This is a genomic window from Prevotella sp. P5-92, assembly GCF_002251245.1.
Classification (GTDB): Bacteria; Bacteroidota; Bacteroidia; order Bacteroidales; family Bacteroidaceae; genus Prevotella.
On record NZ_NPJG01000042.1, the window covers coordinates 115,344 to 173,014 of the forward strand.

At 49.6% G+C, this 57,671-nt stretch carries 45 protein-coding genes and 3 tRNA genes (2 of these 48 cut by a window edge); 21 read left to right on the forward strand and 27 right to left on the reverse strand.

Annotated features, from left to right (window positions below):
- Positions 1-1,206 carry the 3' portion of a murein hydrolase activator EnvC gene (locus tag CIK99_RS04700; RefSeq protein ID WP_094380278.1) on the forward strand. The gene continues 414 nt to the left of window position 1, outside the view, so 1,206 of the gene's 1,620 nt are visible here — the last part of the coding sequence; the start codon falls outside the window, past its left edge; the stop codon is at positions 1,204-1,206.
- On the opposite strand, the gene CIK99_RS04705 is transcribed toward CIK99_RS04700, so the two are convergent.
- Complete coding sequence (locus tag CIK99_RS04705; protein WP_094380280.1) at positions 1,178-2,263, reverse strand: M20 family metallo-hydrolase; 1,086 nt, start codon at positions 2,261-2,263, stop codon at positions 1,178-1,180. The genes CIK99_RS04700 and CIK99_RS04705 overlap by 29 nt on opposite strands.
- Positions 2,264-2,397: 134 nt before the next feature.
- Between CIK99_RS04705 and CIK99_RS04710 the strand changes: the two genes are divergently transcribed.
- From CIK99_RS04710 to CIK99_RS04720, 3 genes are all read left to right on the forward strand, one after another.
- Entirely contained in the window at positions 2,398-4,206 is a 1,809-nt protein-coding gene (locus tag CIK99_RS04710; protein ID WP_094380282.1) for a long-chain fatty acid--CoA ligase, read from the forward strand.
- A gap of 8 nt (positions 4,207-4,214) precedes the next feature.
- The gene (gene prfB / locus CIK99_RS04715; protein ID WP_094380284.1) at positions 4,215-5,333 is read left to right on the forward strand and encodes a peptide chain release factor 2; all 1,119 of its coding nucleotides are present in this window, start codon (positions 4,215-4,217) and stop codon (positions 5,331-5,333) included.
- A gap of 256 nt (positions 5,334-5,589) precedes the next feature.
- Complete coding sequence (locus tag CIK99_RS04720) at positions 5,590-6,066, forward strand: CYTH domain-containing protein (protein ID WP_094380287.1); 477 nt, start codon at positions 5,590-5,592, stop codon at positions 6,064-6,066.
- 95 nt (positions 6,067-6,161) lie between these two features.
- Here CIK99_RS04720 and CIK99_RS04725 read toward each other — a convergent pair whose 3' ends face one another.
- A complete protein-coding gene (locus CIK99_RS04725) occupies positions 6,162-6,575 on the reverse strand; it encodes a VanZ family protein (protein WP_094380289.1) in 414 nt (137 codons plus the stop codon).
- Positions 6,576-6,648: 73 nt separating this feature from the next.
- Between CIK99_RS04725 and CIK99_RS04730 the strand changes: the two genes are divergently transcribed.
- Genes CIK99_RS04730 through CIK99_RS04745 form a run of 4 tightly spaced genes read left to right on the forward strand, consistent with a single transcriptional unit; the run spans position 6,649 to position 10,762 of the window.
- Entirely contained in the window at positions 6,649-8,010 is a 1,362-nt protein-coding gene (locus tag CIK99_RS04730; RefSeq protein ID WP_094380292.1) for a sodium-dependent transporter, read from the forward strand.
- Positions 8,011-8,041: 31 nt separating this feature from the next.
- Complete coding sequence (locus CIK99_RS04735; protein WP_094380294.1) at positions 8,042-9,397, forward strand: sodium-dependent transporter; 1,356 nt, start codon at positions 8,042-8,044, stop codon at positions 9,395-9,397.
- A gap of 27 nt (positions 9,398-9,424) precedes the next feature.
- Positions 9,425-10,387: an acetylornithine carbamoyltransferase gene (locus CIK99_RS04740; protein WP_094380296.1), complete on the forward strand. Its 963-nt coding sequence runs from the start codon at positions 9,425-9,427 to the stop codon at positions 10,385-10,387.
- Between the two features lie 9 nt (positions 10,388-10,396).
- Complete coding sequence (locus tag CIK99_RS04745; RefSeq protein ID WP_094380298.1) at positions 10,397-10,762, forward strand: YraN family protein; 366 nt, start codon at positions 10,397-10,399, stop codon at positions 10,760-10,762.
- Here the strand turns inward: CIK99_RS04745 and CIK99_RS04750 are convergent.
- The 3 genes from CIK99_RS04750 to CIK99_RS04760 all read right to left on the reverse strand — a co-directional run bounded on the left by CIK99_RS04750 (position 10,759) and on the right by CIK99_RS04760 (position 12,662).
- On the reverse strand, positions 10,759-12,246 hold the full coding sequence (locus CIK99_RS04750; RefSeq protein WP_094380300.1) for an ATP-binding protein: 1,488 nt from the start codon (positions 12,244-12,246) through the stop codon (positions 10,759-10,761). The two genes, CIK99_RS04745 and CIK99_RS04750, sit on opposite strands and share 4 nt — an antisense overlap.
- A 240-nt stretch (positions 12,247-12,486) precedes the next feature.
- Positions 12,487-12,560: transfer RNA gene (locus CIK99_RS04755), tRNA-Asn, on the reverse strand.
- A gap of 28 nt (positions 12,561-12,588) precedes the next feature.
- Positions 12,589-12,662 (reverse strand) — tRNA-Asn (locus CIK99_RS04760).
- A gap of 195 nt (positions 12,663-12,857) precedes the next feature.
- On the opposite strand from CIK99_RS04760, the gene CIK99_RS04765 reads away from it, so the two are divergent.
- From CIK99_RS04765 to CIK99_RS04810, 10 genes are all read left to right on the forward strand, one after another.
- Positions 12,858-14,510, forward strand: a complete 1,653-nt coding sequence (locus CIK99_RS04765) for a S41 family peptidase (RefSeq protein ID WP_094380302.1) — start codon at positions 12,858-12,860, stop codon at positions 14,508-14,510.
- Between the two features lie 169 nt (positions 14,511-14,679).
- Positions 14,680-15,147: a ribosome assembly cofactor RimP gene (gene rimP, locus CIK99_RS04770; protein WP_094380304.1), complete on the forward strand. Its 468-nt coding sequence runs from the start codon at positions 14,680-14,682 to the stop codon at positions 15,145-15,147.
- 7 nt (positions 15,148-15,154) lie between these two features.
- Positions 15,155-16,417, forward strand: a complete 1,263-nt coding sequence (nusA, locus tag CIK99_RS04775; protein WP_094380306.1) for a transcription termination factor NusA — start codon at positions 15,155-15,157, stop codon at positions 16,415-16,417.
- A 69-nt stretch (positions 16,418-16,486) separates the two neighbouring features.
- Positions 16,487-19,516 (forward strand): translation initiation factor IF-2, encoded by a 3,030-nt coding sequence (infB, locus tag CIK99_RS04780; protein ID WP_094380309.1) that lies wholly within the window; start codon positions 16,487-16,489, stop codon positions 19,514-19,516.
- Positions 19,517-19,559: 43 nt separating this feature from the next.
- Positions 19,560-21,005, forward strand: a complete 1,446-nt coding sequence (gene sufB / locus CIK99_RS04785) for a Fe-S cluster assembly protein SufB (protein ID WP_094380311.1) — start codon at positions 19,560-19,562, stop codon at positions 21,003-21,005.
- A 29-nt stretch (positions 21,006-21,034) separates the two neighbouring features.
- Positions 21,035-21,793, forward strand: coding sequence for a Fe-S cluster assembly ATPase SufC (gene sufC, locus CIK99_RS04790; protein ID WP_094380313.1), 759 nt, complete (start codon positions 21,035-21,037; stop codon positions 21,791-21,793).
- Between the two features lie 5 nt (positions 21,794-21,798).
- Positions 21,799-23,136 (forward strand): Fe-S cluster assembly protein SufD, encoded by a 1,338-nt coding sequence (gene sufD, locus CIK99_RS04795; protein ID WP_094380315.1) that lies wholly within the window; start codon positions 21,799-21,801, stop codon positions 23,134-23,136.
- 19 nt (positions 23,137-23,155) lie between these two features.
- A complete protein-coding gene (locus tag CIK99_RS04800; RefSeq protein ID WP_094380317.1) occupies positions 23,156-24,376 on the forward strand; it encodes a cysteine desulfurase in 1,221 nt (406 codons plus the stop codon).
- Positions 24,370-24,978, forward strand: coding sequence for a ribonuclease HII (locus CIK99_RS04805; RefSeq protein WP_094380319.1), 609 nt, complete (start codon positions 24,370-24,372; stop codon positions 24,976-24,978). The genes CIK99_RS04800 and CIK99_RS04805 overlap by 7 nt, the downstream gene beginning before the upstream one ends.
- A 138-nt stretch (positions 24,979-25,116) precedes the next feature.
- Complete coding sequence (locus tag CIK99_RS04810) at positions 25,117-26,316, forward strand: L-serine ammonia-lyase (protein ID WP_094380321.1); 1,200 nt, start codon at positions 25,117-25,119, stop codon at positions 26,314-26,316.
- Between the two features lie 615 nt (positions 26,317-26,931).
- Here the strand turns inward: CIK99_RS04810 and CIK99_RS04815 are convergent.
- The 20 genes from CIK99_RS04815 to CIK99_RS04915 form a co-directional block, all read right to left on the reverse strand.
- Positions 26,932-27,381 (reverse strand): GatB/YqeY domain-containing protein, encoded by a 450-nt coding sequence (locus CIK99_RS04815; protein ID WP_094380323.1) that lies wholly within the window; start codon positions 27,379-27,381, stop codon positions 26,932-26,934.
- A gap of 92 nt (positions 27,382-27,473) precedes the next feature.
- A complete protein-coding gene (gene ftsZ, locus CIK99_RS04820) occupies positions 27,474-28,802 on the reverse strand; it encodes a cell division protein FtsZ (RefSeq protein ID WP_094380325.1) in 1,329 nt (442 codons plus the stop codon).
- Positions 28,803-28,856: 54 nt separating this feature from the next.
- Entirely contained in the window at positions 28,857-30,323 is a 1,467-nt protein-coding gene (ftsA, locus tag CIK99_RS04825; RefSeq protein ID WP_094380327.1) for a cell division protein FtsA, read from the reverse strand.
- Between the two features lie 6 nt (positions 30,324-30,329).
- Positions 30,330-31,088, reverse strand: a complete 759-nt coding sequence (locus CIK99_RS04830; protein ID WP_094380329.1) for a cell division protein FtsQ/DivIB — start codon at positions 31,086-31,088, stop codon at positions 30,330-30,332.
- A 49-nt stretch (positions 31,089-31,137) separates the two neighbouring features.
- A complete protein-coding gene (gene murC / locus CIK99_RS04835) occupies positions 31,138-32,514 on the reverse strand; it encodes a UDP-N-acetylmuramate--L-alanine ligase (protein WP_094380331.1) in 1,377 nt (458 codons plus the stop codon).
- A 26-nt stretch (positions 32,515-32,540) separates the two neighbouring features.
- Complete coding sequence (gene murG / locus CIK99_RS04840; protein WP_094380334.1) at positions 32,541-33,671, reverse strand: undecaprenyldiphospho-muramoylpentapeptide beta-N-acetylglucosaminyltransferase; 1,131 nt, start codon at positions 33,669-33,671, stop codon at positions 32,541-32,543.
- A gap of 78 nt (positions 33,672-33,749) precedes the next feature.
- Entirely contained in the window at positions 33,750-35,009 is a 1,260-nt protein-coding gene (locus CIK99_RS04845) for an FtsW/RodA/SpoVE family cell cycle protein (RefSeq protein ID WP_094380336.1), read from the reverse strand.
- Positions 35,010-35,067: 58 nt separating this feature from the next.
- Entirely contained in the window at positions 35,068-36,399 is a 1,332-nt protein-coding gene (murD, locus tag CIK99_RS04850; protein ID WP_094380338.1) for a UDP-N-acetylmuramoyl-L-alanine--D-glutamate ligase, read from the reverse strand.
- Between the two features lie 126 nt (positions 36,400-36,525).
- Positions 36,526-37,797 carry a phospho-N-acetylmuramoyl-pentapeptide-transferase gene (mraY, locus tag CIK99_RS04855; protein WP_094380341.1) on the reverse strand — a complete coding sequence of 424 codons (1,272 nt, stop codon included), beginning with the start codon at positions 37,795-37,797 and terminating at the stop codon, positions 36,526-36,528.
- Positions 37,798-37,981: 184 nt separating this feature from the next.
- Positions 37,982-39,433: a UDP-N-acetylmuramoyl-L-alanyl-D-glutamate--2,6-diaminopimelate ligase gene (locus CIK99_RS04860; protein WP_094380343.1), complete on the reverse strand. Its 1,452-nt coding sequence runs from the start codon at positions 39,431-39,433 to the stop codon at positions 37,982-37,984.
- Positions 39,434-39,456: 23 nt separating this feature from the next.
- Complete coding sequence (locus CIK99_RS04865) at positions 39,457-41,610, reverse strand: penicillin-binding protein (protein ID WP_094380345.1); 2,154 nt, start codon at positions 41,608-41,610, stop codon at positions 39,457-39,459.
- A complete protein-coding gene (locus tag CIK99_RS04870) occupies positions 41,607-42,068 on the reverse strand; it encodes an FtsL-like putative cell division protein (protein WP_094380347.1) in 462 nt (153 codons plus the stop codon). Before CIK99_RS04870 ends, CIK99_RS04865 begins: the two co-directional genes overlap by 4 nt.
- A 27-nt stretch (positions 42,069-42,095) precedes the next feature.
- Entirely contained in the window at positions 42,096-43,022 is a 927-nt protein-coding gene (gene rsmH, locus CIK99_RS04875; protein ID WP_094380349.1) for a 16S rRNA (cytosine(1402)-N(4))-methyltransferase RsmH, read from the reverse strand.
- The gene (locus CIK99_RS04880; RefSeq protein ID WP_094380527.1) at positions 43,019-43,519 is read right to left on the reverse strand and encodes a division/cell wall cluster transcriptional repressor MraZ; all 501 of its coding nucleotides are present in this window, start codon (positions 43,517-43,519) and stop codon (positions 43,019-43,021) included. The genes rsmH and CIK99_RS04880 overlap by 4 nt, the downstream gene beginning before the upstream one ends.
- A 326-nt stretch (positions 43,520-43,845) precedes the next feature.
- Positions 43,846-45,783, reverse strand: a complete 1,938-nt coding sequence (locus tag CIK99_RS04890; protein WP_094380354.1) for a DEAD/DEAH box helicase — start codon at positions 45,781-45,783, stop codon at positions 43,846-43,848.
- A gap of 38 nt (positions 45,784-45,821) precedes the next feature.
- Positions 45,822-46,238, reverse strand: coding sequence for an rRNA maturation RNase YbeY (gene ybeY / locus CIK99_RS04895; protein WP_094380356.1), 417 nt, complete (start codon positions 46,236-46,238; stop codon positions 45,822-45,824).
- A 45-nt stretch (positions 46,239-46,283) separates the two neighbouring features.
- Positions 46,284-46,724 carry a pantetheine-phosphate adenylyltransferase gene (gene coaD / locus CIK99_RS04900; protein WP_371590916.1) on the reverse strand — a complete coding sequence of 147 codons (441 nt, stop codon included), beginning with the start codon at positions 46,722-46,724 and terminating at the stop codon, positions 46,284-46,286.
- A gap of 5 nt (positions 46,725-46,729) precedes the next feature.
- On the reverse strand, positions 46,730-47,764 hold the full coding sequence (gene ruvB / locus CIK99_RS04905) for a Holliday junction branch migration DNA helicase RuvB (RefSeq protein WP_094380528.1): 1,035 nt from the start codon (positions 47,762-47,764) through the stop codon (positions 46,730-46,732).
- 138 nt (positions 47,765-47,902) lie between these two features.
- Complete coding sequence (gene pnp / locus CIK99_RS04910; RefSeq protein ID WP_094380361.1) at positions 47,903-50,224, reverse strand: polyribonucleotide nucleotidyltransferase; 2,322 nt, start codon at positions 50,222-50,224, stop codon at positions 47,903-47,905.
- Between the two features lie 221 nt (positions 50,225-50,445).
- On the reverse strand, positions 50,446-53,292 hold the full coding sequence (locus tag CIK99_RS04915) for a pitrilysin family protein (protein ID WP_094380363.1): 2,847 nt from the start codon (positions 53,290-53,292) through the stop codon (positions 50,446-50,448).
- Between the two features lie 531 nt (positions 53,293-53,823).
- On the opposite strand from CIK99_RS04915, the gene CIK99_RS15210 reads away from it, so the two are divergent.
- Complete coding sequence (locus CIK99_RS15210; protein WP_158215903.1) at positions 53,824-53,985, forward strand: hypothetical protein; 162 nt, start codon at positions 53,824-53,826, stop codon at positions 53,983-53,985.
- Between the two features lie 688 nt (positions 53,986-54,673).
- Here the strand turns inward: CIK99_RS15210 and CIK99_RS04920 are convergent.
- Together CIK99_RS04920 and murF are read right to left on the reverse strand one after the other, a co-directional pair.
- Positions 54,674-54,746: transfer RNA gene (locus CIK99_RS04920), tRNA-Pro, on the reverse strand.
- 96 nt (positions 54,747-54,842) lie between these two features.
- Complete coding sequence (murF, locus tag CIK99_RS04925) at positions 54,843-56,144, reverse strand: UDP-N-acetylmuramoyl-tripeptide--D-alanyl-D-alanine ligase (RefSeq protein WP_094380365.1); 1,302 nt, start codon at positions 56,142-56,144, stop codon at positions 54,843-54,845.
- 185 nt (positions 56,145-56,329) lie between these two features.
- On the opposite strand from murF, the gene folP reads away from it, so the two are divergent.
- Both folP and cdaA read left to right on the forward strand, forming a co-directional pair.
- Entirely contained in the window at positions 56,330-57,190 is an 861-nt protein-coding gene (gene folP / locus CIK99_RS04930) for a dihydropteroate synthase (RefSeq protein WP_094380367.1), read from the forward strand.
- 4 nt (positions 57,191-57,194) lie between these two features.
- A protein-coding gene (gene cdaA, locus CIK99_RS04935; RefSeq protein WP_094380369.1) for a diadenylate cyclase CdaA crosses the window boundary here: on the forward strand, positions 57,195-57,671 show its 5' portion. It continues 303 nt past the right edge of the window; the window shows 477 of its 780 coding nt (coding positions 1-477); its start codon is at positions 57,195-57,197; its stop codon lies off the right edge, out of view.

The window sequence follows — 57,671 nt, forward strand, 5'->3', positions numbered from 1 at the left end:
GACGACCGCAAGGAGAAATATGTGAAGTCGATGCACTATATGCATCGCAACCGCTCTATTCAGAATCAGTTGATGTTTATCTTCTCTGCAAAGAACTTCACGCAGATGTACCGACGTATGCGTTTCATGCGTGAATACGCCTCTTATCAGAAAGTGCAGGGAGAAATGGTGAAAACGAAACAGAAAGAGCTGGAAACCAGACAACAGGAACTGACATCTGCGAAAAAACAGAAACACACCTTATTATATAAAGGAGAGCAGGAGAAGCGCACATTAGAGTCGAAGCAGAAGGAACAACAGAATGTGGTAAGCTCATTGCAAAAGCAGCAGAAGACAATAAAGTCTATTATCGACAAGCAGATGCAACGTGACAAGGCCATAAATGCTGAGATTGACCGGCTCGTGGCAATAGAAGTAGAAAAAGCAAGGCAACGTGCTATTGCCGAAGCTAAACGAAAAGCTGAAGCCGCACGCAAAGCCGCCGAGGCTGAGGCGAAACGTAAAGCCGAGGAATTGGCAAGAAAGAAAGCTGCTGCAGAAGCTGCTGCCCGTGAGAATGCTAGACGCATAGCCCTCGCAAAGGAACGAGAGGCACGACTTGCTCGTGAGGCAGAGTTAGCCCGTAAGAAGAGTGCGGAGGAGGAGGCTTTGGCTAAGGCCGCCGCTGCCGAGGCAAGAAGGGTAAGGGAGGAAACAGAGCGTCGTGCTGCCATAGAGGCGAAGGAACGTGAGCGTGAGGTAGCTGAGGCAAAGAAAGCCAAAGAAGAAGCTCCCAAGATAACCCTCGACTCAGAAGATCGTCGTATTACTGGTAGTTTTGAGAGTAATCGTGGGCGCTTGCCTATGCCGATATCTGGCTCTTACCGTATCGTCAGCCATTTCGGACAATATAATGTGGAAGGCCTGAAGAATGTGACTCTCGACAACAAGGGAATAAATATTCTTGGCAGTTCTGGGGCTGCAGTACGCAGTATTTATGACGGTGAAGTGAGCGCGGTGTTCAGCTTCGGCGGCACCACTGGCGTTATGGTACGCCATGGAAGTTACATATCTGTCTATTGCAATCTCGGTTCGGTAAGTGTGAGGAAAGGACAAAAGGTGTCTGCACGGCAGACTCTCGGTACCGTGGGGCGTGATAATATCTTGCAGTTCCAATTGCGTCGTGAACGCTCAAAGCTTAATCCTGAGAGTTGGCTTGGCAGATAATAGACAAATAAGTTTCTATGGCTTTTTCTATTTCGCTATAGCATATGTATTCGTCTGCGGTATGCGAACGGGCAGATTCTCCCGGCCCCAATTTCATTGATGGCCAAGGCATTAGAGCTTGGTCGCTGAGGGTGGGGGAACCAAAGGGCTTCATCCCGAGTTCCAAACATCTTTTTACAAGAGGATGGTCTTCAGGAATGGAAGAAGACGAAAGTCTGAATGAGCGTGCTTTGATCTTGCTCTTAAGCTTTTTCTGCAAAAAGTTGAATACTAATTCATTTTTGTAGTATTCGTTGGTGCGAATGTCGATGGTGAAATCACAAGTGTCAGGTATCACGTTATGCTGTGTCCCCGCGTTTGCTATTGTCACAGTCATTTTCGTGGGACCAAGAAGCTGACTGACTTTCTTGAATTTGTGCTGACGGATGAAGTTAATGTCGTCAATAGCTTCGTATAAAGCATTGACGCCCTCTTCGCGTGCTGCATGGCCCGATTTGCCGTGTGCTTTGCAGTCAACCACCATAAGTCCCTTTTCTGCTATTGCCGGTTGCAATCCCGTAGGTTCTCCGACAATGGCTACGTCAATCTCTGGCAACATCTGCAGTACGCTGCTGATGCCGTTTTTCCCAGAAATCTCCTCTTCTGCCGATGCCAGGAACACCAGATTATATGCTAGATCCTCGTCTTTAAGCAGCCTGAAAGTTTGAATTAGTGAGACTAATCCACCACCGCAGTCATTGCTGCCTAATCCATATAGTCTGTCGCCTTCTTCTGTCGGAGTGTAAGGGTCGCGGCTCCATTTTGACGTCGGCTTTACGGTGTCGATATGCGCATTTAACAATAGGGTGGGTTTGTTTCGGTCAATGACATTTGTCATTGTCCACACGTTGTTTCCCCATCGCCATGTGTCCATTCCGTTGCTTTGTATGAACTGTTCAATGATATCAGCAGCCTCCTTTTCTTCTCGGCTGATGGAGGGAGTCGCAATAAGGTGTTTTAGCAGTCCGATACCTTCTTTGGCCATCTTCTTGATGACAGAATGCTCAATATATGTCATAATATTTTAGTGTATTTATGTTTTTGACGCTGCAAAAATAGGAAAAAATATGGAGAAAAAGTATTTTTTGACTATTTTTCTTTGCGTTTTCCCATATTTAATGTACTTTTGCAGAAAGATAAAAATAAAAAGGCATGCAGACAAACAGTCATCTTTCGGTCTTGGTACACGACCAAGCCAAAAACTACGGTAACAGGGAAGCTCTGATTTATCAGGATTTCGGCAACGAAGAGTGGAAGAGTCTCTCGTGGAATGATTTTTCTACCAAAGTGAAAACCGTGTCCAATGCTTTGCTCAATATGGGAGTTAAAGTGCAAGAGAATATTGGAGTGTTTTCCCAGAATTGTCCACAATATCTCTTTTGTGACTACGGCGCATGGGGAGTACGGGCAGTGACCATCCCTTTTTACGCCACAAGCAGTGAGCAGCAGATCCAATATATTGTCAACGACGCGAAGATACGTTTTCTCTTCGTCGGTGAGCAAGAACAATACGACAAGGCAAAGCGTGTGATGTCTCTCTGTCCCACATTGGAGCGCATTGTGGTTTTTGATGCCTCTGTCGCTCTTAATCGCAGTGATGCAAATGCCATTTACTTCGATGATTTTCTGAAGCTTGGCGAGGGATTCCCACGTCAGACGGAAGTTGCAAAACTATCGTCAGAAGCTACATTTGAAGACCTTGCAAATATCTTATATACCAGTGGGACGACAGGCGATAGCAAGGGAGTGATGCTTACCTATGGACAGTATCATGCCGCCTTGGCAGCAAACGCGAAATGCGTGAATGTCCGTGAAGAAGACCGCGTGCTCGATTTCCTTCCTTTTGCCCATATCTTTGAGAAGGCATGGGCCATATTGTCGGTTTCTGTCGGAGCAAGACTCATCATCAACAATGATCCTAAACGCGTGCAACAATCGATGCGTGAGACCAATCCTACTTGCATGTCGGCAGTGCCACGCTTTTGGGAAAAGGTTTATGCCGGTGTGATGGAGAAAATTGAGAATTCGAGCACTGTGTCCCAACGGATATTCAATTATGCTCTGTCTGTTGGTAGAAAACATAATATTGATTATCTGAGTCGTGGCAAGCGTCCGCCGATGAGCCTTAGCATAAAGTATAATACAATAAATAAGACCCTTTTCGCCAAGATACGCAAGGAACTTGGTCTCGTCAACCCCAACATCTTCCCCACCGCAGGAGCAGCAATATCTCCTCATATAGAAGAATTTGTACATTCCGTGGGAATAAACATGATAGCCGGCTATGGACTTACAGAAAGTCTTGCCACTGTGACATGTGACCACCATGGCGAACCTTATACTGTGGGCTCGGTAGGAAGGCTTGTTGACGGTCTTGAGATGAAGATAAGTGAAGAGGGCGAAGTGTTGCTTAAAGGTCCAACGATTTTTAAGGGATATTACAACAGAAAGGATGTGACGGAAGAGTCATTCACCCCCGATGGGTTCTTCAAAACAGGTGATGCAGGCTATATCAAGAATGGGGAACTTTTCCTTACGGAACGCATAAAAGACTTGTTTAAGACATCCAATGGAAAATACATAGCTCCACAGATGGTAGAGTCACGACTGATGGTCGATAAGTATATAGACCAGATAGCGATTATCGCCGACGAGCGTAAGTTCGTGTCAGCTCTTATCGTCCCAGAATACCGCCTGCTTGAGGCTTATGCCCAGTCGAGGGGAAAGATTAACCTTTCGACAGAGGAATTGTGTGCGGATGCAGACGTGAACGCAATGCTGAAGGAACGTATAGACACGCTGCAGCAGCAGTTTGCTTATTACGAGCAAGTTAAGCGTTTCACCATCCTGCCCGCTCCATTCACGATGGAAAGTGGAGAACTTACCAATACCCTTAAATTACGACGCCGTGTGGTAAACGAACGTTATAAGGCAATAATAGACAAGATGTACGAAGAATAATAAGCAAGATGATAACACAAGATCAACTGAAAGATATACTTGAGCGGACAGTGTCGCTCCATCGCTATCTTGACATTGACAAGAAGAAGATAGAATTTGAGGAAGAAGACCTCCGTACTCAGGCTCCCGATTTTTGGGACGATCCCAAGCGTGCGGAAGAGCAGATGAAGAAGGTGAAGACGATAAAGAAGTGGCTTGACGGATATAAGGAAGTGAAGACCTTTACTGACGAGCTTCAGTTGGCCTTCGATTTCTATAAGGACGAGATGGTTACGGAAGAGGAAGTTGATGAGGCTTATGCAAAGGCTATCAAGTCTATCGAGGATCTCGAACTTATGAACATGTTGCGCCAGAAAGAAGACCCGATGGACTGCATGCTGAAAATAAACAGTGGTGCAGGCGGTACGGAGAGTCAGGACTGGGCTTCTATGTTGATGCGTATGTATCAGCGTTGGGCAGAGGCTCATGGTCATCGCGTCACCATCAGCAACCTTCAGGATGGCGACGAGGCAGGAATAAAGAGTGTCACCATGGAAATTGAAGGAGGAGAGTACGCATATGGTTATCTAAAAAGCGAGAATGGGGTTCATCGTCTTGTGCGTGTGTCGCCATTCAATGCCCAGGGAAAGCGAATGACAAGTTTTGCCAGTGTTTTTGTCTCGCCGCTTGTTGACGATACTATCGAGGTGTATGTCGATCCTTCAAAGGTGAGCTGGGATTTGTTCCGTAGTGGAGGAGCAGGTGGTCAGAATGTGAACAAGGTAGAGACCGGCGTGCGTCTTCGCTATCAGTATGTTGACCCAGACACGGGAGAGGAGGAAGAGATTCTCATCGAGAATACAGAGAGTCGTAAGCAGCTTGAGAATAGGAATAATGCCATGCGTCTTCTGAAGTCGCAGCTTTATGATCGTGCAATGAAAAAACGGTTAGAGGCACAGGCGAAGATTGAGGCAGGAAAGAAAAAGATAGAGTGGGGAAGTCAGATACGCAGCTATGTCTTTGACGATCGTCGTGTGAAAGACCATAGGACAAATTTCCAGACTACTGATGTAGATGGCGTGATGGATGGAAAGATTGATGGCTTCATCAAGGCGTATCTAATGGAATTCCCTGTGGTGGAAGAGTAGTAACTATTCCTTGTGGTTGAAGAGTAGCAACTGTTCCCATATTTGTAAAAGTAGGGATTTCCCGTATTTATGATTGGACATATAACTTAAAACTGAAAGATATGAGTAACAAAAACAAGAAAGTACAAGCGCGTCGTGCAGCATACGAAGCGCGTCAGGAGAAAGAGGGAAAGAAAGTCGTGAATTGGATTTTTGCGGTTCTCGTATTATTGGCCCTTTGTTTCATCGTCTATTCGGTTATCATTGTCATGTAGTGATGGGCGGATTGGAGATAGAACGAAAATTTCTTGTCGCCGACGATAGTTATAAGTCGTTGGCGACATCTTCTTCGCATATAAAGCAAGGCTATATATGCAATGAGAGAGGCCGTACGGTGCGTGTTCGGTTGCGGGACGAGAGGGCATATCTTACTATCAAGGGTCCGTCGCATGATGATGGTTTAAGCCGGTATGAGTTTGAACAGGAAATATCATTGGCCGATGCAGAGCAGTTGTTCCACCTTTGTGTGTCAGGAGTAATAGACAAGCGCCGATATCTTGTTCCCGTAGGCAGGCATACCTTTGAGATAGACGAATTTTATGGAGCCAATGCAGGTCTTGTCGTTGCCGAGGTTGAACTGTCAACTACGAAAGAAAGTTTCGAGCGCCCTTCGTTTCTCGCCGAGGAGGTGACGGGCGACCGCCGTTATTACAACTCCATGCTCTCCAAGAAACCTTTCAGCCTCTGGGATTAGTTTTTACCACTAACATTGACTATCGTTTCAACCCCTGGTATTATACTTTCCAGTTCTTGTATTAACAATAGTTCCTGTATCTGTAATTGCCGGTTTTAGTGTCTTCTCTTTATATAATAAAAGGTGTAGGCGGCTATTGCCGCTAAGATAACGCCCAAGGAGTTAGCAGCCAAGTCGAGCCAGTCGCCGCTCCGTCGTCCTCCTGTGCAGTATTCTTGGAGAAGTTCTATTATTCCGCTTGTAGCTATTGGTGCTATAATAGCCAAGATAGTTGATCTGAGAATGACAATACGATTGTGTCTTCTGAGATATTCTCCCCACATAATAATTCCTGTGCCTCCGTACATCACTGTATGAACCCATTTGTCAATAAATGGCACTTCGTCGAGTTCTGTCTGAGGAACAGTGAAAAACGAGAGATAGAAAATTATCGCCCAACAAAGGGCAGAAAGTGGGTATTTTCTTATGTTTACCCTCCAAAAGCTAACGATTTGACTTTTTTTCTTCATATTATTTCTACAATTTGGTGCAAAATTAAGAAATTATTTATACTTTTGCAAATAATTTTGAGAATAAATACATATGGCACAATTAGAAAGAGCGAAATTTGGTAGTAAATTAGGCGTTGTACTTGCCACCGCAGGTTCTGCGGTAGGTTTGGGAAATGTATGGCGTTTCCCGTATATGGCAGGTGAGAATGGCGGAGCTGTTTTCATCATTCTGTATGTTTCCTGTGTGCTCATGCTCGGCCTACCTTGCATGATAAGTGAGTTTATTATTGGACGTAATGCGAAGTCAAACACAGCACGTGCATATCGTAAGTTGTCTGATGGCCGCCCATGGCAAGTCATTGGTTTCCTCAGTGTCCTGACTGGATTTATCATCACAGGTTATTATGCTGTGGTGTCGGGTTGGTGTCTTCAGTATGTGTATGCGTCGATCACCTGTCATCTGCAAGGCGATCCAGAATATATCAAGCAGTATTTTGCCACCTTCTCCACCAATCCTTATAAGCCCATCTTCTGGACAGTCATAATATTGGGCATAACGCATTTAGTGATACGTCACGGAGTTCGTGACGGTATTGAGCGTGCATCGAAGATGTTAATGCCGACGCTGTTTCTCCTGTTGCTCATCATCGTGGTGTCGTCGTGTCTTTTGCCAGACGCTTGGTCAGGCGTGGAATTTCTTTTTAACCCCGATTTTTCAAAGCTCACTCCCGATGTGTTCCTTGGCGCCCTTGGCCAGTCGTTCTATTCCTTAAGCATAGGTATGGGTTGTATTTGCACTTTCGCGTCATATTTCAGTCGTCATACGGATCTTGGCCGAACGGCAATACAGATAGCTGTAATAGATTCTTTTGTGGCGGTCCTTGCTGGTCTGATGATATTTCCCGCTGCTTTTAGTGTCGGTGTTAGTCCCGACTCCGGTCCATCGCTCATTTTCATTACTTTGCCGAATGTGTTTCAGCAGGCCTTTTCATCAATGCCGCTTGTGGGTTATGTCATAGCGCTGTTGTTTTATTCGCTTCTTTCTTTGGCGGCCCTCACTTCCCTCATCTCGCTCCACGAGGTGAGCACGGCGTTTTTCCGCGAGGAGCTTCACATTACCCGCAATAGTGCAGCACTAATCGTAACAATATCATGTTCTGTCATGGGCGCTTTTTGTTCCCTCTCCATTGGCGGTGTCGAAGGACTATCCTTCCTTGGCAAGACTTTGTTTGACATTTTCGATTTCATCACCGGTCAAGTGTTCCTGCCTGTGTGCGGTTTCCTTACCTGTCTTTTTGTAGGTTGGTATTTGCCTCATAAGTTGGTCTATGATGAGTTCACAAACAATGGCACTCTTCGTGCCCGTTATTTTAAGTTGTATTTGTTTTTTGTAAAATATGTCTGTCCGATGTTTATCATTCTGATATTCATGCATCAGTTTGGGCTGATATAAGGTATTTGTAGTAGAATAGAGAAACGAGATAATTCACATGCGCGATAGTTTTGGTTCAAAGATAGGATTGGTCCTTGCCACGGCGGGTTCTGCTGTAGGTCTTGGTAATGTGTGGCGTTTCCCGTTTATGACGGGTCAACATGGAGGCGCGGCATTTATCATCATCTACATATTTTTCATTATTCTTTTAGGAATACCTGGCATGGTGAGCGAGTTTATCGTGGGGCGTCATGCAGCTTCAAACGCGGCTCGTGCCTACGACCGTCTGTCCCGTGGCAAGCCATGGAAGTATGTCGGTGTTCTCGGCATAGTCTCATCAACCATCATTCTAGGCTTTTATTCAGTTGTTGCAGGATGGTGCGTTCAATATCTTTATGCTTCGGTGGAAGGTGAGATATTGGGTGATGCTCAGTATGTGCAGAACTATTTCCAAGTGTTTTCGTCAAGCATTGCCCGTCCTGTGGCATTTGGCATAGGCTTCATATTCCTTACCCATCTTGTCATTGTTCGTGGAGTGCGCAAGGGCATCGAGCGATTCTCAAAAATGATGATGCCGACGTTGTTTCTGCTGTTGCTCATCATTGTCGTAGCATCATGTATGTTGCCTGGAGCTGTCGATGGCATAGCGTTTCTGTTTATGCCCGACTTCTCCAAGGTAGATGGTCATGTCCTTCTTGCTGCCCTTGGCCAGGCATTCTTTTCATTGAGTCTTGGTACGGCATGTCTGTGTACTTATGCGTCATATTTCAAGCGCGATACTAATCTGGTTCATTCGGCGGCTCAGATAGCTCTTATCGACACATTGATAGCCGTGTTGGCCGGTCTTATGATTTTTCCGGCAGCCTTTTCCGTCGGAATCAATCCCGACTCCGGTCCGTCGCTCATTTTCATCACATTGCCTAACGTCTTTCAAAAGGCGTTTGCTTCGATGCCACTTGTAGGTTATGTGATGTCGATATTGTTTTATGCCCTTCTTGCACTTGCGGCCCTTACTTCCACAATATCAATGCACGAGATAGGAACAGCATTTTTCCACGAGGAGCTGAAGAGTCCACGTAGAGTGTCGGCATGGTTTGTCACAATAATAGCATCGGTGATATGTGTTGTGAGTTCACTTTCAGTTGGAGCTGTGCCGGAGTTGAGCCTATTTGGAATGCCTATGATGGACTGTTTCGACCGTCTCACAGCTCAGTTACTTTTGCCTTTGGGAGGTTTCCTCACATGTATATATATCGGTTGGTACGCCTCCCGTCAGGAGGTTTATATGGAGTTTACCAATGACCACAAGGTCAATCGAGCCTTTTTCAAGACATATATCTTTTTTGTCAAGTTTGTCTGTCCAACATTGATTATCTTTATTTTCCTCGATCAGTTAGGACTATTGTAAAACGATAATAATATTTAAAGCAAGAATATGAAAACATTTATGAACGTACAAGACCTCGGCGACCTTAATCAGGCTTTGTCTGAGGCGCAGGAGATCAAGCGCGACCGCTTCCAGTATCAGCATCTTGGCAAGAACAAGACCCTGATGATGGTGTTTTTCAACAACTCTCTTCGTACCCGTCTTTCAACTCAGAAGGCAGCGATGAATCTTGGCATGAATGTCATCGTCCTGGATGTCAATGCAGGAGCATGGAAACTGGAGACGGAACGAGGCGTCATCATGGATGGCGACAAGTCGGAACATCTTCTTGAGGCGATACCTGTGATGGGTTGCTATTGCGACCTTATTGGAGTCCGCTCGTTTGCAGGTCTTTCAGACCGCGAGTACGATTATGCGGAGACTGTGATCAATCAGTTTATCAAATATAGTGGACGTCCGGTCTTTGCCATGGAGAGTGCCACGGTTCATCCTCTTCAGGCTTTTGCCGACCTAATCACCATCGAAGAGCACAAGAGCGTAACCCGTCCAAAGGTAGTGCTTACGTGGGCTCCTCATTGTCGTGCGTTGCCTCAGGCCGTTCCCAACTCTTTTGCCGAGTGGATGAATGCCGCCGACGTGGATTTTATGGTTACACATCCCGAAGGTTACGAGTTAGATCCGCGTTTCGTGGGCAATGCACGTGTGGAATATGATCAGATGAAAGCTCTTGAGGGAGCAGATTTCGTATATGCCAAGAACTGGAGCTGCCCTGGAGTTTCCTCTCCCGCCGATTACGGCAAGATACTTTCAAGGGATATGTCCTGGACTATTGATGCGGCACACATGGCAGTTACCAACAATGGCAAGTTCATGCATTGTTTGCCAGTGCGTCGTGGCCTTATCGTCACCGACGATGTCATAGAGAGCGAAAAATCGTTGGTTATTCCCGAGGCGGCAAACCGCGAGATTGCCGCGACCGTGGTCATCAAGCGTATGCTTGAAAATCTTTAGTCGCAAGATATGGCTGAACATAATGATTTCGGAGTTTGGGGCGAAGACATGGCCCAACAATATATGGTGGAGCAGGGATATTCCTTGCTCCATCGTGATTGGCGTTGTGGCCATAGGGACCTCGATCTTGTGATGTATAAAGATGGTATAGTGGTGTTTGTCGAGGTAAAGGCCCGTGCCAATGATTTTCTTGTTTCTCCAGAGCAGGCAGTGGATGTGAAGAAGATACGTTCATTGTCGATAGCAGCCAATGCCTATGTGAAGAAATACCGTATCAATGCCGACCTTCGTTTTGACATTGTAGCTATAACGGGTACCATTTCCACCGGATATAAAATAAACCATATCCCCGACGCTTTCTATCCTATCCGTTAGCATTCTATTTCCAGCTCAAACCAGAAGGTAGAGCCTTTGCCCACTTTGCTGTCCACCCCAATTTTGCCGCCGAGATGTTCCATTATGGCTTGGCAGATGTCGAGCCCGATGCCGGCTCCTTGCGAAAAGGCATTTACCTTTGTAAATCGTTCAAAGATACTCGATTGCATATCTTTGGGGATTCCTATTCCAGTGTCTTCCACATAGAAGCGGATAGAGTTGTCGTCAGTTATCTTGTATCCTATTTCGATATGTCCTTTGTCGGTGAATTTTGCGGCGTTAGACGCGAAGTTCGCGAGCACTTGCTCGATGCGTTTTGGGTCTGTGTGAATGAAGCATCTTGGCCTGGCGCATGCTGTCCGGATTTTCACTCCCTCGTTAGCCTTAAGCATGATGCTACTGCTCACGTCCATGCAGAGTCTGTTTACGTCCACGTCATCAAAGATGAATTCCATGCTTCCTGCTTCGAGTTTCGCAAGGTCGAGGATGTCGGATATAAGTTGCAGTAGCATCTCGTTGTTTTTCTCCACAATCCTTGCCATGTCTCTTCTCTCTTCTTTTGGCATGTCTTCCTGGCACATCATGCGTGAGAATCCGATGATGGAATTCAGCGGAGTGCGTATCTCATGGCTCATGTTTGCGAGGAAAGCCGTCTTCAGTTTGTCGGCCGACTCGGCTTTCTCTTTCTGTTCTATGAGGTCGTGCTCCAGTTCGATCTGTTCGGTGACATTCTGAGTTATTGCGCTCACCTCAATAAGATTGTGTTTAGGATCAAAGTTTGTAACAACAGAGAATACCTTTTGGTAGTCCCATTTTCCGTCGCGCCTATTCACTCTGACGAGAGCCTGTAGCTTAGGGTTCTCGCCCCTTTTTGCAGCCTCGCGGAAGTCGGTGATGAAATGTCGGTCGTCGGGATGAATACAATTTGTAAACATCTCCAGCCCGTTATATTGGTCGTTATATCCCATGCCATTGTTGGCATACCACTGTCTTGTGGCAAAACCTACGTCGGTAAGGATATTGATTCTCGCGTATCCGATTTGCGCTACTTCAGCCGTCATGGATATTATTTCGTCGAGGTCGCGTATCTTTTCATTGTTTACTGCCTCTGGTGTCCTGTCTATATAAGCTCCGAGGTAACCTTTGAGGTTTCCTTCATTGTCGAACATCTTGCTATATCTGACGTCGATACGTATTGTCCTGTTTCCGGGCGGCACTTCAGATTGTTGCGACGGGGAGAATCCCGGGTGATAGTTGAAAAAAGAATCGTAATATGGAAGTGTCTTGACGGCGATTTTTGTATTGTCGCAAAGTAGCGGACTGGCGAATAGGTTGAAGCCAGACAGCATGCTTATGTCGCTGAAGCCGAAAAGCTCCAGAGCCTTTGCATTAATATCGGTAGTGTTTCCTTCTTTGTCGAAGAAGATGAGTCCGATAGGAAGATTTTCGAGTACGCTATTTGAGTTCGTTTTTTCTTTTGACATGTTTTGTCGTTTAAGTCATTTCCTTGATTAGTATAACGAGTTTTGCATTATTTTTTTTATGACACTCGTATTCTGAATAGGGTTTGCCTGTGGTTTTGCTGCAAAAGTACATCTTTTTTTCCAAATATGCAAGTAAAACGCCGAGAAAAATGACAAAATCAAGTATTTTACATAAAAAAAGAGAAAAAATACAATCTTACAAAACACAAAAGAGACGCATACCTCTATGCGTCTCTTTCGCGCTCCAGGATGGGCTTGAACCAACGACCCCATGATTAACAGTCATGTGCTCTAACCAACTGAGCTACTGAAGCAATGTTAACAATTCTTTGACTAATGTAGCGCTCCAGGATGGGCTTGAACCAACGACCCCATGATTAACAGTCATGTGCTCTAACCAACTGAGCTACTGAAGCAATTATTGCAGTCCTTTTTCTGAATTGCGATGCAAAGGTACTATGTTTTTTTGTAACTACAAAATTTTTTGAGAAAAAAATCGAGAAAAGCCTTTGATTTTTTTATTTTTTCGTTGATAGATGCCGTTTTTTGTGAATAAAACGCTAATTTTGCACCCAAATAGCGACATATAGTCGAAAAGAAACAATAATCTCATGATGAAAAGAATAGTAACTGCTTTTGTATTGGTTGTGTCGATGCTGTCGTCGGTATTGGCACAGGAACATAAAAACCACAATTTCGAGGTGGCTAAGAACCTCGATGCGTTTAATAATATATATAAGGGATTGGACCTGATGTATGTAGATACGCTCAATCCTGGCGAAGTGATAGGTAATGGCATAAAGGCTATGTTGAAGAGTCTCGACCCTTATACCGAGTATTATCCAGAGGAGAAGACAAAGGAACTGAAGCACTTGCTGACGGGGAAATATGCAGGTATAGGTTCCATCATCCGCTGGCACCAGCGCCTGAAGAATGTGGTCATCGACGAGCCTTACGAGGGAATGCCTGCCGCTGAGGTGGGACTGATGAAGGGTGATATCATATTAAGTATCGACAAGCTTGACATGCGTGGAAAGGATACGAAATATGTCAGCGATCATCTCAAGGGCACCGCCGGTACCTCGTTTGTGCTGAAAATCCGCCGTCCTTCGACGGGCAAGGTGATGAAGATTAAGATGACCCGAAAGATGATAAAGGAGTCAGAAATGCCATATTATGGAATGCTTGGCGATGATATAGGCTACATCAATTTTCTTAGTTTTACCGAGGGCTGTGCCCGCAATGTTAGAAAGGCATTCATCGAGCTGAAAGGCAAGGGCGCTAAAAAGCTGGTGTTCGACCTTCGCAACAACGGCGGAGGCTCGGTTCAGGAAGCCGTCGATATTGTCAACATGTGGATACCAAAAGGAACGACGGTGATTGAGCAGCGTGGCAAGAAGACAAACCACAGTTATAAGACCCGCCTTGAACCAGTCGATACGGTGATGCCTATCGTGGTGCTGGTGAATGGCATCACTGCCAGCTCTAGCGAGATCACGAGTGGCGCACTGCAGGATCTCGACCGCGCAATAATATTAGGTACGCGCACATACGGGAAAGGTTTGGTCCAAGCCACGATAGACATGCCATATAACGGCAACTTGAAACTCACTACGGGCAAATACTACATCCCAAGCGGCCGTTGTATCCAGGCCATCAACTACAAGCACTCGGGCGGCGGTTATGTGGAGAGCATCCCCGACAGCCTAACCCGCGTCTTTCACACTCTGGGTGGCCGCGAGGTGCGTGACGGAGGCGGCATAAAACCCGATGTGGAGGTAAGACCCGACACGCTTCCCAACATAGCCTTGTATATCGACCGCCTCGATTCCATGGAGGTGATGTTCGACTATGTCGCCGATTACGTGGCAAAGTATCCCACGATTGCCCCAGCAAGAGATTTCCGTCTCACCGATGCCGAGTTTGCCGAGTTCAAGCAGAGAGTAGTCGAGAGCGGCTTCGACTACGATCCCGAGAGCGACAAGGCACTTGGCGAGTTAGAGAAGCTGGCACGTTTCGAGGGTTATTACGATGATGCCAAGGAAGAGTTTGCTGCCCTTCGCAAAAAACTAAAGCACGACGTGTCGCGCGACATGGAGAAAGAGAAGCAAACCTTGAAGGAGATGCTTGAACGCGACATAGTCACCGCCAAATACTATCAGGCAGGCGGAATAGAGAATTCGTTGTACTACGACAAACAGCTCAAGGAGGCGGTCCGCATACTCTCTGACGAAGGAGAATATCGTGAAAAACTGGGAAAATAACAGTTTGATGAGCGATTTAACATTTTTTTTTTGGTGGAAAGCACATTTTTTTGTACCTTTGCACCGTTCAGTGGAATGAGGAGCTTCTCCGAGAGCTCCTCATTCTTGTTTTTTAAGCCCATGGTAGGCTTTTGGCTGTGCCTTGGGGCATATGTTTAATAGAAAAGATATGATAGAGAAAAACGAAGTCAAGACAATTGTAGAAGAGTGGTTGGCAGGCAACGACTATTTTCTTGTTGACGTGATGTTCACCCCCGATGACCGCATCGTGGTGGAGATAGATCATGCCGACGGAGTGTGGATTGAAGATTGCGCGGCATTGAGCCGTTATCTTCAGGAGAAACTGGGCGACGACCTTGGTAACTACGAACTTGAGGTAGGCTCGGCAGGCATCGGACAGCCATTCAAGGTTGCGCAGCAGTATACCAACCATATCGGCAAGGACGTGGAGGTGCTGACAGCTGAAGGTGTCAAGGTGCAGGGAGTGCTGACAGCCGTTGATGGCGACAACTTTATCGTCGTCGTAAAGGAGAAGCAGAAGCTGGAAGGCAAGAAGCGTCCGGTAATGATAGATGTAGAGAAGAGCTACAACATGAATAATATAAAATATACAAAATACTTATTAAGTTTCAAGTAATTCAGCTATGGCAGCAAAGAAAGAAGAACAAGGTCCGAGCATGATAGAGACCTTTCAGGAGTTCAAAGAGACAAAAAACATCGACCGCACGACTCTCGTAAGCGTGCTTGAGGAAAGTTTCCGCAGTGTTATCGCGAAAATTTTCGGAAGCGATGCCAACTTCGATGTCATCGTCAATCCCGACAAGGGCGACTTTGAAATCCATCGCAACCGCGTGGTGGTTGCCGACGGAGAGGTGAAGGATGAGAACAAGGAGATATCACTTAGCGACGCTCAGAAGATAGAACCCGACTACGAGATAGGCGAGGACGTGAGCGAAGAGGTCAACTTCAGCAAGTTTGGACGTCGTGCCATACTGAATCTCCGTCAGACACTGGCGTCGAAGATTCTCGAACTTGAGCACGACTCTCTCTACAACAAGTATAAGGACAAGGTAGGAACGGTGGTGAGCGCCGAAGTCTATCAGATGTGGAAGCGCGAGGTGCTTCTCATCGACGACGAGGGCAATGAGCTCCATCTGCCTAAGAGCGAGCAGATCTCTCGCGACACCTATCGCAAGGGCGAGACCATTAAGGCCGTCGTGCTGCGTGTTGACAACGAGAACAACAATCCCCGCATCATCCTCAGCCGCACCGCCCCCATATTCCTCAAGCGCCTTCTTGAATCGGAAGTGCCGGAAGTGGCCGACGGACTCATCTCTATCCGCGGTGTGGCACGCATGCCGGGCGAGAGAGCTAAGGTGTCGGTGGAGAGCTACGACGATCGCATCGATCCAGTAGGCGCATGCGTCGGTGTGAAGGGAAGCCGCGTGTCTGGCATTGTCCGCGAGCTTTGCAATGAGAACATCGATGTGATAAACTATTCGCCTAACATCCAGATATACATCCAACGCGCCCTTGCTCCAGCCGAGGTGACGAGCATCACCGTTGACCAGGAAAACAAGAAGGCTGAGGTGTATCTCCAGCCCGACCAGGTGTCGCTCGCTATTGGACGTAGCGGTATGAACATCAAGTTGGCAAGTATGCTTACCGAGTATACCATCGACGTGTTCCGTGTTGTGGGCGAGGGTGAAGCTGACGAAGACATCTACCTCGACGAGTTCGCCGACGAGATAGACCAGTGGGTAATCGATGCTATCAAGGCTATCGGTCTCGACACCGCCAAGGCAGTGCTCAACGCCCCACGTGTCATGCTGATAGAGAAGGCCGACCTCGAAGAGGAGACCGTTGACAACGTACTCAAGGTGCTTAAGGCAGAGTTTGAGCAGTAAACGACACTTGCTGCTCGCAAACCATATTTTTGAATTTTATTATTTTTGGATTATTAAATTTTTTCAGTAGTGAGCATCAGATTAAACAAAGTATTGACAGAATTAAATATAGGACTTCAAACGGCAGTTGATTTCCTGAAAAACAAGAAGAGCTTGGGAGAGATTAAGGACGACGCAAATCTCTCCACCAAGATCTCAGATGAGCAGTATCAGGCCCTTGTACGACAGTTCAAGGGCGACAAGGACATTAAAAATGAAGCTGAGAAGCTGGCAAAGAAAGGCAAGGAGAGAAAAGTAGAGAAGAAGGCCACTACAAAGGCTGACGATCTTGTCACAAAGGTACAGAAATACACTCCGGTGGGCAAGATAGAACTCGACAAGAACGGTAATCCGTTCAAGCCTTCGTCTGATGCCCCTAAAGCCCCTATGGTAGAAAAGGCTGCTGCCGAAAGCCAGAATAAGGAGAGCGAGAATGCTGCTGCAAAGCTTGTGCCTAAGGCTGAAGAGCCCAAGGCCGTGCAGGCAACAGGCACTAACGATAATAAGAAGACCGACACTGTAAAAACTGACGCTGAGGAAAAGGCGGCTCCCGACGTGAAGACTGACGGCGCGACGCCAAAACCGCAGTCACAGACATCATCTACCCTTGCCTCTGACAACAATAGTAGCAAGCAGGAAAAGGGAACAATGCCGGAGACAGAAAAAGGCAACATAACAAAGGAAAAGAAACAAGACAACGTGAACAATAACGGCAATCAGAACCGTCAGAACGGAAAAGAACCAAAGGCTGTCAGCGACAGTCAGGCAAGCACTGCAAGCAACACGGACAATAAGATATTCACTCTCAAAAGCGAGAAAAAACTGGCTCCGAAAGTCAATGTCTTGGGAAAGATAGACCTTGACGCCCTCAACCAAAGCACCCGTCCAAAGAAAAAGTCGAAGGAAGAGCGCAGAAAAGAACGCGAGGAAAAGATACAACAGCACAACGGAGAGAAGAAAAAGCGCGTGCGTATCAACAACGAGCGAGTTGACATCGAGGCTGCTTCCACACAGCAAGGCGGTAAGAAAAAGAAGAATAAAGGTAATAATAACAATAATAATAACAACGGCGGAGGCAACAATGGCGGAAACCAGCAGGGCGGAGGAAAGAACCGCAACAAGAACAAGAATCGCCAGCCGAAGCCAATCGAGGTGAGTGAGGAAGATGTGGCACGCCAGGTAAAAGAGACGTTGGCACGTCTGACAAACAAAAACCAGAACAAGAAAGGCGCGAAATACCGTCGTGAGAAGCGTGAGGCAGTGCAGGAGCGTCTCAACGAGGAGATGCAGGAGCAGGCAGCAGAGAGCAAGATATTGAAACTTACCGAGTTTGTCACCGTTAGCGAGCTCGCCACGATGATGAACGTGCAGGTAAACAAGGTTATAGGCACTTGTATGAGCGTAGGCATCATGGTATCTATCAACCAGCGCCTCGATGCCGAGACAATCAATCTCGTGGCCGATGAGTTCGGATTTAAGACCGAGTATGTAAGCGCCGAGGTGAGCGAGGCAGTCAGTGAGGAGGAGGACGACGAGAACGACCTGCTCCCACGTGCTCCGATCGTCACCGTCATGGGACATGTTGACCATGGTAAGACATCGCTGCTCGACTACATACGCAAGTCGAACGTCATAGCAGGCGAGGCAGGAGGCATCACTCAGCACATCGGAGCATACAATGTGAAGCTAGAGGATGGCCGTCACATCACGTTCCTCGACACTCCTGGTCACGAGGCGTTCACTGCCATGCGTGCCCGTGGTACCCAGGTCACCGATATCGCAATCATTATTATCGCCGCCGACGACAGCGTCATGCCAACCACACGCGAGGCGATAGCCCACGCACAGGCGGCCAACGTACCTATGGTGTTTGCCATCAACAAGATAGACAAACCAGGCGCCAACCCCGACAAGATACGAGAAGACCTCGCCAACATGAACCTCCTCGTTGAGGAGTGGGGCGGAAAGTATCAGTGTCAGGAGATCTCGGCAAAGAAAGGCTTGGGCGTCAACGAACTCTTAGAGAAGGTGCTCCTCGAGGCGGAGATGCTCGACCTCAAGGCCAACCCCAACCGCCGCGCCACAGGCTCGGTCATCGAGTCATCGCTCGACAAAGGTCGTGGCTATGTCTCTACAGTGCTCGTGTCTAATGGAACGCTGAAGATTGGCGATATCGTCATCGCAGGCACCAGCTACGGCCGCATCAAGGCCATGTTCAATGAGCGTAATCAGCGTATTGAGAAGGCAGGACCAGCAGAGCCGGTGATCATACTCGGACTGAATGGAGCTCCACAGGCAGGCGACTCGTTCCATATTATGGAAACCGAACAGGAAGCAAAGGACATCGCCAACAAGCGTACACAGCTGCAGCGCGAGCAGAGCCTCCGCACGGCTACGACGCTCTCGCTCGAGGAGATTGCCCATCGTGTGGCACTCGGCGAGTTCCACGAGCTCAACCTCGTTGTCAAGGCCGATACCCAAGGCTCTGTCGAGGCTCTCTCCGATTCGTTCATCAAGATGTCAACCGAGAAGGTTCAGGTCAACGTCATCATGAAGGCCGTAGGCCAGATATCGGAAAATGACGTGATGCTTGCCTCTACAGCCGACAACGGAATGATCGTCGGCTTTCAGGTGCGTCCTTCGGTCGAGGCCAAGCGCCTTGCCGAGCGCGAGGGCGTGGAGATCAACACCTATTCGGTCATCTACGACGCCATAGACGACATCCACTCTGCTATGGAAGGAATGCTCGACAAGGTGAAGAAAGAGGTGGCTACTGGACAGGTTGAGGTACGCGAGGTTTATAAGATTTCGAAGGTGGGTACAGTGGCTGGAGCGTTCGTCTCCGAAGGCAAGGTACACCGCACTGACAAGGCTCGTCTCATCCGCGACGGTATCGTGGTGTTCACAGGCTCTATCAATGCGTTGAAACGTTATAAGGACGATGTGAAAGAGGTGAGCGCAGGTTTCGAATGCGGTATCTCGCTCGTCAACTTCAATGATATCCAGCAGAATGACATCATCGAGACGTTCATGGAAATTGAAGTGGAGCAAAAGTTGTAGTTTTTTAGTTGTCAACTGGAATAACTCGTCAACTAATAAAAGTATGTCAGAAAAAAATGCATTTGTACGTCAGGTGGCAGAACAGAAATATGAGTACGGATTCACCACCGACGTACATACAGAAATAATAGAAAAAGGACTGAACGAAGATGTCGTGAGGCTCATCTCGCAAAAGAAAGGCGAGCCGGAATGGATGCTTGAGTTTCGCCTGAAAGCATTCCGCCATTGGACAACGATGGAGGAACCAAAATGGGGACACGTCACAGTGCCCCCTATTGACTATCAGGCTATCTCCTATTATGCTGACCCCTTGGCACAGAAGAAGAAACAGGAGAAAAAAGAGATCGATCCCGAACTGATGAAAACCTTCGACAAGCTCGGCATACCGCTCGAGGAGCGTCTCGCGCTGAGCGGCGTGGCTGTCGATGCCATCATGGACTCGGTGTCGGTGAAGACCACTTTTAAGGAAAAGCTTGCCGAGAAAGGTATCATTTTCTGTTCCATAGGCGACGCCATCAAGGATCATCCTGACCTCGTGCGACAATATCTCGGCACCGTGGTGCCGTATGGTGACAACTTCTTCGCCGCCCTCAACAGCGCCGTGTTCAGCGACGGCTCGTTTGTGTATATACCCAAGGGTGTGCGCTGCCCCATGGAGCTCAGCAGCTATTTCCGCATCAACGCCCGCAATACGGGACAGTTTGAGCGCACGCTAATCATTGCCGACGACGATGCCTACGTGTCGTATCTCGAAGGCTGTACCGCTCCCATGCGCGACGAGAACCAACTTCATGCCGCTATCGTCGAGATTGTGGTGATGAACAATGCCGAGGTGAAATATTCCACCGTGCAGAACTGGTATCCGGGCGATGAGAACGGTAAAGGAGGTGTGCTCAACCTCGTGACGAAACGAGGCGACCTGCGTGGCACCAATAGCAAACTATCGTGGACACAGGTGGAGACAGGCTCGGCCATCACGTGGAAATATCCGTCGTGCGTGCTGCGTGGTGACTATTCACAGGCAGAGTTCTATAGCGTTGCTGTCACCAACAACTATCAAGAGGCCGACACCGGTACAAAGATGATACACATGGGCAAAAACACCAAGAGCACCATCATCTCCAAAGGCATCTCGGCAGGACATAGCCAGAACTCATACCGCGGACTGGTGAGGGCGACGGCAAACGCTGACAACGCCCGCAACTACTCCTCGTGCGACTCGCTCCTCCTTGGCAGCGAATGTGGCGCCCACACCTTCCCCTATATGGATATTCATAACGACACTGCCGTGGTGGAGCACGAAGCCACCACAAGCAAAATCAGCGAGGATCAGCTCTTCTACTGCAATCAGCGTGGCATGCCTACAGAACAGGCCGTAGGACTCATTGTCAACGGCTATGCTAAGGAAGTGCTCAACAAGTTGCCCATGGAGTTTGCCGTCGAGGCACAGAAGCTCCTCAGCGTGTCGCTCGAAGGCACGGTAGGGTAAATGCGAAACTAAAGAAACAATATATAACGATGTTAGAAGTAAAGGATTTATGCGCCAGAATTGGCGACAAAGAGATATTGCGAGGCATCAACCTCACGATTCGCGATGGCGAGACACATGCCATCATGGGACCTAATGGCTCGGGAAAATCGACTCTCTCGGCGGTACTTGTGGGCAATCCATTGTATGAGGTCATCTCAGGCACGGCGATGTTCAACGGCAAAAACCTACTTGAGATGAAACCCGAGGACAGGGCTCACGAGGGACTTTTTCTCTCGTTCCAGTATCCAGTGGAGATTCCAGGCGTGTCGATGACAAACTTCATGCGTGCCGCCATCAACGAGCGCCGCAAGTATGAGGGAAAGGAACCGATGCCAGCCGGCGAGTTCATAAAGCTGATGAGAGAGAAACGCGCCATCGTTGAGCTCGACTCGAAACTTGCCAACCGCTCGGTCAACGAAGGCTTCAGCGGTGGCGAGAAGAAACGTAACGAGATATTCCAGATGGCCATGCTCGAACCGAAACTCGCTATACTCGACGAGACCGACTCGGGTCTAGATGTTGATGCCATGCGTATTGTGGCGGAAGGAGTCAACAAACTGCACCGTCCCGACACCAGCACAATCGTTATCACCCATTACGACCGCCTGCTTGACATGATCAAGCCCGACGTCGTCCATGTGCTCTACAGGGGACGCATAGTGAAGACCGCAGGACCCGAACTCGCCAAGGAGATACAAGAGCGAGGCTACGACTGGATAAAGGCAGAGGCTGGAAATGAAAAATAAATCCGATGGAGAATCAATATACAGAATTATACGACCAGCGCCGTGACATGATACGTGAGCACAGTGCCGACGTGATGAACGCCGTGCGCGACGAGGCATACGAGAATTTCAAGCGGTTAGGCATACCGTCGAAGAAAGTGGAGAGATACAAATATACCGATATGCAGCGTCTCTTCGAACCCAACTATGGACTCAACCTCAACCGGCTCAATATCCCCGTTAACCCATACGACGCCTTTCACTGCGATGTGCCCAACCTAAGCACGTCGCTCTATTTCGTTGTCAATGACTCCTTCTTCTCCAAGGCCACGCCCAAGGCACAGCTACCAGAGGGTGTCGTCATCGGTTCGCTAAGGGAAGAGGCACAGCGACAGCCACAGCTCGTGGCGAAATACTATGCTCAGTTGGCAAAGACTGCCGACGATGGCATCACCGCCCTCAATACCATGCTCGCACAAGACGGACTTCTGGTCTATGTGCCCAAAGGCGTCGCCGTCGAACGTACCATACAGGTGATCAACATCCTTCGTTCGGATGTTGACCTCATGGTAAACAGGCGTGTCCTCATCATCGTCGAGGAAGGGTCGGAGATAAAACTTCTCTTTTGCGACCATGCCGCCGATGACCGCCACTTCCTTGCCACACAAGTCATCGAGGCGCACGTGGGACACAATGCCTCGCTCGACCTCTACTGCCTTGAAGAGACACACGAGAAGAGTGTGCGCGTCAGCAACCTCTATATCAATCAGGATGCCGACAGCCGCGTCAACCACAACGTCATCACGCTCCACAACGGCGTCACACGTAATCGTACCGACCTCACCCTTAGCGGCGAGGGAGCTGAGTGCGTGCTCAACGGATGCGCCATTGCCGACAAAACTCAGGTGGTGGACAATAATACGCTCATCGACCACAAGGCACCATATTGCGACAGCAAGGAACTCTACAAATATGTGCTCGACGGCAAGGCTACAGGCGCTTTCGCCGGACGCGTGCTGGTGCGCCACGGAGCGCAGAAGACCACGTCGGAGGAACGCAACCAGAACATCTGTGCCACACGAGAGTCACGCATGTTTACACAACCCATGCTCGAGATCTATGCCGACGACGTGAAGTGCAGTCATGGCTCCACGGTAGGTCAGCTCAACGATGCCGCCATGTTCTACATGCGACAGCGAGGCATCTCCGAACAGGAGGCGAAGCTGCTACTGGAGTTTGCATTCATCAACGAAGTCATCGACACCATTAAGCTCGAACCGCTGCGCGACCGACTGCATCATCTCGTCGAGAAACGCTTCCGCGGCGAACTCAGCAAGTGCGAGGGATGTAAGTTATGCAAGTAGGATAAAACCACATACGACCATGCTTGATATTCAGAAGATTAGAAACGATTTCCCAATACTGTCGAGAACGGTATATGACAAGCCGCTCGTATATCTCGACAATGCCGCCACCACGCAGAAACCTCTATGTGTAATTGACGCCATGCGCGACGAGTATCTCAACGTCAACGCCAACGTCCACCGTGGAGTGCATTATCTCTCACAGCAGGCCACTGATCTGCACGAGGCGGCACGCGAGACCGTCAGGCGTTTCATCAACGCACGCTCAACGTCGGAGATCATCTTCACACGCGGCACCACCGAAGGACTTAACCTCGTGGCATCGTCGTTTACCGACGCTTTCATGCAAGAGGGCGACGAGGTCATCGTCTCTGTCATGGAACACCACTCTAATATAGTACCCTGGCAGTTGCAGGCAGCCAAGCGCGGCATAGTGCTTCGCGTGGTGCCAATGGACGATAGCGGCAGGCTCGACATCGAGGCATATAGCCAGTTGTTCAACTCCCGCACCCGACTCGTCAGCATAGCTCACGTCAGCAATGTCCTCGGTACCGTCAACCCCATTACCGACATTGTCAGCATAGCCCATTCGCACAACGTGCCGGTGATGATCGACGGAGCACAGTCAACACCTCATTTTAAAGTCGATATGCAGGCACTCGGCTGCGACTTCTTCGTCTTCAGCGGACACAAGATGTATGGCCCCACGGGCGTAGGTGTGCTCTACGGAAAGGAAGAGTGGCTCGACCGTCTGCCGCCATACCAGGGAGGGGGCGAGATGATTGAGAGCGTCAACTTCGAGAAGACCACCTTCGAACGCCTCCCATTTAAGTTTGAGGCAGGCACACCCGACTATGTGGCCACCCACGGCCTAGCTACCGCCATCAACTATCTCGACTCACTTGGCATGGACAACATTGCACTCCACGAGCGACAACTCACCGACTTCTGCATGAAACGCCTCGCCGAAATCGACGGTATGCGACTCTTCGGCACCGTGGAAGGCAAGGATGCCGTCGTGTCGTTTCTCGTGGGCGACATCCATCATCTTGACCTCGGCACTCTTCTCGACCGCCTCGGTATCGCCGTACGTACAGGCCACCATTGCGCCCAGCCACTCATGGACCGTCTCGGCATCCTCGGCACCGTGCGTGCCTCCTTTGCCCTATACAACACCACAGAAGAGATTAATGCCCTTGCCGAAGGCATCAGTCGTGTAAGCAAGATGTTCGCATGCTGATAAACAACTATCATACTGGTTTGATAGAGGCGGGCTGCGACGAGGCAGGACGGGGATGCCTCGCTGGAGCGGTATTTGCTGCCGCCGTCATCCTCCCGCCAAACTATGTCAACGCCGACCTCAACGATTCTAAACAGCTCAGCGAGAAGAGGCGCTATGTCCTCCGCGACACCATAGAGCGCGACGCTGTGGCGTGGGCGGTGGGTGTGGTCACACCAGAGGAAATCGATGAGATAAACATCCTCAATGCCTCTATTCTCGCCATGCATCGCGCCCTCGACCAGCTGACGACACGTCCCGAGGCTGTCATCGTCGATGGCAACCGCTTCAAGCCTTACGGCTCTCTGCCTAGCGTCACCATCGTGAAAGGCGACGGCAAGTATCTCTCCATAGCCGCTGCCAGCATTCTTGCCAAGACCTACCGCGACGACTATATGAAACGTCTCGCCGAAGAGTATCCGCAATACGACTGGAAAGGCAACAAGGGCTATCCCACCAAGAAACATCGCGATGCCATCCGCCAGTTTGGCGCTACACCATATCATCGCCGCACATTTAATCTCCTTGGCGATACGCAGTTGGAGTTTGAGTTTGAGGAATGATGGGGAGTAAAATGGAAACTTAAGATGGGGAGTAATAATGGGCTAATACATTTCTACGCTTAACATTTAGTACTTCATAACTTCCCCTCATAACTCTCCCCTGATAATTAGAATAATTTCAACTAAAGACATAATATTATGAAATCCCTAAGAGAACTATATAGAATAGGCAAAGGTCCGTCGAGTAGTCACACCATGGGACCACAGCAAGCTGCACGCATGTTCGCCTCACGCAACGGATCAGCACACTCGTTTGAAGTGACACTCTACGGCAGTCTTGCAGCCACAGGTAAAGGTCACCAGACCGACGTGGCCATCATCGACGTGCTGCAACCTCTCGCACCCGTGGAAATCGTTTGGAAACCCACGGTCTTCCTTCCGTACCATCCCAACGGCATGTGCTTCGTGGCACGAGACGCTACAGGCTCTACCATCGACGACTGGACCGTCTTCAGCATCGGCGGCGGAGCACTGTCCGAAGGCGAAAACTCTAATTCGATGGATAGCCCCGACGTCTATTCCATGTCTACCATGACCGACATCATGCAATGGTGTTACGACAACGGACGCAGCTATTGGGAATATGTTGATCTGTCGGAAGACGAAGGCATCTGGGATTATCTACTCGAAGTGTGGAATGCCATGAAGGCTGCTGTGGAACGAGGCATCAACACCGAGGGACGACTCCCAGGACCGCTCAATCTGCCCCGTAAGGCCTCTACATATTATGTCAAGGCATCGGGCTATCAGCGCAACCTTCAGACGCGAGGCTTGGTCTATTCCTATGCCCTTGCCGTGAGCGAGGAGAACGCCTCGGGCGGCACCATCGTCACCGCTCCCACCTGTGGCTCGTGTGGAGTGCTTCCAGCCGTGCTTTACCATTTGTCTAAGGGACATAACTTCAGCGACGAGAAGATTCTCCACTCCATCGCCACTGCAGGCATTGTGGGCAATGTTGCTAAGACCAATGCTTCCATCTCCGGTGCCGACGTGGGTTGTCAGGGTGAGGTAGGAGTGGCGTGTGCCATGGCGTCAGCCGCAGCCTGTCAGCTCTTTGGTGGCAGTCCGTCGCAGATAGAATATGCCGCCGAGATGGGGCTTGAGCATCATCTTGGCATGACCTGCGATCCCGTGTGTGGACTAGTCCAGATTCCCTGTATCGAGCGTAATGCCTTTGCTGCAGCCCGCGCTCTCGACAGCAATATCTATGCCTCTTTCTCTGATGGCATCCATCGTGTCTCGTTCGACAAGGTTATCAACGTGATGAAGCAGACCGGTCACGATCTCCCATCGCTCTATAAGGAAACCAGCGAAGGCGGCCTAGCCACCAGTTTCTGACCGTAACGATAATAACGATATCGAATACCGTCGTATTCCGTCGATGACCGTCGAATTGCCGTCGGTCATCTGCGATCGTTGTAGCAATCAACATCTGCGTGCATTGTCATGACCATAACCCTGACCGTACGAATACTGCCAATATTTTGTTCCTAACTTGAGCATTTGCTCTGTTGCCTAAAGTTTAATTGCCATAACTAAGAATTATTAATGGTTAAACATTGCGTGGCAAACCGTCTTAGGCTTCCTGCTCGCCACAGAAAAATTGTCTCTCCCTTGTGTATCCGAATCACGGTTCGCGCTTCAGATTTTTTTTAACAATGCAGGATGTACAACTTAAATTCCAATCCTACAAATCTTTTAGTAATTAGTTATTCGCCGTTATTATTATTTATAATACACAAAGTATTTTATACTCTATCTAACTGTCCCGTAATATCTCTCTAACTACGTAAATAAATTTCTCCAGTTAGAGAAATTTTATCCAGTCTGAAATCAAGCTGATACATGATACGTGTTTTGCGTTGTGTCATTCATGAAAATAAATGGGTGGTGTGGGTGATATAAAAAATATCGGGGTAAGGACTAAGGACGATGCCTTACCCCGGTTGAGTGTTATGCGAGAAGTTTCTTCACGATGTCTGAGATGGTTTTCCCGTCTGCTCTGCCAGCGAGTTGTTTGTTGGATGCTCCCATCACCTTTCCTATATCCTTAATGCTTGTGGCACCAGTTTGGGAGATGATGTCCTTTACTGTAGTTTCGATCTCCTCAAGGCTGAGAGGTTTTGGGAGATAGCTTTCGATCACCGCTACCTGTGCTAATTCCGCCTCGGCGAGGTCGGCGCGGTTCTGGCTCTTGTAGAGGGCAGCGGAGTCGTTGCCTTGCTTGGCTAATTTCTGCAGAATCTTCAGGGCGACTGCATTGTCGAGAGTGTCGTTGGCTCCAGGTGCAGTCTTTGCCTCGATAAATACTTTTTTAATGTTGCGCAAGGCCTCAAGACGAACCTTGTCTTTTGCCTTCATGGCGGCAACTATATCTTTGCTTACTTGGTCGAATAACATGATGTATTGTGTATTTTTTTTGTTGATATTATAAGTCTTTTCAAGTTGAAGAAGTAAATCTCTTTTCGTAAAATTTTCTTCTCCGACGATACTCGTTAAAGGAATTTGATGGTGCCGGGCGAGCCTTCATGGAGCTCTTCCACTACAAGTTCAGGAGCCGTCACTTTGATGTTTGAGAGGCTGTTGATACTCTCGAGAATCTCCTTTGTGCGCTTGTATGTAGGCGTGTCCTCAACCTTGGCTATGACATTGTCGTTGTCGAGGTCTTCGGGATGGAAGAGGTAGATGTGTGGACGGCGCTTGTACTTCTTGTTGTTGCCCTCGTTGCCATAGTATTGGTTGCGGCGCTCCTGACGTTCGGCGGCGCGCTCCTGTTCCTCGGCGATGCGGTTAGCTTCCTCTTGGGTGTGGCGCTTGATATGCCCGTGCATGCCATCTACGTTCTCTATGCCGAAGCCAGTGGCAAGAATGGTCACCTTCACCTTCTTGCCCAGTTCGGGATCGGTGGCGATACCCCATTTTATCTCGAAGTCGCCAAACTTAGCCATGAAGTCGTTGACGTCGTTCATCTCCTCCATGAGCAGTCCGTCTTTCGAGTCTTTGTTGCCGCAGAACGAGATGTTGAGCAGGATCTTCTTCGACTTAAACACGTTGTTGTCATTGAGCAGGGGCGAGTTGAGAGCGTCGTCGATTGCCTTCTTTACGCGTCCTTCGCCTTCGCCGTAACCCGTGGACATGATGGCCACTCCTCCGTCTTTTAGCACGGTCTTCACGTCATTGAAGTCGAGGTTGATGAGTCCGTGGACGGTAATAATCTCGGCGATGCTCTTTGCGGCTATGCTAAGCGTGTCGTCAGCCTTGCCGAAGGCGTCGAGCACGGTCAGTTCTGGATAGATCTCGCGCAGACGCTCGTTGTTTATCACGAGCAGGGCATCTACATTTTTTGACATCTGTTCCACGCCGTCGAGAGCTTGGTCTATCTTGCGGTCGCCCTCGAAGCGGAACGGTATGGTGACGATGCCGACGGTGAGTATGTCCATCTCCTTTGACACGCGTGCAATGACCGGAGCGGCTCCTGTGCCGGTGCCACCGCCCATGCCGGCTGTGATAAATGTCATGCGTGTGCCGTCGTTGAGCATGCGCTTGATGTCGTCGATGCTCTCCTCGGCTGCTACGCGAGCTTTCTCGGGCTTGTTGCCGGCTCCGAGTCCCTCTTTGCCGAGCTGTAGGTGGACGGGCACAGGCGAGTCGTTGAGAGCCTGTGCGTCGGTGTTGCAGAGTACGAAAGTAACGTCGTGGATACCTTCTCTATACATGTGATTGACGGCATTACCACCGCCTCCGCCAACGCCGATGACCTTTATGATGCTATGTTCTTTCTCTGGTGACCCGAAGTCAACCATGGGTATATTATTGTCTGTCATATCTGTCGAAAATAAATATGGTTTGTTAAAATACTTACAACTCCCTTCGCCGCCTTATTCTTCTGCCATGTCTGAAGCCACCTTCTTAAACCATCTGATGGCCTTGTTGAGCGGACTGTTGCGGCGTTTCTCCTCAGCTATGCGCTTAGCCTCTTCCTCCTCCTTGCGCTTGCGTTCAGCCTCTTCTTCCTCACGCCTGCGCTCCTCTTCCTCGCGCTTGCGCTGTGCTTCTTCCTCGGCTTTTCGCTTCTCGGCTTCGGTAGGTACGACGCCCGGTTTTTTGGCGGTGTCAGCGCGTTGTGAGAGGCTGATGGGACCATTTAGCGAGGTTGCAGATGCCGTGTCAAAGAGGTTGGTGGGATCCACCTCCACGCCGGCGCAGTTTTGGTCGCCCTTGATGAGCAGTCCGAGTAGGGTGTTCATCATGCCGTTTTTGGCATTGATGTCGGCGTTGGTCGATTTGATGGTGTGGTTTACAAACTTCGCTACGCGTATCTTGTCGAGGTGAGTGTAGTTGTAGAACGCCTTCTCGATGTTCTTGATATTTGATCCGCCACCAGTGAGGATGATGCCGCCGAGGAGGAGTTTCTCGTAGTAGTCGGAAGGAATCTGGTTCCACACGTTCTCGATGATTTCCTCGAGTCGGCCTTCCACGATCTCGATAAACTTACGGCTGTCAACCTCGCGGTCGCCGTCGATGGGCAGTTTGAGGTTGTTGTCGATCTCGTTGTTGTCGGTATAGGCGCAGCCATACTTCAGCTTCATCTTCTCAGCTTCGCTTTCCTCTATCTGTAGCGATGCTATGTCCTTGGTGATGTTGTGGCTGCCAAGAGGAATGACTGCAAGATGTCGCAAGATGTTCTTGTTATAGACGCTCACCGTGGTTGTGTCAGCGCCGATGTCAACCAAGGCGCAACCAGAGCGCTTCTCGGTCTCGGTGAGCACGCTGTCGGCCAGAGCAATGGGCGAGATATACATCTGTGCCACGTTGACTCCAGCGTTCTCGAAACACTTGTTAAGGTTCTTGTAGAAAGTGTTGCGTTGCAGTATGTTGAGGAAGTTGCCTTCGAGATGTGTGCATTGTATGCCTACGGGGTCGGTCTGATATTGTGCATCGACCTTGTATTCCTGTATGGCCACGTCGAGTATCTCTTGGTCGGGATATTTTATGGTGTTGTTGGCGTCCATGAGGTCGATGACCATCTGTTCGGTGACCTTTGTGTCGGCGGGAAGTTCCTTAGTGATGACATTCCTCACGCTGCGAATAGACTGTCCTCCCACACCCACATAGACGCGAGTGATCTCTGTCTTGAGCTGGTTTGTAAGTTTTTTTACTATGTTTGATATGCAGAGGGCGGTCTTGTCGATGTTGTAAACCACGCCCTTGCGGATGAATGATGACGACTCCTCCTTTACCACGGCGAGCACGTTGATGCTACCGTCGAGGTTCTTCTGTCCTGCGATACCTGTCACCTTAGATGATCCAAGTTCTATTGCTACGATAAATTCCTTTGTTGCCATCTTACGTTATATTGAACTGTTATTTTGTTTTTTCTTTTTGCAAATTATCTGGTTGTCGAAAGCCATGTTGATGTGCGAGTATTTGTTCCATCCCGCCTGGCTGAGTCCGTATCGGTAGAACATCTCCAGCCGGTGCAGTTTCTTGCCAATGTCAACGGGTTGCCCGAGATAGACTATATGTTCGCCCACGCGTGGAGCCATCTCGATGGTGCCGTCTGCCAACACGTGGAGCTGTTCTATCTGGTTTTGCCAGAACTTGTCGGCGAGGATGGCGTTGCCCACTTTGGCAAGCACCTTGCTTGCGTAGCGGCGGTTGATGTTGCCGGTGGCGACGATGATGTCTGAGCAGTACTTCATGTTGGCCATATATCCGCCTTTGCTGTCGATGTAGTAGTCGTCGCCAGTGTCGGCTTTGATATGTAGCACTGGTGTGCGCTGAGCGAGCGAGATAATAACAAAACCGCTCTGTGTCTTGTAGCTCTGCGCATCGCTAATGAATGAGTTGGTCTTGAGCACTTCCTCGATGTGTCTGACGTCGATGTCAGCCATGGGCTTTGCTAGCGGGTAGGCGTTTTGCCGCACGAGGAGACGTTTTATCTCGTCGGCGTTGAGGAAGCCATTGACAACGTCGTCCTTGATCTCAATCTTCACTTGTGAACACACGATGGCCTTGTCGTCGAGCCTGTTGAATGAGGTGACGGCAAACAGCAGATAGACTGCCAAGACTGTGTCTAAGATGATGAGAATGACCTTTTTCCAGTTCATGTGTCCTGTGTGTGACTGATTGATGATGTTGGAGTGTTATGTTTTTTCATTAAGCTCTTTCGAGCAGGATCTTTGTGATTTGCGGTACGTAGTTGTCGAGGTCGCCTGCTCCGAGCACGACGAGCACCTCGAAATCGTTGTTTTTGACATAGTCGAGCACCTCGTCTTTTGCTATCATCACCTTGCCGACGCCCTCCTTGAGATTGTCGTAGATGAGGCGTGATGTGATGCCGGGGATTGGTTCCTCGCGTGCAGGATAGATGTCGCAGAGTACCACTTCGTCGAGCAGGCTGAGGCTATTGGCGAAGTCGCGGTAGAAGTCGCGTGTGCGGGTGTAGAGATGCGGTTGGAAGATGGCGGTGATCTTCTTGTCGCGATACAGTTCCCTGATGCTCTTTGCGCTTTGGTATATCTCCTGTGGATGGTGGGCATAGTCGCTGAGGAAGACGAGGCGAGGCGTTTTGATCTTGAAGTCAAAGCGGCGGTCAACGCCACCATAAGACATGATGCCGTACTTAAGCTCCTCAGCAGTGCATCCCGCCAACTGTGCCATTGCCATTGCCCCCACGCTGTTTTCTATGTTGATCGGGATCGGCTGTCCGAGTTTCACGCCCTTGACACACTCTATCGGGGAGATGAAGTCGAACGTGATCTCGCCGTTGGCGATGACGATGTTCTCGGCATGGAAGTCGCCCTCATCTCGGCTGTATTCGTATCTTGTCACGCCATCTTGCAGTTCTTCCTGCATCTCCAGTCCTTTTCTTATTATGAGTGCTCCTCCAGGCTGGATGAGCGTGGAGTAGTGGCGGAAACTGTCGAGATAAGCCTCTTTGGAGCCGTAGATGTCGAGATGGTCGGGGTCGGTGGAGGTGATCACGCTAATCCACGGGCGTAGCCAATGGAAAGAGCGGTCAAACTCGTCGGCTTCTATCACCACATAGTCGCTTTTTGAAAGAATATAGTTTGTGCCGTAGTTCTTTGAGATGCCTCCGAGGAAGGCGTTGCAGTCTATATGGCTCTGGTGGAGGATATGTGCGCAGATGGTGGATGTTGTGGTTTTGCCGTGAGTGCCAGCCACGCAAAGTCCCTTATGGGTGCGGGTGAGTGCTCCGAGCACCTGTGCACGCTTTCTGATGTTGAAGTTGTGTTCGCGGAAGAAAACGAGTTCCTTATGGTCGGCGGGAATGGCTGGAGTATATACCACAAGGCATTTCTCCGGGCTCTTGCATACGTGGGGAATCTCGTCGATATTCTCCTCGTAGTGGATGAGTATGCCCTCCTTCTCCAGTTGGTGGGTAAGAGGCGTGGGAGTCTTGTCGTAGCCTGCCACGACGACGCCTTTGCTGAGGAAGTAGCGTGCTATTGCGCTCATGCCTATTCCTCCTACTCCGATGAAATATACTGCATTTATGTCTTTAATATCCATTGTCGTAAGTGTTTGTCTGTGTCATGTTATCTGTTGTCACCGATGTCTTTTCCTGCCAGCTTGAGCACCTCGCGGGCAATGATCTCAGCCGAGTCGGGCAGGGCGAGCTTCTTGATGTTGAGGCAGAGGCTCTTGAGCTTACCTGGACTGGCCACGGTCTCGAGGGCGAGGTCGAGCAGTTCGTTTGGAGCAACGGCGTCTTTCATTATCATGGCAGCCTGGCGGTTAACGAGCGCCATGGCGTTTTTCGTCTGGTGGTCTTCAGCCACATTGGGCGAAGGCACGAGGATGACTGGCTTGCCAAGGAGGCAGAACTCTGAGATGCTGCTTGCTCCAGCACGGCTGATGACGAGGTCGGCAGCCTTGTAAGCCTTTCCCATGTCGCTGATGAAGTCGGTGACGAGAAGGTTGGGGATGGGCTCCATGGTGTCAATCTGTTCACGAATCTTCGCGTTGTAGTATTTACCCGTCTGCCATATTATCTGCACGTCAGAGTTGCGCACAGTGTCGAGGCGGCGTAGGATGCTCTCGTTGATTGTGCGTGCGCCAAGGCTACCGCCGACGAAGAGTACGGTCTTCTTCTCCGGGTCGAAGCCGAAGCTTCGCACGGCATCCTCGTGGCTGATGGCTGTGTCGATGAGATTCTGTCTCACAGGATTGCCCGTTTTGATAATCTTCTCGGCGGGAAAGAAACGCTCCATGCCGTCGTAAGCCACGCACACTGCCGACGCTTTTTTAGCCAAGTGCTTGTTGGTGACACCGGCGTAGGAGTTTTGCTCCTGTATCAGACAGGGGATGCCCATGGAGGCTGCAGCATCGAGGGTAGCGCCGCTGGCATATCCGCCTACTCCCACTGCCACGTCTGGGTTGAACTCGCGCACAATCTTCTTCACCATCATCAGACTCTTGATATAGTCGATGGCTACGCCTACATTCTTCGGCGACCACAGCGGACGGATGAGACCTCTTACGGGCAATCCCTTGATCTCGTATCCTGCCTGTGGCACTCTTTGCATCTCCATTCGTCCCTTGGCGCCCACAAAGAGGATCTTCGCATCTGGTCTTGCGGCCTTGATGGCGTTGGCAATGGAGACAGCTGGGAAGATATGCCCTCCCGTTCCTCCTCCGCTGATGATGACTTTTATGCTCTCACTCATATTCGTGTTATGTTTTAATGTGCAAAATTACAAATTTTTTGTCGGATATAGCCCCAGTGAAGGGATTTTTTTTCCATTTTAAGTCAATTGCTTGACATTTACGGCATTTTCAAGTCGTTTTTTCGCCGAACGGCTGACGCTGAGCAGAATGCCTATATACGCTCCGTTGATGATACATGACGTTCCACCCTTGCTTATCAGCGGCAGAGGCTGTCCGGTGACGGGCGCCAATCCTACCGCCACCATCATGTTGAACGTAGCCTGAACCACAAAGAGCAGTGCGATGCCCATGGCGAGAAACGCCGGGAAGTTGTTCTCGCACCGGTTGGCTATGCGTGCGGTGCGGAAGAGCAGTACGATATATAGAAACACCACGAGCGACGAGCCTATGATGCCCATCTCCTCGATGATGATGGCATAGATGAAGTCAGAGAAAGCCTGTGAGAGGAAGTCGCGTTCCTCGGAGTTGCCCGGTCCCTTGCCGATGATATTGCTCGACACGATGGCGATATTCGCGTGCGCGACTTGCGCGTCTTTGTCGAGGTCGTATTCCTTAGGGTCGTCAGTCTTGGGATTGAGGAACTTGCGTATGCGTCCCTTCCACGTGCCCGTGCGTTGAAGCCTGGTGATCGGCGCCTTCTGCGTTAGGTCCATTGTCTCGGTCTTGGTGAGATTGCTGTCATCTTCCTTTGGCTCGTCTGTACTGCGTAGCATGACGATGCCCACCAAGAGGGCGACGGGAATAGTGACTACTGCCATCAGTTTGCCCAACTGCTTTAACGGCACACGGCCGATGAACATCATGAGGAAGATTACGATACACAAAAGTCCTGCAGTTGAAAGGTTTTCTTTGCCTATGAGTGCGGCGAAGGGAATGAGCGGGATGAGTATGTAGCGCATCGCCTTCTTGTCCGTGATACCACGGTCGGTCTGCATGGCCGACAGAATCTGTGCCGTGGCGAGCACCATCGTCCCCTTAGCTATCTCCGACGGCTGGAACGTTAGTCCGCCTACTCCTATCACGCGGTTGGCACCGTTGATGGTCTCGCCCGCCACCAGCACCCAGAAGAGCGTGAATACCGAGATGAATATCATGAACGGCGTGAACAGCTTGAAATACCGGCATGGGATCATTCCCACCACAACGGCAAATACTATTCCCATAAAGATGGTGCCGGCATGCTTGAAGATGGGCGAGAAGAAGCTACTTTTGTTGAACGTAAGGGTGCTTGAGGCACTGAACACCTCGACAATGCTTATTATGCAGAGCATAAAAAACACTATCCAGATGACCTTGTCGCCACCGAAAAGTTTTCCTATTAATTTCTTTTTTGACATCTAACTACTTCTCTTTTTTTCGTTTCTTTTTTGAGGAACATCATGTCGTGACCGAGCCTTATAGACTCCTCACGAACGACTTAAACTGTTCGCCGCGGTCTTCCATGTTCTTGAAGAGATCGAAGCTGGCGCAACATGGACTGAGCAGCACAGTATCGCCCTCCTCAGCCAGTTCGTAGCACGCCTTCACGCAGTCGGCCATGGAATGGGTGTCGCGCACTGGGATACCGAAGCCGTCGAAGAAGTTGTGAAGCTTGGTGTTGTCGGCACCGAGATACACGAGAGCCCTGCACTTTTCCTTCACCAGTTCGGTGATGGCGTTGTAGTCGTTGCCCTTGTCCTTGCCGCCGATGATGAGCACCACCTTGGTGTTCATGCTTTCGAGCGCATACCAGCAAGCATCCACATTGGTGGCCTTAGAATCATTAACGTAATGCACGCCCCTGATGGTGGCAACCTTTTCTAGACGGTGTTCCACGCCAGGGAAATCTCCGAGGCTCTTACGTATCACCTCGTTTTTGATACCCGAGATGTCTGACGCTATGCCAGCGGCGAGGCTGTTGTAGATATTATGCTTGCCCGTAAGGCTCATATCCTCCTGTTCCATATTAAAAGGCACGGGTGTCTCGATTACGTATTCGCCCTCTTCTATATATCCTATAGAGCCTTTTTCCTTCAGTTCTGAGAATGGATACTTTACCGACTTGATATCGTACTTCTCCAACTCACGTTTTATGATTGGGTCATCGTTCCAATATATGAATGCGTCGTTGCCGGTCTGGTTCTGTATGATGCGCATCTTCGAATCCACATAGTTCTGCATGCAGTTGTCGTAGCGGTCGAGGTGGTCGGGGGTGATGTTGAGCAGGATGGCGATGTCGGCACGGAAGTCGTACATGTTGTCAAGCTGGAACGAGCTGAGTTCGATGATGTAGTATTCGTGTGGGTCTTCTGCCACCTGAAGGGCAAGCGAGTTGCCGATGTTACCCGCCAGACCAGCGTCGTAACCTGCCTCCTTGAAGATGTGGTAGATGAGCGACGTGGTGGTGGTCTTGCCGTTGCTGCCCGTGATACAGATCATCTTCGAGTCAGTATATCGTCCGGCAAATTCTATCTCGCTGATGATGTGTATCCCCTTTTCCTTAATCTTTCGTATCATTGGCGCAGTATCGGGGATGCCGGGGCTTTTTATCACCTCGTCGGCATTGAGGATCTTCTCCTCTGTATGTTGTCCTTCCTCCCATTCTATGTTGTGACTGTCGAGTTGCTTCTTATATTTGTCCTTGATAGCCGACATGTCTGACACAAACACGTCGAAGCCTTCTTTCTTTGCTAATACTGCAGCTCCCGCGCCGCTCTCTGCGGCTCCTAGTATAACTATTCTCTTCATAGTTTCTTTTTTATCTTTTTCAAGTTTATTTTTTTCATATCCGGGTTCCCTGACTTTCCTGACTTTCCGGGTTCCCCGGAATCTCCGGACTTTCCAGATCTCCTGGATTATCTAGAATCTTCGGATCTACCTTATCTTCAATGTTATTATAGCCAAAGCCGCAAGGATGATGGTCACGATCCAGAAGCGGATGGTGATTTTAGACTCATGGAACGGACGATGAGGCCATTTCTTTAGTATGTATGTACTCGTGGCATCCAGCTGAGAGTCAAGCTTGCGGAAATTGTCATGGATTGGTGTGGCGCGGAATACCCTCACCCTGCGACCCTTACGTTTCTCGAACTTGAACCACTGTGTCTGTATGATGACGCTGAGGCTCTCGACAAAGAATATTCCGCAGAGTATAGGCAGCATCAGCTCCTTGTGGATGATGATGGCACACACGCCAATGATACCGCCGATGGTGAGCGAACCAGTGTCGCCCATAAACACTTGTGCGGGATAGGCGTTATACCATAGGAATCCTATCATCGCTCCGACAAAGGCACAGATGAATACCACAAGTTCCTCAGAGCCAGGGATATACATGATGTTAAGGTATGACGCATACTCGATATGCGACGACACGTAAGCCAAGATGCCCAACGCTACGCCTATTATTGCCGAGTTGCCGGCACACATGCCGTCCATGCCGTCATTGAGGTTGGCACCGTTTGACACTGCAGTGACGACGATGATGGTCATCAGAACAAACAATATCCAGCCTGCCTCCTCTTTGTATTTCCCGCAGAAAGCCATGATTTCAGAGTAGTCGAGATTGTGGTTCTTGATAAACGGGATGGTGGTCTTCAACGACTTCTCTGCCTTGCTCTTATGCTTTACCACCAGTTCCTGGTTGTGACGCTCCACCGATGTGTTTTCGCGGATGACGGCATCGGGACTGAAATATAGCACCAAGCCCACGATAAGGCCTATCGACACCTGGCCCACAATCTTGTATTTTCCCTTCAGCCCCTCCTTGTTGCGACGGAAGATCTTTATGTAGTCGTCGAGGAAACCAAGAAAACCGAGCCATGCCGTCGTGACGATCATCAGTATGAGATAGATGTTGCGCATACGTCCAAGAAGGATCGCAGGGACAAGGATGGCGATGATGATGATGATGCCGCCCATCGTGGGCACGCCTTTCTTCTCCACACCAAAGGGGTCGATGCTCGCGTCGCGCTGCACCTCAGAGATGTTGCGCCGCTTCATATACTTGATAAACTTCTCGCCAAACCATGCCGAGATGATCAGCGAGAGGATGAGCGCCAAAAGCGAGCGAAACGATATGTATGACCAGATATGCGCTCCTGTGATGCCAAACTGGTCGAGGAATCTGAACAGATAGTATAACATGTCTTTATTGTCTCACTATTATTATTTGTTTGTTATCGCGTCAACGAAATCTTTATTTCGCTGTTGTTGTAATAACGGTATTGTTGTTTACCTGCTGCCGTATTAGTGGTATATTTGCTTCTCTGTTGTCGAGATAGCTGTTTTGTTGCTTCTTTGTTGTCGCAATTAGAGTTGTTCAAAAAGGCTATTGTGCAAACACCTTTCTCACTTCCTCGCGGTCGTCGAAGTGGTGCTTTACTCCTTTTATCTCCTGATAGTCCTCGTGCCCCTTGCCGGCGATGAGAATGACGTCGCCCTTCTGTGCCATCATACAGGCTGTGCGGATAGCCTCCCGACGGTCGGCAATGCTCACCACTTTCTTCATCTGTTGTGCGTTGAGACCCGCCAGCATGTCATTGATGATGTCTTGAGGCTCCTCGAAGCGTGGATTGTCGCTCGTGATGATGACACGGTCGCTCTGTTTCACGGCTTCCTGCGCCATGAGGGGACGCTTGCCTTTGTCGCGGTTGCCGCCGGCACCGCATATGGTTATGACGTTACCCTTGCCGTCGAGCACCTCGTGGATGGCGTTGAGCACGTTCTCAAGTGCGTCGGGCGTGTGGGCATAATCGACGATGGCCGTATATCCCTCGGGAGAGCGTATGGGTTCCAGACGGCCGCTGACACTTTTCAACGTGCTGAGAATGACGAGGATGTCCTCCGGCTTCTTGCCTAACATCACGGCAGCACCATATACGGCGAGGAGGTTGCTGACATTAAACTTGCCGATGAACTGGACGCCAACCTCGTGACCGTCGATGTCGAGGTACATACCTTCGAAATGGCACTCTATGATACGTGCCTTGAAGTCGGCAAGCGTGCGAGTGGAATATGTCTTCACGGAGGCCTTCGTGTTCTGTACCATCACCATGCCGTTCTTGTCGTCAGCATTGGTTATGGCGAAGGCGTCCTTGGGTAGCATGTCGAAGAAGGCCTTCTTCGCGTCGCGATAGTTCTCGAATGTCTTGTGGTAATCGAGATGGTCGCGGGTGAGGTTGGTAAACAGACCGCCAGCAAACTTCAGACCGCCGATGCGCTTCTGGGCGATGGCGTGGCTCGAACACTCCATGAATGCATACTCGCATCCGCGAGCCACCATCTCAGAGAGAAGACGGTTGAGCTTGATGGGATCGGGCGTGGTATGGTCGGCCGGTATCGCCTCACCTTCTATATAGTTGCACACCGTGGAGAGCAATCCGCAGTGATGTCCAAACTTCCTGAACATATTATATAATAAGGTGGCGACGGTTGTCTTGCCATTGGTGCCGGTGACACCCACGAGCTTCAGCTTCGATGTGGGATCGCCGTAATACATCGTCGCCACAGGACCTACAGCCGCCTCTGATGAATCAACAACAACATATGTCACACCTTCTGATAGCGTCTCGGGCAAGTATTCACACAGTATAGCCGCGGCACCGAGGTCGATAGCTTTCTGAATGAACGAATGTCCGTCCACCTGTGTGCCCTTGATGGCCACAAACAGGTGTCCTTTCTCTATGCGGCGTGAGTCGATGTTCACTCCCGTTATTTCTACTTCGGCATTGCCTCGAATGTCGAGAGGAGTCACTTTGCTTAGAATTTCGTTCAGTTTCATGTCTCAATATTTGTTTTTGTCATTTATTTCATTGTTAACACGCAGAGTTGTCCGAGCTTTACCGTGGAGCCTGGTGCAACGCTCTGTTCGCTCACCTTGCCGCAGCCATGGATGGCCGTCTTTATGCCACGGCTTTCGAGAAGATAGACGGCGTCGCGGGCGCCCATGCCTCTCACGTCAGGGACAATGTTCCGAGGAGTCTTCACTTGCTTCACCTCCACCTGGGTGGCTTGGCGCGTGGCTTCTCCCCATATTGGGTTGCCGTTGGCGTAGGAACCGCTCCATTGCGAGTTGTTCTTGATGCCAAGGTGGTCGAGAACGTAGGTGGCTGCAATGAGGTTGCCGTGTTTCACGTCGGGGATGAATACCGACGCTGTGTCGCGAGCGTCCTCAACGCTGAGCTTTAGGTGGCGTGCCATGATGCCTTCAGCCACGTCGTGGAACACCTTACCGCTCATGCCGCCGCCAGAGGCAGGCAAACCGCTCTTCTGGATGCATACGATGCAGCTGTACATCGGCGCGTCGGCGGGGAAGAATCCCGCAAAGCTCAGCAGATAGTGGGTTACGCCGCTTTTGTAGCCTCCTGCACCTTGCGACACCTGTGCCGTTCCGGTCTTTCCTGCCACCTTGAACGACTTCGAACCGGCTTTCTTTCCCAGTCCTTGGCTTACCACATGTTCGAGTATCGTTTGCATCTCTTTCAAGGTCTTCTCTTTACATATTTTATCCTTGATGACTTCCGGCTTAAACTCCTTTATCACCTCGCCGTTTTTCATCACCTTCTTCACAAATCGCGGACGCATCATTTTGCCGTTGTTGGCGATGGCGTTATAGAACGTGACGGTCGAGATGGGCGGAATTTGGGTCTCGTAGCCAATGCTCATCCACGCTAATGCGGTTTTGCTCCAGTTGAGATATTGTCCGCGCTCGTTCTTCTTAGGCATACGTATGCGAGGAGGCGTGGAGCCCGCTATGGGCAGGTGAAGGTCGCTGGCAAGGCCTATGCGCCGTATTCCTTCCACAAATTTCTCCGGCTTGGAGTGGTAGTGGTCGTCGATGATGCGACTTACTCCGATGTTCGAACTCACCTCAAGCGAGCGTGGCAGGGAGATGACCTGATAGCCTCCGCGCCGCCAGTTATGGTCTTTCATGTCACGGCCATACATGTTCCATACTCCGCAACCAGTATCCACCTTGTATGTAGTGTCAACGACGCCATCGTCGAGTGCCACCATGATAGAAGCGGTCTTAAACACTGAGCCGGGCTCGAGAAGGTTGCTAACGGCAAGGTTCTTTATCTCGCGGTATTCGCCGTCGGCACACTTCGTCATGTTGACCATCGCCTTTATGTCGCCTGTTGGCACGTCCATCACTATCACCACTCCGGCATCGCCGTGAACCTGCGGGTCCTTAAGCTCCTCTATCAATGCGCGCTCGGCAAGGTCCTGTATGCCCACGTCAATCGTTGTCACGATGTCGCATCCGTCTGTAGGAGGAGTGACAGGAATGTTAAGCCACTTGTTGAACACCTTGCGGCGCTGGGTGATGCCGCTTGTGCCGCGGAGGATGGAGTCGTAGGAGAGTTCGAGTCCGCAACGTGCCGTGTCTTTGGCTCCGAACATGTCGCCAACCGTACGCTTGGCTAATGAGCCGAACGGGCGGCGGCGAGCGTTGAATTCATCGTAATAGAAACCACCCTTGTATATCGAAAGGTTAAACACGGGCAGACTCTTCACCTTAGTGAATATGTCGTAGTCAACGCGTTTGGGCCATATTGCCCAATGACGTGATTTTCGTTTACGTCCCTCTTCCATGTGTTTCCTGAACTCTTCGGCGCTCTTCGATGGAAAGATAGCGTTCAGACCCATACAGATGCTGTCCATTTTCACTGTCAGCAACGAGTCCTTCTGCTCTCCTCCAGCAAGGAAGTCCATGTACATCTTGAACTCAGGTATGCTGCTTGCCATCAGCTGTCCGTCGCAGCTGAGGATATTGCCGCGGTTGGGCTTTACTTCTACGCTGTCGCGTTTCAGCCTCGATGCCACCTCGGTCCAGTACTCTTTCTCGGCCGTCATTATATAAAGCGTCTTACCGATGATGGCAACGCCAAGTATCGCCAATGCTACCGCTATAGAAAAGTAGCGGGGCATCACTTTCTCTCTTTCAAACTTGCTCATTTCTCGGGTACGTTTATTATATATGGTGGCTGGTCGGATGCCTTCAAAAGGCTGTCCTTGTTGTCCCTAAGCTGTTCTAATACGTGACTCTCACGGCATCGCTCGGTGAGTGTACTCGAACTGGAGAGCGCCTTGTATTTGGCATCCTTCAGCGTCGTCTCCATCTTGTTTATCGTAATGATGTCGCGTTGACACTGATATCGGAATGCTACATAGATGATGACGAAAACCACTCCGAGCAATATAACTCCAGCTTGTCGGCTGATGATAGTACTGGTGAGTATGTCGCCTCCAAGAATGGTCTTCAGCGTCAGAGACGATATGGGGACGTCGTCTTCCTCGCTCACACTCTGACGGAGCATGTCGAGCGTCGATGTAGGACGTTTTCCCTCTTTGACGGCTTTTATGTTGTCGCTTTTGTTCTCAGCTGTCTTTTTTTCTTCTTCTTTGTCGATCATGTCTTTTTTCCTTTCATCTGTTTGTTGTCATTCCTCTGCAACCTTTTCTGCTATCCTTAGTTTCGCACTGCGGCTTCGGGGATTTTCCTTCTGTTCTTCGGCTGAGGGAACGATGGGTTTGCCCTTGAGTTGTTTCATCGTGGTGGCTGTACGTCCGAAAAAGTCTTTCTCCATGCGTCCTTCCACATTGCCCGTCTTTATCATGTTCTTCACCATGCGGTCCTCAAGTGAATGATACGTGATCACCGAGAGACGGCCGTTGGGAGACAACAGCTCTATTGCTGAGGTGAGCATCTCTTTCAGGGCTTCCATCTCGTTGTTTACTTCTATCCTCAATGCCTGGAACATTTTTGCCATGTCTTTCTTCACCCGTTCTTTCGGCATCAGTGCCTCTGTGACTGTCATCAGGTCGGTAGTGGTCACTATGGACTTTGACGATCTTGCCTTGACAATTGCTGTCGCAAGGCGGCGAGCGTTTTTCAGTTCTCCGTAGATGTAAAAGATGTTGGATAACTGTTCTTCGCTGCTTTCGTTGAGAATGTCGGCAGCGGTTCGGCCGTCGCGCTTGTTCATCCTCATGTCTATCGGGGCGTCAAAGCGGAAAGAGAATCCACGCGTCTCGTCGTCAAAATGATGGCTTGACACGCCTAAATCGGCCAACAGTCCGTCGATGTGTTCTACTCCATAATAGCGCATCCAGTTCTTGAGATACCTGAAATTACTCCTAACAAAGGTGAATCGGTCGTCGTCCATGATATTTCGCTCTGCGTCGGCATCCTGATCAAAGCTGTAGAGATGTGCCGTGGGATCCATTCTTCGGAGAATCTCACGACTGTGGCCGCCTCCACCAAAGGTGACGTCCACATATATTCCGCCTGGCTTTATGGCCAAGCCATCGATGCTTTCTTCTAATAGCACCGGACGATGATATTCATTGCCTCTCTCTGTTGTCATTTCCCGATCTCCTCTTCTGGTTGTTTCTGATCTCCTAATGCAAAATCGCTAGTATCATCTCCCATAAGGCTTTCGATAGCCTTTCCAAACGATGCGGCTTCCATGAATGGTTCCGTAGTGTTTTGCTTTGCCCATATCTCTATGGTATCGCCCATACCAATAAACTCCACGTCCAGCTCTATGCCAGCTGCTTCGATGCAGCGACGAGGAAGCAGCAGGCGACCGCTGGCATCAAGTTGCACTGATTCCGCTTCAGAAATAAATTGACGGAACACTTGCTGGTGTGTCTTGTTCCAGCGGTTAAGGCGCTTGCGCAGACTTTCCATCTGTTTATTCCACACCGCCTCGGGATAGATGACTATACAATCGTTGAATACGTCTTTACGCAACACGAGCTTTTCCGCATGAGAACCTTGAAATTCTTTGCGGAAGTTGGCGGGAAGGAACAATCGTCCCTTAACGTCTATTCTTGCTTCTGTCTTGCCTAAAAAACGCATGTGTACACTTATAATATTGAATTCGTTTGCAAAGATAAACATTTTCCCCCACATTTCCCCACATTTCCCCACTTTTTTTTAGCCGGTCGTAAAATATTAATACAGAAATACTTGTAACATATTGAAAATCAACAATATAAGAAAGTGTTAAAAAATATAGGAGTTCGAAAGAGTAAAGACAAGAGAGAATGTAGCATTTGTGTTGAGCTTTATCTCATGTCCTTTCTCTTTGAACTCCGTGTAGTGTTTTGTCTTTCCGAAATATCCGGGTTTCCCAGGATATCTTGGTCTTATGGCGTGTCCGATTGTTCTGAGAGTCTTTAGGGTTATTTCTTTTTCCTTGGCTTTCTTATTGCCCATCCTTCTTCTGAGAAGTCTGGTTCGTCACCCTTAAACTTTACGTCATTGCCTTTGAAGAATTGACGCCAGTCGCCTGTGTCGCCTTCAAACGGAGTCTGCTTTGATTTGCCTTGGCGCTTTTTGGGTTTCTCTGCTGTTTTTCCTCCTCGTGACTTGTCGCTTTTTACGCGTCCGTATCCATCAGTATCAGCTTTACCATTGTTACGTCCATTTTCATCAGCATTTCCGCGTCCGTGTCCTTTCGAGTCAGCGTCGTTACAACGCACCTCACGGCCTTTATATACTGTGCCGTCAAGGGCTCGTATCACCTTGTCTGCGTCTTTCTCTGGCACTTCAATATACGAGAACTTGCTCATAAGGTCGATATGGCCTACGTCCTGTCGGCCTTCAACGTGCTTGTTGATATATTGCATCACCTCGCCAGGATAGAATCCGTCTGACTTGCCTAAGTTTATGAAAAGGCGTCTGTAGCCTGATTCTGCTTTCCGCTGACCACGTCTTGCGCCACTCCGATCGCCACGCTGTCCTTTGCGTTCGCTGTTGCCTCCGCGACGATCTTCTCTCGTAGCTTTCGTCGAAGGCTTTTCTATTTCTGGCGCATCAGCATAATACGCGAGAAACTTGCCGAACTCCATGCTTACGATTTTCTTGATTATATCTTCCTTGTCGATAAACTCGAAATATCGCTTTATGTCTTTCATGAAAGGATCTATTTCCTCGTCGTTGACATCAGTCTTAACGATTTGGTCCATCACCTTGTATAGTTGTTTCTTGCATATTTCTTTTGGGCTGGGAATGTCGCCTTCAACAAAGCTCTTGCCTATCTCTTTCTCTATGGCACGCATCTTGTGCTTCTCGCGTGTGTGGATGATGGAGATAGAAGTGCCTTTCTTACCTGCACGTCCTGTGCGTCCGCTACGATGCGTATAGCTCTCAATGTCGTCGGGAAGTCCGAAATTGATGACGTGCGTGAGGTCGTCAACGTCCAATCCCCTGGCAGCTACATCGGTGGCCACGAGGAGTTGGGTGAGGTGCTGACGGAATTTTTGCATCGTAAGGTCGCGTTGCTGTTGGCTGAGGTCTCCGTGAAGACTTTCAGCGTTATATCCGTCGCGTATGAGTTTGTCGGCTATCTCTTGCGTGTCGAGTTTTGTGCGACAGAAGATGATGCCGAATATCTTCGGGTTGAAATCCACTATACGCTTCAAGGCGAGATATTTGTCCTTGGCGTTTACCAAATAGTAGATGTGGTTTACGTTTTCCGCTCCCTCATTACGGCTGCCCACGACAATCTCCTTATACTCGCGCAGGTAGCTCTTGGCTATCTTCTCTATCTCACGGCTCATGGTGGCTGAGAAAAGAAGCGTGTTGCGGTCTTCGGGCACTCCTTCGAAAATCTCGTTGATGCTCTCCGAGAAGCCCATGTTGAGCATCTCGTCGGCTTCGTCGAGCACAACGTTGTTTACCATCTCAAGTTTTGCCTTGCCTCGATGCATCAAGTCGATGAGGCGTCCTGGTGTGGCAACGATAATCTGCGCCCCATGACGGAGAGCGTGTATCTGGTTTTCGATAGATGTGCCCCCATATACGGCAACCACATTGACACCTTTCATGTATTTTGAGAAATCCCTGAGGTCGTCGGCAATTTGGAGACATAACTCGCGTGTAGGACTAAGTACAAGCGCTTGAGTGTCACGGCTTTTGGGGTCAATCTTCTGCAATATGGGGATGCCAAAAGCCGCTGTCTTTCCTGTACCAGTCTGAGCCAGTGCGATGACGTCGTTGCGGTTTCCAAGCAAATAAGGTATTACTTCTTCTTGTACTGGCATCGGGTTTTCAAACCCTAATTCTTCTATGGCTTTGCGAATCTCTTCGCTAACGCCCAATTCTTCAAATGTCTTCAATCGTTATATGTTCAAAAAATCATAAATTAATACTTTCCCTATACACTTATCATAGCAAGCGCCTTGTCTTCGGCAGCTTCCATTACTTCCCTTTCTCCAGGACCTTTGTCGTTGATGCCGCAGAGATGGAGTATGCCGTGGATGATAACACGATGGAGCTCTTCGTCATAGCTTTTTCCAAACTGCCTGGCGTTGGTCTCCACTGTATCGAGGCTGATGACGAGGTCACCATTGATGCGGTCTCCTTCGTCGTAGTCAAAGGTGATGATGTCTGTGTAGTAGTCGTGGCCGAGATATTCGCGGTTTACTTCGAGTATTTTCTCGTCATCGACAAACATATAGCCTATCTCTCCTACTTTGCGTCCGTATGTGGCGGCAACATCCTTTATCCAAGCAGTCACTTCGCGCTTTTTGATGTTTGGCATTTTTACGCCTTCACAATTATATGTAATCATGTCCTTTCTTTTCCTTTGTTTTTTCTCACTATTAAAAAATAAGCGTCAGGCTTTCACCAAAAACTCATCGGCGTTCCTGCCGAAATGCCGTAGTTCTCTGACTAAGCTCGATGAAATGTTAGCATATTGAGGCTCTGCGTAGAGCAGCAGTGTCTCTATGCCCGATAGCTGACGGTTGATGTCAGCCTGTTCGCGCTCGTATTCGAAGTCTTTCACCGATCTTACACCTTTTATTATATATTGCGCTCCCACGCGTTTGGCAAAGTCGATGGTGAGGTCGTTGTATGTCTTTACCTCCACCTTTGGTTCAGACGCATATATCTTGCTTATGTTGTCAAGACGTTCGTCAGCAGTCAGCATATACTGCTTGCGCTCGTTGACTCCAATGCCTATAACGATTTTGTCGAAAAGAGGCAGTGCACGACGTAGTATGTTGTCGTGTCCTATGGTGTAGGGGTCGAAACTTCCAGTGAATAATCCTGTCATAATGCTCAGTCTTTAAAGTCGAATGATAGGTCTTGGGTGTAGATGTTGCGTCCGAAGTGCTTGTAGGCGAGTTCCGTCACCATGCGTCCTCGTGGTGTGCGCTTGATAAATCCTTCCATGATGAGATATGGTTCATACACCTCTTCCACTGTTCCTGCGTCCTCGCCGATGGCAGTGGCGATGGTGGTCACGCCCACTGGTCCGCCCTTAAACTTGTCGATGATAGTGAGCAGAATCTTGTTGTCGGTTTCGTCGAGACCATATCGGTCGATGTTGAGTGCAGTAAGTGCAATCTTTGTTATCTCAGTGTCGATGCGTCCGTTGCCTTTCACCTGTGCGAAATCCCTTACGCGTCGGAGCAGTGCGTTGGCAATTCGTGGAGTGCCTCGGCTTCGTCTGGCTATCTCCATTGCAGCCTCGTTGTCGATGGGTACTCTAAGGATGCTGGCCGAACGTCTGAGGATGCGTGCCAACGTCTCGGGATCGTAATATTCGAGATGGAGGTTAATGCCAAAACGTGCGCGTAGCGGGGCTGTGAGAAGTCCGCTGCGTGTGGTGGCTCCAACGAGAGTGAACGGGTTGAGGTCGATCTGTATGGATCGTGCAGACGGACCTTTGTCTATCATGATGTCGATGCGATAGTCTTCCATGGCTGAGTAAAGATACTCTTCAACCACAGGCGACAACCGGTGTATCTCGTCGATAAACAAAACGTCGTTTTTTTCCAGAGATGTAAGTATTCCAGCCAGGTCACCCGGTTTGTCGAGAACGGGCCCGCTGGTAATTTTGAAGCCTACGCCCAGTTCGTTGGCAATGATGTTTGAGAGAGTGGTTTTTCCCAGTCCGGGAGGACCGTGGAGGAGTGTATGGTCGAGTGGTTCGCCACGATATTTGGCAGCCTCGACAAACACTTCCAGATTCTCGACTACTTTGTTTTGTCCGCTGAAATCGCCGAAGTTTAGAGGTCGCAACGCATTTTCAAAATCCTTTTCCGCCGGACTTGCTTGTTGCTCTTCGCGTATGTCGAAATTGTCGTCTATCATAATATCCAAAACTTTCGCTTTTGCCCAACTTCTTTAACTGCCCTTTATTTGCCAAAGTTGAGTGCATATATAAAAAAAGAGAAGAGTGAAGAATGAGGTCATTCTCCATTCTTCTCTTTCAGATTCTTCACTTATTTAGAAATCCATCTTGTCCAAAGAGTCGTTGAAATCCTTTGGCTCGTGGTTCTCTTGGCTTTCGTTGAAGTCGGGGCGTGGACGGCGCTCAGGACGAGGACGGCGTTCGCCGCGCTCAGGACGCTCGCCACGTGGACGGCGCTCAGGACGCTCGCCGCGAGGACGGCGCTCAGGACGTTCCTGATAGTCGGCAGGCTTTTCGATGAGCACACGGTGAGAGAGCTTGTACTTGCCAGTCTTTGGGTCTATCTCGAGCAGTTTTACCTTTATCTTGTCGCCTTCCTTGATGCCGGCCTCTTCTACTGTTTCAAGACGTTTCCAGTCTATTTCCGAGATGTGGAGGAGTCCGTCTTTGCCTGGAAGTATTTCCACGAAGCATCCGTAAGGCATGATAGAGCGTACTGTGCCTTCGTAAATCTCACCCACTTCGGGTATTGCCACGATGGCGCGTATTTTTGCCAATGCGCCGTCGATGCTCTCCTTGTTAGGAGCCGATACCTGTACCTTGCCTACGCCATCCACTTCGTCGATGGTAATGGTGGCGCCAGTGTCTTCCTGCATCTGCTGGATGATCTTGCCGCCAGGGCCGATGACAGCACCGATGAACTCCTTAGGTATCTCAATCTGTACGATGCGTGGTACCTGTGGTTTCATTTCTGCGCGTGGCTCAGCTATGGTGTCGGTGAGGCACTTTAAAATGTGCTCACGTCCAGCCTTTGCCTGCATGAGGGCCTTTTCGAGGATTTCGAACGAGAGGCCGTCGCACTTGATGTCCATCTGTGTGGCGGTCAGACCGTCCTTGGTTCCTGTGGTCTTGAAGTCCATATCGCCGAGGTGGTCCTCGTCGCCGAGGATGTCGCTGAGCACGGCATACTTCTCTTCACCTGGGTTTTTGATAAGTCCCATTGCGATACCGCTGACAGGTTTCTTCATAGGTACGCCAGCGTCCATCAGTGCGAGAGTTCCGGCACATACGGTAGCCATTGATGAAGAGCCGTTAGACTCGAGTATCTGGCTAACTACGCGTACGGTGTAAGGATAGTCTTCAGGTATCTGACCTTTCAGGCCGCGCCATGCGAGGTGTCCGTGACCTATTTCGCGTCGTCCCACTCCGCGTTGTGCCTTAGCCTCGCCGGTGCAGAATGGCGGGAAGTTATAGTGGAGGAGGAAGCGCATGTAGCTCTTGTCGAGCACGTCGTCAACCATCTTTTCGTCGAGCTTTGTGCCGAGTGTACATGTGGTGAGCGACTGTGTCTCTCCACGGGTGAAGATAGAGCTTCCGTGTGGCATTGGCAGTGGGCTAACCTCACACCAGATAGGACGTATCTCGTCAGTCTTGCGTCCGTCGAGACGGATTCCCTCGTCGAGGATGCAACGGCGCATGGCGTCGCGCATCACGTCGTGATAGTAGCGGTCAGCCTCGGCGGCTTTTTCCTCAAGCTCGTCCTCGCTGAGGTCGCTGTGAGCTTCAGCATATTTAGCTTTGAAGTCCTCGATGATCTTGTCGAAAGCATCCTGGCGGGCGTGCTTGTCGAGAGCCTGCTTGGTGATATCGTAAACTGGTTGGTAGAGCTCGTCGTTGATTTGCTTGCGCAAGTCTTCGTCGTTGATCTCGTGGTCGTACTCGCGCTTTACGTCGGTGCCGAGCTCCTTTGACAGCTCTGTCTGCAACTCGCACATCGGCTTGATGGCTTCCATGGCGGCCTTCAGTGCGCCGATCATGTCTTGTTCCGACACTTCTTTCATCTCGCCTTCCACCATCATGATGTTTTCAGCCGAGGCACCAACCATGATGTCCATGTCGGCTTCCTTCATCTGCTCGAAGGTTGGGTTGATGACATATTCTCCGCCGATGCGTGCGACACGCACTTCACTGATTGGGCATTCGAAAGGAATATCTGAGCAAGCTAATGCTGTTGAGGCAGCGAAGCCGGCGAGGGCGTCAGGCTGGTCAACACCATCGGCTGACAAGAGCATCACATTGACATACACTTCAGCGTGGAAGTTAGAAGGGAAGAGCGGACGGAGAACGCGGTCAACCAGGCGTGATGTGAGAATCTCATTGTCACTTGCCTTGCCTTCGCGCTTGGTGAATCCACCAGGGAAGCGTCCAGCTGCTGCATACTGCTCTCTGTAGTCAACCTGCAGAGGCATGAAATCTGTACCCGGAACGGCATCTTTTGCGGCACAAACGGTGGCCAAAAGAACGGTGTTGCCCATGCGGAGCATACAAGAACCGTCGCACTGTTTTGCCACTTTTCCGGTCTCGATGGTGATGGTTCTTCCATCAGCCAACGAAATTGTTTTCGTAATTACGTTCATCTAAAATTTAAAACTATTTGTTTTGTTTTCATCAAAAAATCGCACAAAGATACTATAATTCTGTGTAATGGCGCAATGTTTTCCAGCATTTCTTCTACTTTTTGTGTTTTTTTATGAAATTATGAATGTATGCGGCTCGTTTATCTGCACAAAAAGGAAATCGCCGGCGTCTGCTTCAGTGAGCGCGACAGCCGGCGATTTGTCGAGTATGAAATAAATTTTTATTTGTTTTCTATGCCTTCCATGATGATCTCAGCGTGATTGTTTTGTGTCATGAGCTGTTCTACTGCGCGTCGGGCGTCGTCGGCAGTGATACTCTGTATGGTCTGCTCGAAGTCGGTGGCGAAGTCGAGGTTGGTGTCGAGATAGTTCTTGAAGGTTGTAGCCCAGTACTTGTTCTCGCGGAGGTTCTCTTTGTAGTTCTTGAGGAAGAATTCCTTGCCTTTCTCGAGGTTCTCCTTCGAAGGACCTTCTGCGACAAACTGCTTCACGATCTCGCGTACTCTCTGGTTGAGGTATTCGTATCTATCTGGGTTTGCCTGGTATGCTATCTGCATGTAAGCCCTGTATCGTGGAGCTGGCATGGGGACAAGTTCTCCGTAAGCTCCGATGCCGTATGTGCCGCCTTCCTTCTCGCGTATCTCTTCGAGCAGAACTACGCTGAGTGCGTTGAGCGCAATGTCGAAGGCGAGTTTGTTCTTCAGAGTGTATTGCATATCGGCAGTGTCGAAGAAGACGTTGGTTGTCATTGGCACTTCCATCTTGCGCTTGTAAACATTGTCAACCTTACCCTTGCGGAAGTCGGAGATGGCGGTGTTAGCCTTCTCCGCCTTGCCTTTTGCTGGCAGTGAGGCGATATACTGTTCCATGAGTGGCAGCAAGGTGGCTTCGTCGATGGCTCCGGTGATGATGAAGGTGAAGTCGGCTGCGTTGGCATAGCGTTCGCGGGCTATCCTCATGATGTTGTCGTAGTCGAGACGGTCGAGGTCAGCCGTGTGCATGCCCATAAACAGACTGGCGTTGTCGTAGATGCTTGTCTGCACGCTGTCCTGAAGGGCCGACATTGGGTCGCTTTCGCGGTTAGCCACCGAGGCGCGTTCGCGGTTGAGCCATGAGTCGAATGCTTCGCGGTCTGAGCGCATAGCTGTGAAATACAGATAGTTGAGCTGTAACATTGTCTCAAAGTCCTTTGGTGTTGCAGAGGCAGTCACTGACTCTTCAAACACGCTCACCTTTGGTGTCACGCTCACCTTCCTTCCTGCTGTGGCCTTGCGCAGTTCGGTGTTTGAGAAATTGCCCAGTCCTCCCACGAGCATCACGTCGTTGATGGCTTTGAGGTCGGCAGTCATCGAGGTAGGGTAGAGCGATGTTCCGCCCTTGCTCACTGCCGTCATCAGTATCTCGTTGGGGTTGAAGTCTGTCTGGCGGAAATATACTGTGGCGCCATTTGAGAGAGAGTATTGCTTGTATCCCATGGCTTTTGCCTGTATCTTCTTTACCTTTCCTGGCTTGGGCAGTGAGCTCATGAGAGGCTCGTCAGAGACGGCGTCTTCATAAGGAGTGATCGTCTCGGCTGCCACTGCAGCGAGAGCTGCTTCCATTTCCTCTTTCGAAGGGTAGTTGACGCCTTCCTTGTCGGGCAACATGGCGCTCATCACGAGTATGTTCTTTTCCACCATCTGCGAGAGAATCTTTCCTATGGTCTGTGCATCTACTCCCTCGGCGAGTTGCTTTACGATAGCGAGGTTAGTTTCCTCACCCGGTATTGGCTCGTTGTCGATGAAGTGACGTACATACTCCTTGCAGTAGTTGGCGCTCTTCTTCTTGTCGCGGCCGTTGTATGCTGCCTCCACGTCGGCAAGTATCTGTGCCTTTGCACGCTCATACTCCGAGTCGGTGAATCCGCATCGTGCAGCGCGGAGCATCTCGCGGTAGAGTGTGGTGACTGCCTGCTGCAGTCCTTGTTCCGACGACACTGCCTGACCGGCGAAGCTGCGCTTGGTGCGTGCAATCATAAAGTCGTCGTCAGACACTTCCGCTGCAATAAACGGCGGATTGGCGCTTTGCTGCAGTTCCTGCAGGCGTGCGTTCACCATGCGCGAAGCTGCGTCCATGGCATATTTATAAATAAGGTAAGGCATGTCGCCTCTCATCTCCTGTGGATAGGGATCGTGGTTAAGGAAGAGGAACGTCATGGCGTATGGCTGCTCCTTGTCTTTTGCCATGCAGATGAGAGGTGTCTCGTTGTCGGGAATCTCTACGAAGTATCTCTCCTTTGGGTTTTCGGGCTTTGCTATCTTTCCGAATATGTCCTTGATTTTTGCCTCAATATTATCCACGTCGATGTCGCCGACCACGATCACTGCCTGCAGGTCTGGACGATACCACTGTTCGTAGTAGTCGCGTAGTGCCTTGTAGGGAAAGTTGTCAACCACCTCCATCTTGCCTATTGGCAGGCGATGGCCATAGCGGTTAGAGCCGTCAGGACGGGCGTGGTTGGTGCCTTTCGGATACATCATTGGCAGCAGCTGCTCAAGAAGACGTATCTGTGCGTTAGCCCTTGTGCGCCATTCCTCGTGTATCACTCCGCGCTCGTGGTCGATGTCCTCGTCGGTAAGCAGGAGGCCGTCGGCCCAGTCGTGGAGTATGAGGAGGCAAGAGTCGATGGCCGACGGTGTCGTGCCTACGGGTACATTATCTATATTATATACGGTCTCGTCGATGCTTGTGTAGGCATTGAGGTCGTTGCCAAACTTCACGCCGATGCTCTCGCAGTATTTTATCACGCCGTTGCCGGGGAAGTGCTTTGTGCCGTTGAAGCACATGTGCTCAAGGAAGTGAGCCAGACCGCGCTGGTCCTCTTCTTCAAGAATAGAGCCCACACGCTGTGCGATGTAGAAGTTTGCCTGACCCTTTGGCTCGGCGTTGTGGCGTATGTAGTACGTCAAACCATTGTCCAACTTGCCAATGCGAACGGCCTTGTCTATGGGAATAGCTGGCTGTTGCTGTGCGAATCCATTTGTAGCGAGCAATACCATTGCCACTACTGCGATAAATAATCTTCTCATTGTTGTAATATGAATTATGTCCTTTTTTGTCCGTTAGACGCACTTCCTTTTTCATTTACTACAAAAAATCATAAAAAATCCATTTTTCTCTTATATATCGATGCTCTCATTAACTCTACACTCTACATTCTGCGGGTATAACCCGTTTAATGATAGTTAGTTTGCTCAATGTAGAGGCAGCGCAACCCTACATCGTGTTAACACTCTGAAAACTTGTGGCTTATAGGCGAATAATGTAGAGTGAAGATTTGGCGGAGCATCCCTCTTATCTCATGCTTTTCGCTTAATCGTCTCTTCCGATTCTGTCATGGGGATGACAGGCAAACTATGTAGTTATGACAGCCGGCCGTCATACTTGTGACAGCCAACACTATCTCCTCTGGCATAGCCGACGGATAAGACATAAAGTTGGCTGCGAGACGCTTCCCGCAGCCAACAAGCAATAGCCTTTTTGATTCCCTTAGTCCCGTTTAGAAATCGTCGTTGTCAAATAAGGCTCGGAACGAGGGTTCTTTCAATTCAAAGAACATTATGGAAACAACGACAATGACAACAGAACAATATCTCGCACGCCGCAAGGAGATCCAAGAGAAAATCTCCGAGTGCCGACAGGATGAGCGACAGCAAATCCAGAAAATAGGACGCAACCGACAACCTATCGTAAGATACTCAATGCGGACTTGCTTGCCATAGAAGACATCATGCTGTTTTTAAAAAGAAGGAGGATGTGTAAAACAAGAAGAATCGATTGATGTATGTCAAATAACAAGGGTGATGCATTTACTTTACGAAAAAATGATGCATTTAAATTTGCATGTTACAGCAATGTCATTGGTTACGTTCTGTTTATCCCATTTGCAGAGGCAAAATCATTGAAATGACACACATAATATTCCACATCATCCAAGCAGTACGGGGGACAGGGGTGCCCCCTGTACCTAAGTAGTCAGAAACTCATTTGTAAGCTCACGCAAGATCTTTTGCCAGTTAGCAAAAGTTCATTTGCCAGCTTCCACAAGATCGTTTGACAACTGGCAAGGCACAACCATGTCGTTCGTCCTAACGCCACAAGGACGTACTTTCAGACACCATTAGGACGTGAGTCCTGACAGCTCATGAACGCTTATCCATACATCATTAGTATAGTCTGTTTACAATCAACAATACCACTTACCTGAGTTAACAAAAACAAACAACAATCGTATTGTTATTATTTGAACTTCTGTTCGTCTATGACATAACTATAATTAGCCAGCACAACCGACAAATCCTTCCCCACCAGATTTGTCGGTTGCGCCAAAATATCACCGACTTTTCGCCGACATCTTCACCCTTGATACGCCGTAATTGTCTAATTCACAGACGTACATAAGTATTTTTGTCGGGATGAGGCGACTCGAACGCCCGACCCCTACGTCCCGAACGTAGTGCGCTACCAACTGCGCTACATCCCGAAGCCATATAGTTTTTGTTAATTCGGCTGCAAAGGTACTATATTTTTTTGAAACTCGTGCATCTTTTCCAAGAAAAAATGTGTTAGGAGTCGTTTTTTACAGTATTTCTGGTAATTGGAATAGCTTAATGCCATTGCTTCCTTTCACGAGGATGTAATATCCCAGAGGTTTTGCCTTGGCGAGTTCAGCTTTCACCTCCTCGACATCGGCAAATTTGCGGCAGCGGCTGCGAGTGTTGGCAAACTCAGAGCCTACAAGCCACACGTCGGTAAGTCTTGACGCCTCGATAAAGTCAGCCACACGCTGGTGCTCCTCAGCACTCGACTCGCCCAGTTCGCGCATGTCGCCGAGGATAGCCATCTTTGGAGAAACCTCCATGTTGCAGAAGTTCTTCAGTGCAGCCATCATGCTCGTCGGGTTGGCATTATACGCATCGACGATGAGATGGTTGGACGCTGTCTCGGTAAGTTGCGAACGATTGTTGCTGGGCATGTAATTAGACAACGCATGGTCTATCTGTGCTGGAGTGATGCCAAACTCCAGTCCTATGGTGGCAGCAGCCAACATGTTGTGGAGGTTGTAGCTGCCGATGAGGTGAGACTGTACCTCATGCCATTCCTCGCCATCAGTCCAGCGGAATCTCAACAGTGGAGCACACGACACCACCTCGCCTCTCACCCTGAGGTCGTCAGCCACGTCGCCTATACCATATTTAATAAGAGAGAGCCCTTGGGCGATGCCCATAAGATGAGGGTTTCCAGCATCGACAAACACTTTCGAGTCTTCCCGATGGCGGAGGAAGTCGTAGAGCTCGCCCTTGGTCCTCACCACTCCCTCAAAGGAACCGAAGCCCTGAAGATGAGCCTTGCCCACATTGGTGATGAGGCCATATTGAGGCTCGACCGTCTCCACGAGGACCTTGATGTCGCCAGGATGGCTTGCCCCCATCTCCACCACGGCAATGTCGTGAGCCGAAGAGAGGCGGAAGAGCGTCTTAGGCACACCGATGTCGTTGTTGAAATTGCCCTGGGTAAAGAGCACGTTATATCGCTCAGAAAGGACGGCGGCAACGAGTTCCTTCGTGGTCGTCTTGCCGTTGGTGCCTGTAATGCCTATCACGGGGATGGAGAACTGACGGCGGTGATGACGGGCGAGAAGCTGTAATGTCTTCAGACAGTTGTCAACCACTATATAACGCGGGTCGTTGGCCGTATGTTCCCCTGGCTCGTCAACGACGGCATAGGCGCAACCTTTCTCCAAGGCAGACTGGGCAAACTTGTTTCCGTTGAAAGTGTCGCCCTTGAGGGCGATGAATATCGATCCCTCCGGGCAATCGCGGCTGTCGGTGGTGATTACGGGATGACTCTTGTATATCTCGTAGAGTTGTTCTATTTCCATTGTATGAACGTATTTAAAAATCGGTGCAAAGGTACAATTTTTATTTGAAAAGCCCTCTAAAACGGCATGTAAAGAACGTAAAGAACATAAATTTTGCAAAATATGACGTTTTTTTTTGGTCTTTTCATTAACAAGTGGTACATTTGCAAAACAAATTAGCTGTTGAAAGAATAAACAATCGTAATATGCAATACACAATCAATGTCAGAGGTAAACTCGTCGATTTCTCGTCGCCACAGGTGATGGGAATACTCAACGTCACACCCGACTCCTTTTTCGCCGGCAGCCGAAAGCAGACCGAAGCTGAAATAGCCGATCGTGCCAATCAGGTTATTGCCGAGGGAGGAACCATTATCGACGTGGGAGCATTCTCCACACGCCCCGGAGCACCTGAAGTGAGCCAAGAGGAGGAAATGGCGCGACTGAGGTTCGGTCTGGAGATTGTGAGACGCGAACAGCCCGACGCCGTAGTGTCAGTAGATACATTCCGTCCTGACGTGGCACGCATGGCGGTGGAGGATTATGGAGCCGACATCATCAACGACGTGTCAGAGGGCGGCATTACCGGAGTGGTGAACACACCGCTGGAGAAAGAGGACGGCACTTGTCCTGCCATCTTCCGAATGGTGGCGCGACTGGGCGTGCCGTATATACTAATGTCGGTGAAACCCAATGTGGAGACCATGCTCATGGCTTATGCGCGAGAGATACAACAGCTGCGCAATCTGGGCGTGAAAGACATAATACTCGATCCGGGATTCGGTTTCGGGAAGACGCTTGACGACAACTACCGTCTTATGGCGGAGATGGACAAACTCCATGTCCTCGGACTGCCACTGCTCGTGGGAGTGTCGAGGAAAACGATGATATTCAAGCTCCTCGACACCGCCCCCGCCGGCTCGCTCAACGGCACTACTGTGCTCCACACATTGTCGCTGATGAAGGGAGTCTCGATACTCCGTGCTCACGACGTGCGCGAGGCAGTAGAGGCAGTGAAGATAACGTCAAAGACCATCAGTTCCTCTCCACTAAGCAAGCATTTGTAAGATCATGTTTATAGAATTTGGCATAAAAGACTTCATCGACATCTTTCTTGTCGCTCTGATGTTGTTCTACATTTATCGTCTGATGAAGGAGTCGAGCTCGCTCAACGTCTTCATCGGAATACTTATGTTTGTCGTGTTATGGCTATTCGTGTCGCAGGTGATTGAGATGCGGCTGTTGGGCAGCATCATGGACAAGTTGGTCAGTGTGGGTGTGATAGGACTCATTGTGCTCTTTCAGGAAGACATACGCAAATTCCTCTACAATCTCGGAGCACACCAACGCATGAGGATGCTGCTGAGAATATTCTCTGCCGACAAGAACAAGGCTCCGGAACACGACAAAGAGACCATCGTGCCCATCGTGCTGGCCTGTATGAACATGTCAAAGAAAAAGGTGGGAGCACTCATCGTCATAGAACGCAACAACCCTCTCGACGATATCGTGAAGACTGGTGACCTCATAGACGCCAACATCAACCAG

Excerpts from the sequence above, each read along its gene's own strand:
- CIK99_RS04845 (WP_094380336.1), bottom strand. The coding sequence starts at position 35,009 with ATGTCAAAAAAGAAATTAATAGGAAAACTTTTCGGTGGCGACAAGGTC.
- sufB (WP_094380311.1), top strand. The coding sequence starts at position 19,560 with ATGTCAGAAAAAAATGCATTTGTACGTCAGGTGGCAGAACAGAAATAT.
- CIK99_RS04720 (WP_094380287.1), top strand. The coding sequence starts at position 5,590 with ATGGGCGGATTGGAGATAGAACGAAAATTTCTTGTCGCCGACGATAGT.
- sufD (WP_094380315.1), top strand. The coding sequence starts at position 21,799 with ATGGAGAATCAATATACAGAATTATACGACCAGCGCCGTGACATGATA.
- CIK99_RS04915 (WP_094380363.1), bottom strand. The coding sequence starts at position 53,292 with ATGAGAAGATTATTTATCGCAGTAGTGGCAATGGTATTGCTCGCTACA.
- CIK99_RS04805 (WP_094380319.1), top strand. The coding sequence starts at position 24,370 with ATGCTGATAAACAACTATCATACTGGTTTGATAGAGGCGGGCTGCGAC.
- CIK99_RS04730 (WP_094380292.1), top strand. The coding sequence starts at position 6,649 with ATGGCACAATTAGAAAGAGCGAAATTTGGTAGTAAATTAGGCGTTGTA.
- ftsZ (WP_094380325.1), bottom strand. The coding sequence starts at position 28,802 with ATGACAGACAATAATATACCCATGGTTGACTTCGGGTCACCAGAGAAA.
- CIK99_RS04765 (WP_094380302.1), top strand. The coding sequence starts at position 12,858 with ATGATGAAAAGAATAGTAACTGCTTTTGTATTGGTTGTGTCGATGCTG.
- murG (WP_094380334.1), bottom strand. The coding sequence starts at position 33,671 with ATGAGTGAGAGCATAAAAGTCATCATCAGCGGAGGAGGAACGGGAGGG.
- CIK99_RS04745 (WP_094380298.1), top strand. The coding sequence starts at position 10,397 with ATGGCTGAACATAATGATTTCGGAGTTTGGGGCGAAGACATGGCCCAA.
- nusA (WP_094380306.1), top strand. The coding sequence starts at position 15,155 with ATGGCAGCAAAGAAAGAAGAACAAGGTCCGAGCATGATAGAGACCTTT.
- CIK99_RS04810 (WP_094380321.1), top strand. The coding sequence starts at position 25,117 with ATGAAATCCCTAAGAGAACTATATAGAATAGGCAAAGGTCCGTCGAGT.
- CIK99_RS04860 (WP_094380343.1), bottom strand. The coding sequence starts at position 39,433 with ATGAAACTGAACGAAATTCTAAGCAAAGTGACTCCTCTCGACATTCGA.
- rimP (WP_094380304.1), top strand. The coding sequence starts at position 14,680 with ATGATAGAGAAAAACGAAGTCAAGACAATTGTAGAAGAGTGGTTGGCA.
- CIK99_RS04830 (WP_094380329.1), bottom strand. The coding sequence starts at position 31,088 with ATGAACTGGAAAAAGGTCATTCTCATCATCTTAGACACAGTCTTGGCA.
- CIK99_RS04705 (WP_094380280.1), bottom strand. The coding sequence starts at position 2,263 with ATGACATATATTGAGCATTCTGTCATCAAGAAGATGGCCAAAGAAGGT.
- folP (WP_094380367.1), top strand. The coding sequence starts at position 56,330 with ATGCAATACACAATCAATGTCAGAGGTAAACTCGTCGATTTCTCGTCG.
- coaD (WP_371590916.1), bottom strand. The coding sequence starts at position 46,724 with ATGACAGGATTATTCACTGGAAGTTTCGACCCCTACACCATAGGACAC.
- murF (WP_094380365.1), bottom strand. The coding sequence starts at position 56,144 with ATGGAAATAGAACAACTCTACGAGATATACAAGAGTCATCCCGTAATC.
- CIK99_RS04865 (WP_094380345.1), bottom strand. The coding sequence starts at position 41,610 with ATGAGCAAGTTTGAAAGAGAGAAAGTGATGCCCCGCTACTTTTCTATA.
- murC (WP_094380331.1), bottom strand. The coding sequence starts at position 32,514 with ATGGATATTAAAGACATAAATGCAGTATATTTCATCGGAGTAGGAGGA.
- CIK99_RS04740 (WP_094380296.1), top strand. The coding sequence starts at position 9,425 with ATGAAAACATTTATGAACGTACAAGACCTCGGCGACCTTAATCAGGCT.
- CIK99_RS04880 (WP_094380527.1), bottom strand. The coding sequence starts at position 43,519 with ATGCGTTTTTTAGGCAAGACAGAAGCAAGAATAGACGTTAAGGGACGA.
- ybeY (WP_094380356.1), bottom strand. The coding sequence starts at position 46,238 with ATGATTACATATAATTGTGAAGGCGTAAAAATGCCAAACATCAAAAAG.
- pnp (WP_094380361.1), bottom strand. The coding sequence starts at position 50,224 with ATGAACGTAATTACGAAAACAATTTCGTTGGCTGATGGAAGAACCATC.
- CIK99_RS15210 (WP_158215903.1), top strand. The coding sequence starts at position 53,824 with ATGGAAACAACGACAATGACAACAGAACAATATCTCGCACGCCGCAAG.
- CIK99_RS04800 (WP_094380317.1), top strand. The coding sequence starts at position 23,156 with ATGCTTGATATTCAGAAGATTAGAAACGATTTCCCAATACTGTCGAGA.
- CIK99_RS04710 (WP_094380282.1), top strand. The coding sequence starts at position 2,398 with ATGCAGACAAACAGTCATCTTTCGGTCTTGGTACACGACCAAGCCAAA.
- CIK99_RS04725 (WP_094380289.1), bottom strand. The coding sequence starts at position 6,575 with ATGAAGAAAAAAAGTCAAATCGTTAGCTTTTGGAGGGTAAACATAAGA.
- rsmH (WP_094380349.1), bottom strand. The coding sequence starts at position 43,022 with ATGACAACAGAGAGAGGCAATGAATATCATCGTCCGGTGCTATTAGAA.
- prfB (WP_094380284.1), top strand. The coding sequence starts at position 4,215 with ATGATAACACAAGATCAACTGAAAGATATACTTGAGCGGACAGTGTCG.
- CIK99_RS04870 (WP_094380347.1), bottom strand. The coding sequence starts at position 42,068 with ATGATCGACAAAGAAGAAGAAAAAAAGACAGCTGAGAACAAAAGCGAC.
- murD (WP_094380338.1), bottom strand. The coding sequence starts at position 36,399 with ATGAAGAGAATAGTTATACTAGGAGCCGCAGAGAGCGGCGCGGGAGCT.
- CIK99_RS04750 (WP_094380300.1), bottom strand. The coding sequence starts at position 12,246 with ATGTCAAAAGAAAAAACGAACTCAAATAGCGTACTCGAAAATCTTCCT.
- ftsA (WP_094380327.1), bottom strand. The coding sequence starts at position 30,323 with ATGGCAACAAAGGAATTTATCGTAGCAATAGAACTTGGATCATCTAAG.
- sufC (WP_094380313.1), top strand. The coding sequence starts at position 21,035 with ATGTTAGAAGTAAAGGATTTATGCGCCAGAATTGGCGACAAAGAGATA.
- mraY (WP_094380341.1), bottom strand. The coding sequence starts at position 37,797 with ATGTTATACTATCTGTTCAGATTCCTCGACCAGTTTGGCATCACAGGA.